The 52,753-nt window shown below is 62.2% G+C and carries 64 protein-coding genes and 2 tRNA genes (1 of these 66 cut by a window edge); 40 read left to right on the forward strand and 26 right to left on the reverse strand.

From position 1 onward, the window contains the following. Positions 1-211: 211 nt before the first annotated feature. The 3 genes from OKW20_RS11590 to OKW20_RS11600 all read left to right on the forward strand — a co-directional run bounded on the left by OKW20_RS11590 (position 212) and on the right by OKW20_RS11600 (position 3,231). Positions 212-1,318, forward strand: a complete 1,107-nt coding sequence (locus OKW20_RS11590; RefSeq protein ID WP_429172351.1) for an endonuclease/exonuclease/phosphatase family protein — start codon at positions 212-214, stop codon at positions 1,316-1,318. 2 nt (positions 1,319-1,320) lie between these two features. Further along, positions 1,321-2,061 (forward strand): NUDIX hydrolase, encoded by a 741-nt coding sequence (locus OKW20_RS11595; protein WP_429172352.1) that lies wholly within the window; start codon positions 1,321-1,323, stop codon positions 2,059-2,061. A 252-nt stretch (positions 2,062-2,313) separates the two neighbouring features. After that, positions 2,314-3,231 (forward strand): PhzF family phenazine biosynthesis protein, encoded by a 918-nt coding sequence (locus OKW20_RS11600; RefSeq protein WP_429172354.1) that lies wholly within the window; start codon positions 2,314-2,316, stop codon positions 3,229-3,231. 55 nt (positions 3,232-3,286) lie between these two features. On the opposite strand, the gene OKW20_RS11605 is transcribed toward OKW20_RS11600, so the two are convergent. Together OKW20_RS11605 and OKW20_RS11610 are read right to left on the reverse strand one after the other, a co-directional pair. Beyond that, positions 3,287-3,362: transfer RNA gene (locus tag OKW20_RS11605), tRNA-Lys, on the reverse strand. 133 nt (positions 3,363-3,495) lie between these two features. Then, a complete protein-coding gene (locus tag OKW20_RS11610) occupies positions 3,496-4,065 on the reverse strand; it encodes a hypothetical protein (RefSeq protein WP_429172356.1) in 570 nt (189 codons plus the stop codon). A gap of 297 nt (positions 4,066-4,362) precedes the next feature. Between OKW20_RS11610 and OKW20_RS11615 the strand changes: the two genes are divergently transcribed. After that, a tRNA-Lys gene (locus OKW20_RS11615) sits at positions 4,363-4,438 on the forward strand. A 315-nt stretch (positions 4,439-4,753) separates the two neighbouring features. On the opposite strand, the gene OKW20_RS11620 is transcribed toward OKW20_RS11615, so the two are convergent. Together OKW20_RS11620 and OKW20_RS11625 are read right to left on the reverse strand one after the other, a co-directional pair. Continuing rightward, positions 4,754-5,185 carry a GFA family protein gene (locus OKW20_RS11620; protein WP_429172358.1) on the reverse strand — a complete coding sequence of 144 codons (432 nt, stop codon included), beginning with the start codon at positions 5,183-5,185 and terminating at the stop codon, positions 4,754-4,756. A gap of 198 nt (positions 5,186-5,383) precedes the next feature. Beyond that, positions 5,384-5,929, reverse strand: coding sequence for a hypothetical protein (locus OKW20_RS11625; protein ID WP_429172360.1), 546 nt, complete (start codon positions 5,927-5,929; stop codon positions 5,384-5,386). A gap of 512 nt (positions 5,930-6,441) precedes the next feature. On the opposite strand from OKW20_RS11625, the gene OKW20_RS11630 reads away from it, so the two are divergent. Beyond that, positions 6,442-6,711 (forward strand): DUF1127 domain-containing protein, encoded by a 270-nt coding sequence (locus OKW20_RS11630; RefSeq protein WP_429172362.1) that lies wholly within the window; start codon positions 6,442-6,444, stop codon positions 6,709-6,711. A gap of 72 nt (positions 6,712-6,783) precedes the next feature. Here the strand turns inward: OKW20_RS11630 and OKW20_RS11635 are convergent, their stop codons facing one another. Further along, a complete protein-coding gene (locus OKW20_RS11635) occupies positions 6,784-6,984 on the reverse strand; it encodes a hypothetical protein (RefSeq protein WP_429172363.1) in 201 nt (66 codons plus the stop codon). A gap of 333 nt (positions 6,985-7,317) precedes the next feature. On the opposite strand from OKW20_RS11635, the gene OKW20_RS11640 reads away from it, so the two are divergent. Both OKW20_RS11640 and OKW20_RS11645 read left to right on the forward strand, forming a co-directional pair. Beyond that, entirely contained in the window at positions 7,318-8,889 is a 1,572-nt protein-coding gene (locus OKW20_RS11640) for a GMC oxidoreductase (RefSeq protein ID WP_429172365.1), read from the forward strand. After that, on the forward strand, positions 8,886-9,617 hold the full coding sequence (locus tag OKW20_RS11645) for a class I SAM-dependent methyltransferase (RefSeq protein ID WP_051659275.1): 732 nt from the start codon (positions 8,886-8,888) through the stop codon (positions 9,615-9,617). Before OKW20_RS11640 ends, OKW20_RS11645 begins: the two co-directional genes overlap by 4 nt. A gap of 125 nt (positions 9,618-9,742) precedes the next feature. Here OKW20_RS11645 and OKW20_RS11650 read toward each other — a convergent pair whose 3' ends face one another. Both OKW20_RS11650 and OKW20_RS11655 read right to left on the reverse strand, forming a co-directional pair. Further along, complete coding sequence (locus OKW20_RS11650) at positions 9,743-9,988, reverse strand: hypothetical protein (protein ID WP_043626248.1); 246 nt, start codon at positions 9,986-9,988, stop codon at positions 9,743-9,745. Positions 9,989-10,219: 231 nt separating this feature from the next. After that, positions 10,220-11,203, reverse strand: coding sequence for a glycosyltransferase family 2 protein (locus tag OKW20_RS11655; protein ID WP_429173418.1), 984 nt, complete (start codon positions 11,201-11,203; stop codon positions 10,220-10,222). Positions 11,204-11,586: 383 nt separating this feature from the next. Between OKW20_RS11655 and OKW20_RS11660 the strand changes: the two genes are divergently transcribed. From OKW20_RS11660 to OKW20_RS11670, 3 genes are all read left to right on the forward strand, one after another. Continuing rightward, entirely contained in the window at positions 11,587-11,937 is a 351-nt protein-coding gene (locus tag OKW20_RS11660; RefSeq protein ID WP_052202121.1) for a hypothetical protein, read from the forward strand. A gap of 138 nt (positions 11,938-12,075) precedes the next feature. Further along, positions 12,076-12,489 carry a YkgJ family cysteine cluster protein gene (locus tag OKW20_RS11665; protein WP_429172368.1) on the forward strand — a complete coding sequence of 138 codons (414 nt, stop codon included), beginning with the start codon at positions 12,076-12,078 and terminating at the stop codon, positions 12,487-12,489. A 336-nt stretch (positions 12,490-12,825) separates the two neighbouring features. After that, positions 12,826-12,978, forward strand: coding sequence for a hypothetical protein (locus OKW20_RS11670; protein ID WP_043626273.1), 153 nt, complete (start codon positions 12,826-12,828; stop codon positions 12,976-12,978). A gap of 39 nt (positions 12,979-13,017) precedes the next feature. On the opposite strand, the gene OKW20_RS11675 is transcribed toward OKW20_RS11670, so the two are convergent. The 3 genes from OKW20_RS11675 to OKW20_RS11685 form a co-directional block, all read right to left on the reverse strand. After that, positions 13,018-13,422, reverse strand: coding sequence for a hypothetical protein (locus OKW20_RS11675; RefSeq protein WP_429172369.1), 405 nt, complete (start codon positions 13,420-13,422; stop codon positions 13,018-13,020). A gap of 99 nt (positions 13,423-13,521) precedes the next feature. Beyond that, positions 13,522-13,713 carry a hypothetical protein gene (locus OKW20_RS11680; protein WP_429113742.1) on the reverse strand — a complete coding sequence of 64 codons (192 nt, stop codon included), beginning with the start codon at positions 13,711-13,713 and terminating at the stop codon, positions 13,522-13,524. Continuing rightward, complete coding sequence (locus OKW20_RS11685) at positions 13,710-14,141, reverse strand: hypothetical protein (protein ID WP_429172371.1); 432 nt, start codon at positions 14,139-14,141, stop codon at positions 13,710-13,712. The genes OKW20_RS11680 and OKW20_RS11685 overlap by 4 nt, the downstream gene beginning before the upstream one ends. 241 nt (positions 14,142-14,382) lie before the next feature. On the opposite strand from OKW20_RS11685, the gene OKW20_RS11690 reads away from it, so the two are divergent. Further along, a complete protein-coding gene (locus OKW20_RS11690; RefSeq protein WP_043626254.1) occupies positions 14,383-14,631 on the forward strand; it encodes a hypothetical protein in 249 nt (82 codons plus the stop codon). A gap of 438 nt (positions 14,632-15,069) precedes the next feature. Here OKW20_RS11690 and OKW20_RS11695 read toward each other — a convergent pair whose 3' ends face one another. Further along, positions 15,070-15,720, reverse strand: a complete 651-nt coding sequence (locus OKW20_RS11695) for a S24 family peptidase (protein WP_082006225.1) — start codon at positions 15,718-15,720, stop codon at positions 15,070-15,072. A gap of 804 nt (positions 15,721-16,524) precedes the next feature. On the opposite strand from OKW20_RS11695, the gene OKW20_RS11700 reads away from it, so the two are divergent. The 4 genes from OKW20_RS11700 (at position 16,525) to OKW20_RS11715 (ending at position 19,135) form a co-directional block, all read left to right on the forward strand. Continuing rightward, positions 16,525-17,259 carry a hypothetical protein gene (locus OKW20_RS11700; protein WP_429172374.1) on the forward strand — a complete coding sequence of 245 codons (735 nt, stop codon included), beginning with the start codon at positions 16,525-16,527 and terminating at the stop codon, positions 17,257-17,259. Continuing rightward, positions 17,180-17,869 carry a hypothetical protein gene (locus OKW20_RS11705; protein ID WP_429172376.1) on the forward strand — a complete coding sequence of 230 codons (690 nt, stop codon included), beginning with the start codon at positions 17,180-17,182 and terminating at the stop codon, positions 17,867-17,869. Before OKW20_RS11700 ends, OKW20_RS11705 begins: the two co-directional genes overlap by 80 nt. Continuing rightward, positions 17,859-18,443 (forward strand): helix-turn-helix domain-containing protein, encoded by a 585-nt coding sequence (locus OKW20_RS11710; protein ID WP_429172378.1) that lies wholly within the window; start codon positions 17,859-17,861, stop codon positions 18,441-18,443. The genes OKW20_RS11705 and OKW20_RS11710 overlap by 11 nt, the downstream gene beginning before the upstream one ends. A gap of 86 nt (positions 18,444-18,529) precedes the next feature. Further along, a complete protein-coding gene (locus OKW20_RS11715; RefSeq protein ID WP_429172380.1) occupies positions 18,530-19,135 on the forward strand; it encodes a hypothetical protein in 606 nt (201 codons plus the stop codon). Positions 19,136-19,376: 241 nt separating this feature from the next. Here OKW20_RS11715 and OKW20_RS11720 read toward each other — a convergent pair whose 3' ends face one another. Both OKW20_RS11720 and OKW20_RS11725 read right to left on the reverse strand, forming a co-directional pair. Beyond that, positions 19,377-20,171 carry a COG4705 family protein gene (locus tag OKW20_RS11720; protein WP_429172382.1) on the reverse strand — a complete coding sequence of 265 codons (795 nt, stop codon included), beginning with the start codon at positions 20,169-20,171 and terminating at the stop codon, positions 19,377-19,379. A gap of 20 nt (positions 20,172-20,191) precedes the next feature. Next, positions 20,192-20,443, reverse strand: a complete 252-nt coding sequence (locus OKW20_RS11725) for a hypothetical protein (RefSeq protein ID WP_429113757.1) — start codon at positions 20,441-20,443, stop codon at positions 20,192-20,194. A 219-nt stretch (positions 20,444-20,662) separates the two neighbouring features. On the opposite strand from OKW20_RS11725, the gene OKW20_RS11730 reads away from it, so the two are divergent. Both OKW20_RS11730 and OKW20_RS11735 read left to right on the forward strand, forming a co-directional pair. After that, the gene (locus OKW20_RS11730) at positions 20,663-21,340 is read left to right on the forward strand and encodes a winged helix-turn-helix domain-containing protein (RefSeq protein WP_043619189.1); all 678 of its coding nucleotides are present in this window, start codon (positions 20,663-20,665) and stop codon (positions 21,338-21,340) included. Continuing rightward, positions 21,327-22,697, forward strand: a complete 1,371-nt coding sequence (locus tag OKW20_RS11735; protein WP_429172384.1) for an ATP-binding protein — start codon at positions 21,327-21,329, stop codon at positions 22,695-22,697. Before OKW20_RS11730 ends, OKW20_RS11735 begins: the two co-directional genes overlap by 14 nt. A gap of 127 nt (positions 22,698-22,824) precedes the next feature. Here OKW20_RS11735 and OKW20_RS11740 read toward each other — a convergent pair whose 3' ends face one another. The 3 genes from OKW20_RS11740 to OKW20_RS11750 all read right to left on the reverse strand — a co-directional run bounded on the left by OKW20_RS11740 (position 22,825) and on the right by OKW20_RS11750 (position 25,028). Continuing rightward, positions 22,825-23,295, reverse strand: coding sequence for a nucleoside deaminase (locus OKW20_RS11740; protein WP_429172386.1), 471 nt, complete (start codon positions 23,293-23,295; stop codon positions 22,825-22,827). 209 nt (positions 23,296-23,504) lie between these two features. Further along, positions 23,505-23,891 (reverse strand): DUF4440 domain-containing protein, encoded by a 387-nt coding sequence (locus tag OKW20_RS11745; RefSeq protein ID WP_429172388.1) that lies wholly within the window; start codon positions 23,889-23,891, stop codon positions 23,505-23,507. Between the two features lie 186 nt (positions 23,892-24,077). Then, positions 24,078-25,028, reverse strand: coding sequence for a hypothetical protein (locus OKW20_RS11750; protein WP_429172390.1), 951 nt, complete (start codon positions 25,026-25,028; stop codon positions 24,078-24,080). Between the two features lie 266 nt (positions 25,029-25,294). Between OKW20_RS11750 and OKW20_RS11755 the strand changes: the two genes are divergently transcribed. Then, positions 25,295-26,245 carry a hypothetical protein gene (locus OKW20_RS11755; RefSeq protein WP_429172392.1) on the forward strand — a complete coding sequence of 317 codons (951 nt, stop codon included), beginning with the start codon at positions 25,295-25,297 and terminating at the stop codon, positions 26,243-26,245. A 9-nt stretch (positions 26,246-26,254) separates the two neighbouring features. Continuing rightward, the gene (locus OKW20_RS11760) at positions 26,255-26,668 is read left to right on the forward strand and encodes a hypothetical protein (protein ID WP_429113769.1); all 414 of its coding nucleotides are present in this window, start codon (positions 26,255-26,257) and stop codon (positions 26,666-26,668) included. A gap of 117 nt (positions 26,669-26,785) precedes the next feature. Here OKW20_RS11760 and OKW20_RS11765 read toward each other — a convergent pair whose 3' ends face one another. Next, positions 26,786-27,367: a dienelactone hydrolase family protein gene (locus OKW20_RS11765; RefSeq protein ID WP_429172394.1), complete on the reverse strand. Its 582-nt coding sequence runs from the start codon at positions 27,365-27,367 to the stop codon at positions 26,786-26,788. A gap of 186 nt (positions 27,368-27,553) precedes the next feature. Here OKW20_RS11765 and OKW20_RS11770 point away from each other — a divergent pair, with 186 nt between their 5' ends. Continuing rightward, positions 27,554-28,636, forward strand: a complete 1,083-nt coding sequence (locus tag OKW20_RS11770) for a D-alanine--D-alanine ligase family protein (protein WP_429172396.1) — start codon at positions 27,554-27,556, stop codon at positions 28,634-28,636. A 191-nt stretch (positions 28,637-28,827) separates the two neighbouring features. Beyond that, positions 28,828-29,337, forward strand: a complete 510-nt coding sequence (locus tag OKW20_RS11775; protein WP_043619224.1) for a BA14K family protein — start codon at positions 28,828-28,830, stop codon at positions 29,335-29,337. Positions 29,338-29,445: 108 nt separating this feature from the next. On the opposite strand, the gene OKW20_RS11780 is transcribed toward OKW20_RS11775, so the two are convergent. The 5 genes from OKW20_RS11780 to OKW20_RS11800 all read right to left on the reverse strand — a co-directional run bounded on the left by OKW20_RS11780 (position 29,446) and on the right by OKW20_RS11800 (position 32,526). Continuing rightward, positions 29,446-29,748 (reverse strand): hypothetical protein, encoded by a 303-nt coding sequence (locus OKW20_RS11780; protein ID WP_429172397.1) that lies wholly within the window; start codon positions 29,746-29,748, stop codon positions 29,446-29,448. Positions 29,749-30,217: 469 nt separating this feature from the next. After that, on the reverse strand, positions 30,218-30,349 hold the full coding sequence (locus OKW20_RS11785; protein ID WP_256364286.1) for a hypothetical protein: 132 nt from the start codon (positions 30,347-30,349) through the stop codon (positions 30,218-30,220). A gap of 233 nt (positions 30,350-30,582) precedes the next feature. Beyond that, positions 30,583-30,753 (reverse strand): hypothetical protein, encoded by a 171-nt coding sequence (locus OKW20_RS11790; RefSeq protein WP_429172399.1) that lies wholly within the window; start codon positions 30,751-30,753, stop codon positions 30,583-30,585. Positions 30,754-31,274: 521 nt separating this feature from the next. Next, positions 31,275-31,643 (reverse strand): tetratricopeptide repeat protein, encoded by a 369-nt coding sequence (locus tag OKW20_RS11795; protein ID WP_052201855.1) that lies wholly within the window; start codon positions 31,641-31,643, stop codon positions 31,275-31,277. 301 nt (positions 31,644-31,944) lie between these two features. Continuing rightward, positions 31,945-32,526: a tetratricopeptide repeat protein gene (locus OKW20_RS11800; RefSeq protein WP_429172401.1), complete on the reverse strand. Its 582-nt coding sequence runs from the start codon at positions 32,524-32,526 to the stop codon at positions 31,945-31,947. Between the two features lie 167 nt (positions 32,527-32,693). On the opposite strand from OKW20_RS11800, the gene OKW20_RS11805 reads away from it, so the two are divergent. The 12 genes from OKW20_RS11805 to OKW20_RS11860 all read left to right on the forward strand — a co-directional run bounded on the left by OKW20_RS11805 (position 32,694) and on the right by OKW20_RS11860 (position 44,053). Continuing rightward, entirely contained in the window at positions 32,694-33,083 is a 390-nt protein-coding gene (locus tag OKW20_RS11805) for a hypothetical protein (protein ID WP_429172403.1), read from the forward strand. After that, positions 32,968-34,407, forward strand: a complete 1,440-nt coding sequence (locus tag OKW20_RS11810) for a terminase large subunit domain-containing protein (protein WP_429172405.1) — start codon at positions 32,968-32,970, stop codon at positions 34,405-34,407. Before OKW20_RS11805 ends, OKW20_RS11810 begins: the two co-directional genes overlap by 116 nt. Positions 34,408-34,538: 131 nt before the next feature. Further along, positions 34,539-35,567, forward strand: coding sequence for an SDH family Clp fold serine proteinase (locus tag OKW20_RS11815; protein ID WP_429172406.1), 1,029 nt, complete (start codon positions 34,539-34,541; stop codon positions 35,565-35,567). Positions 35,568-35,890: 323 nt separating this feature from the next. Continuing rightward, positions 35,891-37,948 carry a portal protein gene (locus OKW20_RS11820; protein WP_429172408.1) on the forward strand — a complete coding sequence of 686 codons (2,058 nt, stop codon included), beginning with the start codon at positions 35,891-35,893 and terminating at the stop codon, positions 37,946-37,948. Further along, positions 37,945-38,604, forward strand: a complete 660-nt coding sequence (locus OKW20_RS11825) for a hypothetical protein (RefSeq protein ID WP_429172410.1) — start codon at positions 37,945-37,947, stop codon at positions 38,602-38,604. The genes OKW20_RS11820 and OKW20_RS11825 overlap by 4 nt, the downstream gene beginning before the upstream one ends. A gap of 55 nt (positions 38,605-38,659) precedes the next feature. Next, entirely contained in the window at positions 38,660-39,157 is a 498-nt protein-coding gene (locus OKW20_RS11830) for a hypothetical protein (protein WP_429172412.1), read from the forward strand. 43 nt (positions 39,158-39,200) lie between these two features. After that, the gene (locus OKW20_RS11835) at positions 39,201-39,470 is read left to right on the forward strand and encodes a hypothetical protein (RefSeq protein ID WP_429172414.1); all 270 of its coding nucleotides are present in this window, start codon (positions 39,201-39,203) and stop codon (positions 39,468-39,470) included. Then, on the forward strand, positions 39,467-39,568 hold the full coding sequence (locus OKW20_RS11840) for a DUF6258 family protein (RefSeq protein ID WP_429172416.1): 102 nt from the start codon (positions 39,467-39,469) through the stop codon (positions 39,566-39,568). Before OKW20_RS11835 ends, OKW20_RS11840 begins: the two co-directional genes overlap by 4 nt. Positions 39,569-39,978: 410 nt before the next feature. Continuing rightward, the gene (locus OKW20_RS11845; protein ID WP_429172417.1) at positions 39,979-41,133 is read left to right on the forward strand and encodes an amidohydrolase; all 1,155 of its coding nucleotides are present in this window, start codon (positions 39,979-39,981) and stop codon (positions 41,131-41,133) included. 116 nt (positions 41,134-41,249) lie between these two features. Further along, positions 41,250-41,531, forward strand: coding sequence for a hypothetical protein (locus tag OKW20_RS11850; protein WP_429172419.1), 282 nt, complete (start codon positions 41,250-41,252; stop codon positions 41,529-41,531). Between the two features lie 685 nt (positions 41,532-42,216). Then, a complete protein-coding gene (locus tag OKW20_RS11855) occupies positions 42,217-42,636 on the forward strand; it encodes a hypothetical protein (RefSeq protein WP_429172421.1) in 420 nt (139 codons plus the stop codon). A 529-nt stretch (positions 42,637-43,165) separates the two neighbouring features. Beyond that, positions 43,166-44,053: a hypothetical protein gene (locus OKW20_RS11860; protein WP_429172423.1), complete on the forward strand. Its 888-nt coding sequence runs from the start codon at positions 43,166-43,168 to the stop codon at positions 44,051-44,053. Positions 44,054-44,068: 15 nt separating this feature from the next. Here OKW20_RS11860 and OKW20_RS11865 read toward each other — a convergent pair whose 3' ends face one another. Both OKW20_RS11865 and OKW20_RS11870 read right to left on the reverse strand, forming a co-directional pair. Further along, positions 44,069-44,266 (reverse strand): hypothetical protein, encoded by a 198-nt coding sequence (locus OKW20_RS11865; protein WP_429172425.1) that lies wholly within the window; start codon positions 44,264-44,266, stop codon positions 44,069-44,071. 95 nt (positions 44,267-44,361) lie between these two features. Continuing rightward, positions 44,362-44,685 (reverse strand): hypothetical protein, encoded by a 324-nt coding sequence (locus tag OKW20_RS11870; RefSeq protein ID WP_429172427.1) that lies wholly within the window; start codon positions 44,683-44,685, stop codon positions 44,362-44,364. 223 nt (positions 44,686-44,908) lie between these two features. Here OKW20_RS11870 and OKW20_RS11875 point away from each other — a divergent pair, with 223 nt between their 5' ends. Beyond that, entirely contained in the window at positions 44,909-45,424 is a 516-nt protein-coding gene (locus OKW20_RS11875; RefSeq protein ID WP_429172429.1) for a hypothetical protein, read from the forward strand. A 13-nt stretch (positions 45,425-45,437) separates the two neighbouring features. Here OKW20_RS11875 and OKW20_RS11880 read toward each other — a convergent pair whose 3' ends face one another. Continuing rightward, a complete protein-coding gene (locus OKW20_RS11880) occupies positions 45,438-45,848 on the reverse strand; it encodes a hypothetical protein (RefSeq protein ID WP_043619296.1) in 411 nt (136 codons plus the stop codon). A gap of 268 nt (positions 45,849-46,116) precedes the next feature. Between OKW20_RS11880 and OKW20_RS11885 the strand changes: the two genes are divergently transcribed. The 5 genes from OKW20_RS11885 (at position 46,117) to OKW20_RS11905 (ending at position 51,497) form a co-directional block, all read left to right on the forward strand. After that, positions 46,117-46,353 carry a hypothetical protein gene (locus tag OKW20_RS11885; RefSeq protein WP_427348263.1) on the forward strand — a complete coding sequence of 79 codons (237 nt, stop codon included), beginning with the start codon at positions 46,117-46,119 and terminating at the stop codon, positions 46,351-46,353. Positions 46,354-46,432: 79 nt separating this feature from the next. Continuing rightward, a complete protein-coding gene (locus OKW20_RS11890) occupies positions 46,433-47,386 on the forward strand; it encodes a hypothetical protein (protein ID WP_043619301.1) in 954 nt (317 codons plus the stop codon). A 186-nt stretch (positions 47,387-47,572) separates the two neighbouring features. Next, positions 47,573-48,568, forward strand: coding sequence for a DUF5309 domain-containing protein (locus tag OKW20_RS11895; RefSeq protein ID WP_113540540.1), 996 nt, complete (start codon positions 47,573-47,575; stop codon positions 48,566-48,568). A gap of 139 nt (positions 48,569-48,707) precedes the next feature. Then, on the forward strand, positions 48,708-49,541 hold the full coding sequence (locus OKW20_RS11900; RefSeq protein ID WP_429172432.1) for a phage tail tip lysozyme: 834 nt from the start codon (positions 48,708-48,710) through the stop codon (positions 49,539-49,541). A 324-nt stretch (positions 49,542-49,865) separates the two neighbouring features. Further along, positions 49,866-51,497 carry a hypothetical protein gene (locus OKW20_RS11905; protein WP_156134248.1) on the forward strand — a complete coding sequence of 544 codons (1,632 nt, stop codon included), beginning with the start codon at positions 49,866-49,868 and terminating at the stop codon, positions 51,495-51,497. A 447-nt stretch (positions 51,498-51,944) separates the two neighbouring features. On the opposite strand, the gene OKW20_RS11910 is transcribed toward OKW20_RS11905, so the two are convergent. Further along, on the reverse strand, positions 51,945-52,145 hold the full coding sequence (locus tag OKW20_RS11910; protein ID WP_156134247.1) for a hypothetical protein: 201 nt from the start codon (positions 52,143-52,145) through the stop codon (positions 51,945-51,947). A gap of 54 nt (positions 52,146-52,199) precedes the next feature. Between OKW20_RS11910 and OKW20_RS11915 the strand changes: the two genes are divergently transcribed. Continuing rightward, positions 52,200-52,753, forward strand: the 5' portion of a protein-coding gene (locus OKW20_RS11915; protein WP_429172434.1) for a hypothetical protein. Its footprint extends 1,096 nt past the window's final position; only the first 554 of its 1,650 coding nucleotides appear in the window; its start codon is at positions 52,200-52,202; its stop codon lies beyond the right edge, outside the window.

The raw sequence follows: 52,753 nt of genomic DNA on the forward strand, positions 1-52,753 counted from the left end.
TTGCTTTTTGTATTGCCGCAATTCCGAACGGAAAACCGCTTCGCACTTTTCCTGGAATTGCTTTTTGTATTGCCGCAATTCCGAACGGAAAACCGCTTCGCACTTTTCCTGGAATTGCTTTTTGTATTGCCGCAATTCCGAACGGAAAACCGTTTCACACTTTTCCTGGAATTGCTTAAGCTCCCCACATTTCATGCCACGGAATTGATAAATGTCGCTTCGCCTTGCTACCTTCAATATCGAAAACCTTTTGAGCCGCTTCGATTTTTCCGGATTTCGCAACCAGCTGAAGCAGGATCGGGTGCTGCGGCTCTTCGACGTGAAGACGGAAGCCGAGTACCAGCGGCTGGAGGAGGCGCGCACGATTGCGCATACGGACGATACGCGGCAGATGTCGGCTCTGGCGATCGCCGATTGCGATGCGGACATCCTCTGCCTGCAGGAAGCCGACAACATGGCCTCGCTGCAGGCCTTCGAGTACAACTACCTCTTTCGCATGGTCGGCAACGGTTATCGCCAGAAGTATCTGATCGAGGGCAATGATTCGCGCGGGATCGATGTGGCCGTGCTGATGCGCGAGGAGACGCGCGACGGCCAGCCGATCGAGTGCCTCGAGGTGAAGAGCCATGCGGGGCTGACCTATGAAGACCTCGACCTCTTCAACGACAAAATAGCGCTCACCAACCGGCCGGCCGACCGGATCTTCAAGCGCGACTGCCTGGAGCTCGATCTTCGCATCGGCGGGCGGCCGCTGACGCTTTATGTGGTGCATTTCAAGTCGATGGGGCCGGCGCGCGAAGGGCTCGACGGCCGGCAGGCGACGATGCCGCTGCGCGTCGCCGAAGCCTCGGCCGTGCGCCACATCATCGAAAGCCGCTTTGGCCGCGGGCACACGGCCGACAAGATGTTTGCGATCTGCGGCGACATGAACGACTACCAGGAGAAGGTGAACATCCTCGGCGACCGGCGTACCGGCTACCAGTTCGTGCCGCATGAGGAGGAGACGAGTTCGCTCGACGTCTTCACTCATGACGGCTTTGCCGAAAACCCGATGCTGCGCCGGCCGGTGATGGACCGCTGGACGCTGTTCCACAGCCGCGGGCCACAGGAGCGGCATCTCTGCCAGCTCGACTATATCTGGCTGTCGCCGGCGCTTGCCAAGCGCAACGCACACCAGGTGCCCGAGGTCATTCGCGGCGGCCAGCCGTTCCGCACGATCTTTCCGCCGGAACTGGAGGTGGAGCGTTATCCGCGCACCGGCTGGGACCGGCCGAAGGCATCCGACCATTGCCCCGTGGCCATCACCCTGGATGTGTGAACATGAGCGCGCTTGAAAGCAACACGGCTGAGTGGCCAGCCGAAGGCGCCATCATCCCGATCGATGCGGTGGATGTCCGCGTTGCCGGCGCAGCCCATCCGTTTCACCTGGAGGAGGTGGAGCGCGCACAGGAAAACTGGCAACGGGAGATCGCCGCCAATCCGCATCTCTTCGATGGGCGGATGGTGCTGCTGAGGGCGCTTCGCATCGACGACAGCCGGTTGCGGGGCGAGGGGCATGTGGTGCCCTATTCGACCTTTCTCTGGTGGCGGAAGACGCGGGCGCAGAGTGCTTTCCATCTCTTCGCCATGCCGGCGATCCTTTCCTCCGACGGTGCGCTGGTTCTGGTGCGCATGGGCGGGCACACGGCCAATCCGGGGCGGGTCTACAGCCCCTCCGGTTCGCTGGAGCCCGAGGATATCGTCGATGGCGGCTGCGACATCGACGGCAATATCCGCCGCGAGGCGATGGAAGAAACCGGCATCGACCTTTCGCTCGCGACTGTCGAGCCCGGTTATCACCTGCTTCATATGGGCCGCGCCGTGACGCTCATCCGCGTCTATCGCTATCCGGAGAAGGCGGCAGCGCTGGTTGCGCGCGTTGCCGCGCATATCGCCGTCGATCCCGAACCGGAGATCGACGAAGCGATCGCGGTTTTTGGCCCGGACCCCGTGGCGCACAACTATCCGCCCTTCATCCCGCCGATCCTCGACTGGCTGTTCCGGCGTGAGAAGCCGCTCTGATTTTGAGTCAGCGGGGCACCGCATCTCCTTGTATTCGTGCGCTTTAGCGCAGGTAGTTGCACGGCCGCGCCGCAGTGGCCGCGCGCCGGCCGAGTCCGGGCAGACTTTTGGCCGCTTGGACGGCGAGGCATGCTGCGGGAGCCCGAGCTAAAGAAAACGTGATCCGCGCCGAGTTGTGTACCGGTTGCTTTTAAGCCTTGCCGCCCGCGTCCCGACGCTGCAAAGTTCGGGCATATTCGCAAGGGGACATGAATGGCGCTCAGCTACGCGATCTACGACGTCTTCACCGACAGGCAACTGGAGGGCAATCCGCTGGCCGTGGTCTTCGGTGCCGATTGGCTGGAGGACGGGGCAATGCAGGCAATCGCGCAGGAATTCAACCTGTCGGAGACGGTGTTCATTCGCAGGCCCGGCGGTGCCGCACATACGGCGAAGCTGCGGATCTTCACACCCAGCCAGGAATTGCCTTTTGCCGGCCATCCGACCGTCGGCGCGGCCGTGGCGATCGCCGAGGCGCAGCATGGCGCGATCGAGGAGGGCATCGACCTCGTCCAGGTGCTGGAGGAAAAGGTGGGGCCGGTGCGCTGTGCCGTGCGGCTCAAGGCCGGGCAGGCGAGCTTTGCCGAATTCGACCTGCCGCGCAAATCCGTCAGGCTGGACGCACGCTTCGACCGACAGGCGATCGCAGATGCGCTGAGCCTGAAGCTCTCGCAGATCGGTTTCGAGAATCACGTGCCCTCGTTCTGGAGCGCGGGCGCACCGTTCGTCATGGTGCCGGTGCATGATGTTGCGGCCGCTTCGTCGATCGAGTTCGATTCGCTGCGCTGGGAACAACTGACGCCGATGGCCGAGGGTCGGCTTGCCGCCGCTTACGTCTATTGTCGCGGCGGCGTGAACCACACGGCGCGCTTCCATGCCCGCAAGTTCGGGCCCGGTGCCGGCAACCTCGAGGATCCGGCGACCGGCTCGGCCGTCGCTGCCCTTTCCGGCGCAATCCATTACTTCGACCAGTTCGTCGACGGCCATCATCCGGTGCTCGTCGAGCAGGGCGTGGAAATGGGGCGGCCGTCCTTCATCCACCTGCATCTCGACATTGCGGGCGGCGAGATCAGCAATGCCCGTATCGGTGGCCATGCAGTGAAGATCGCAGCCGGCGAACTCTACGTCTGAGGCATAGATGTATGCTTTGGAAAATTCAGCTTAATCAGCGCTTTAAGAGAAGTTTTGGTGGGTGATCACGGGCTCGAACCGTGGACCCGCTGATTAAGAGTCAGCTGCTCTACCAACTGAGCTAATCACCCATCCATGGCGTCGCTTTAGCGCACGACCTCATCACACTCAAGAGGGTATTTGCATCTCGCGATGAGAAACTCACAGCCGTTTCCGCCGGAGCGGTCGAAACGGCCGAAGTCTCGCCTTCAATCGTTCCCGGGCTCAGCGCACGTCGATGAAGTTGCCCCTGAGGTCGAAGCGGCAATTGAAGAAGGTGGCGCCGCGGGAGCCATCGTAGTTGCCCTGCACCCAATAATAGCGGCCGCTTCGGAAGGCCATGTTGACGGTGATGCGATTGGGGCGCACGCCGAAGGCGGCGGAGGCTTCGCCCTGGCAGAAGCGCGGCATCATTCGGGCGTCGATACGATCGGGCTGTTGGGTGTCGTCATATTGCGGCGGGCGTTCCCGGCGTGGCCGTGTGTTGCCGCCGGCAGACACGACACGGCAGACACCGTTGCCGGCGCCCCGGCGCGTGTAGCTGATTGAGGGCGAACCATCGCGGTTGACGCTGATCGAGATCGTGGTTCGTCCCTGGCTCGCCTCGTAGTAGTCGTTGCTGAACCGCTTCAGGCGTGCCTGGCTGCCATTGATGAAGACGGGACCGCCCCGATCGGCGTGGACCTCGATGCGGCCGGGGCAGGTGGCGTTGAAGAACGGCACGTCTGCTTTCGCCTCCGTGGCGATGCCGGCAAGCATACCGACGAGGATTCCTGTGGCGATCGTGCTGCGCATGGGGATTACCTCTCCAATCATCGCTCGTTTCGTGTGCCCCGCTTCGTTGCAGTATGCCGAGCATGCGGCTCGCGTCAAACGGGTCTTTCGTCGCGTTTCCCCTTTGGCCTGTACCTGCAGGGGCGCGCGGAGGTGGTCGTAACGCGCTTGGCTGAGGGAGGGCAAGTTCTCCACAGGGGGTGCGCTAGCCCCATGAAATTTTTCAAAAGATTTTCACAAAGGCGCTGGACAACCAAACCGAACGCCTTTATACGCCCCCTCACGACAGCAGCGGGACACACTGCAGCGGTCGCGGATGGGTGATTAGCTCAGTTGGTAGAGCAGCTGACTCTTAATCAGCGGGTCCACGGTTCGAGCCCGTGATCACCCACCAACACTTCTCTTAAACGCTGATTAGATTAGAATTCCTACACTGTTGACGATCGCGTGCGCTCGGGTTCCGGGGCCAATGTCGCCGCGCGTTTTTCGTTCTTAAAACAAGCCGGTTCGATCTTGCGAGCCCAATGGAGGGCGCGTCCTGCTGGCCCGCGGGGCGGGCGGCGGATGGGATCGCGAGGACAGCACTACGCCAGCGTGATTGGTCTTCCGGCAAGCAAGCGACGATACTGCTGTTGCCGCGCTCAACGTCTCGCTCGACACGTGCGACGGTTGGGCCGCCGTCGCTGCCATGTCTTGCAAGGCGCGTGAATCACTTGGCCGGAAAGTAGCGCAGGGTTCCGGCGAGCCGGGGGCCGGTCGAGTCCTTGGTGTCCATCGGATGGTTGATGCCGTCGTTGACCGGCAATTCTTCAAAATCAAAGGGGCTTACACCCTCCAGGCAGGCTGCGTTGACGCCGTAGAAATCGGGGTTGGAGCGCGGCTTGTGAAAGGTGTAGATGCCGCATTTCGAGCAAAAGAAGTGCTCTGCTGCATGTGTGTTGAACTGATACTTGGTCAGCGCCTCGCCGCCCGCAAGCACAGTCACACCGTCTTTGGCCGCCGAGACGGCAACCGCGCCCTTCAGCTGGCAGTAGGAGCAGGTGCAGCGGCGGGCCGTATGAAGACCATTCTTTAGCCGAACATTGAAGCGAACCGTCTTGCAGTGGCAGGCGCCGTTGAGGTCCTGAGCGTCGAAATTCATGGAAAACATCCGTCTGGTCTGAGCCGAATTGATGCCTGTTCCATACGGGCTGGATCAAGGCTCCTCAAGAGCGGGCCGCAAGGCAGCGTATCGGAGGCATACCGGTCGGCGCGACAACCTTGAGGCCACTTGTGCGGCCGGACCGCCAGCGCCGTCAGGCTTGCGTTGCCGCCATGCTTTCGAGGTCAGCAGGCCCAGTCAATCGACGGTGCAGTTGGGATAGCGTCCGTTGATGACGGTCACGCCCGAACCGGGGGCGGTCGCAAGGCTCTTGAAGCCCGCCGCAGCGACCCGGCTGGCCGCAGCATTGCTGGTCGGCGACACCAGGACCGTCTTTGCTATTGCCCAGTGACCGGCCGGATTGTTGTCGAACGTCGCCGTCCACGGAAACGCAAGCGGTTGGTCAGCATGCGCCGCATTGACCTGGATATCGGCGTCACCGATCTGCGCTGTCGCGCCGGGTGACGGGTTTACCACGGCACCAATATCAACTTTCACGATACATTGGGCCGACGGCATGGCCAGGCGCGCCGCATCGTCGCTGGCGAAGTGGAAAAACGTCAGCATCGGCGGCGAGCCGCTGACGCCGAAGTTCGCGGCGACCCAGGACACGGCGCCGGCCGGAAGGGTGGTCGTCATGCCGCGATAAAGCGCGTAGGCCTCTGCTGACGCCGGTGCCGCCGTTGCGGTTGTGGCCGCTACTGTGAGCGCAAGGAGCGTGCCGTTCCACTTTCCCGTCGACATTTCTGTTCCCCCGTTGCTTCCGTTCAATCGTCCCGACGGACATCTTTCGCATGCAACCAGGGATAGTCAAGGCGCCGTTAGAAATGGTTCCTTGGCCGGGTTGGTAAAGGCTGGGCTTGCGGGCATGGTGCGGCCGGGCGGAGGCTTTGTCATCCGCAAGGCGCACCTGTTGCCGTCATGCAACAGGTGCGCCTTCAATCCTGCGCCTGCAGATTGTCCTCTTGCCGGGGAAGTAAACTCGTGTAATTTTCGCCAAATCGGAACTCAAACTAGAGGAGGCATACGATGAAGATCAATTTTGTGCAGATGCTTGCCTCTGGTGGAGTGGCATGCTCGTCACGACGACCACGCCGCAATGCTATGGGTTACTTTGGCGCATAAGCGCCGCCCACGTTCCGCTTTTTCGTATTTTCCATTTTGACTTGATGTGACCGGCTCCCGGAACGTATTTCCGTGTCCGCGCGCATCTATAATCTAGAAGGCCCGACCGCTTTGCGCGGCGGGAAACAATCATGCGCGAATTGCACTTGAACGCCGCCGGCACCTTGCCGGCGATCATGGACGACTTGTTTCGAACGTTCGGCTTCCGCCGCACGGTCGGTGCTTTCCTCCGTGCCGTCTGGAGGCGTCAGCGAACGCTCAACCAGATCAGCCACCTCTCCGATCGCATGCTGCGCGACATCGGCGCGGAACCGGAAGAAGGCATGAAGAAGCCGGAAATCGCCGACATCTCGCTCTGGCAGATGCCGGTCGGCTACCCGGTGATGATCAAACACAATTGAGGCCCGCTTCGGCGGGCCTCTTTTCCCGCAGCAACCGGTGGCCGATGAACGTTGGGTCCAAGGACAATCGGCTCACTGGGGGACTGGCGCGGCGAGCTTGGCCGCGCAGTCATGCCTGATCATTGCCGCAGCAAGGTTTTCCCGCCCCTTGCCGGTCGCCTTGGCCTTGGCCCCTGCCATGTCTCGGCACCACCCTGCATCGAGAACCTCTTCCGGAATGTGCGGGATGCAAGAGGAAAGAAGCAGCAGCGAACAGAGGAAGACGACGCGCATTCAGGGCTCCACGGGTGGTGCTGAATTCATAGCACCGGCAAGCCAGAAGGGAACAGGGTGGTGGGCTGGCCAACAGGTGGTGCCGGGGCCGGCCGGCCGCGCGGCAGCCGCTGACCAATCAGGCTTCGCGGGCTGGCTTCCTATGTTTCGGGAAGGGCAAATGACTTTCTGCGAGATCGGGCCGACGTGTGACCACGGCCCTCCGCCGGCCGCACGGGCGGGTTTTCCCTGATTATATCGACGAGCGCGCTTGCCCGCTTTGCTCAATTAGCTATGACGGTAACAAAGTCGGAACATCCGGCATCTGAAACCGCGGGTGGAAGTGCAGCAGCGATGACGGACACCAGGAATATTATTGACGCGCGCGCGTGCAGCGACGAGGCGCTGCAGGCGATCGGCTCCGATGTGCTGATCGTCGGATCGGGGGCTGCGGCCTGCGCCATGGCGACGCGGCTTCTGGCCGAGGGCTTGAAGGTCACGTTGCTTGAAACCGGCGACAACCTCGTCAACTCCGACAGCTCGCCCTTCTTCGAGATCGCCAACCAGGAACCGTTCGGGCTTTCATTCCAGATCGGCGGGGCGACCAACCTCTGGTCCGGGCGCGTCGCGCCGCTTGAAGACGTCGACCTGACGTCGGGCAACGACTGGCCGCTGGAGCGGGCGGAACTCGACGGGTACTACCAGCAGGCGATCGAGCTCTTACAACTGAAGCCGATCGACGATATCGACCGGGTGCCCGCCTATGACGGCGGCGCGGCGCCTTGGCGGGATTTCGTCGCCGACCCCGAGGTCTCGGTCAAGCGGTTCCAGTGGAGCCGCCCGGCCTTCAACGGCCAGGACTATCTGAAGGCGCTCGCGGGCAAGAACCCTGATCTCACCATCGTCTATAATTGCCGGGTGCTGCAGGTGATCCCGACCGCCGCGGGAGATCGCGTCGGCGCAGTGCGGGCGGCGATCGGCGAGGGGCGGATCGTGGAGCTTTCCGCCCCGGAATTCGTGCTTTGCGCCGGCGGGCTTGAAAACCCGCGCATCATGCTGAACAGCCGCCAGGGCGAGTTTCTGGCAAACGACAATATCGGCCGCTTCTTTTCGACCCATCCGAAAGCGAATGTCGGGCGTATTCATCTGTTTAAGACGGTGAAGACGGCGGGGCCGCTGTTCAGCGACCACAAGAGCGGTAGCAGCTCGCTGCGCTTCGGTGTCGGCGTGCGCAAGGATCGTAAGAGAGAGCAGCTGAACCACTATGTTCAGTTTTCGCCACGGTTTGAATCGATCGGGCTCAAGCTTCTCGAACATGCGCAGCACGTGGTGGCTGCCGGCGAGGGTGGCGATCGCCCGCAATCGACCTTGCGTCGTCGCCTGACCTCGGCGCTGGCGGTTGTCGGCCAGGTCGCCTTCAACGTCATCGGCAAGATGGGGTTGCTCGGGCCGGGCGGCTCGATCCTTGTCGTGCGCGGTTTCTTCGACCAGCATCCCAATGCCGAGCACAGGGTGGAGCTGAGCGAGGCGCGCGATCCCCATGGCTTGCCGAAGGGCGTGGTGCGCTGGTCGCTGACGGAAGAGGACCAGACGTCGATCCGCGAATTTCTCGACGAGCTCTCGGGGCTGCTGTTGCGCCACAATATCGGCAAGCTGATCCCGACGCTGCCGCCGGTGGGCAAGCCCTGGGACATCACCGGCATTCATTCCCATTTCATGGGCACGACGCGCATGGGCCGCTCGGCCGACATGTCCGTCATCGATCGCGATGGCCGGGTGCACGGCGTCGACAACCTCTATGCGGCGGGCGCGTCGGTCTTCACCTCCTACGGCTACGCCAATCCAGTACTGACAGTCATGGCGCTTGCAATGCTTACCGCCGATAAGATATGCCAGCGCCACAAAACAAAGGCGGGTAATCCATGACGGAAATGACTTCCCCGGAACTCAGCGGCAAGGAACAGCGGGCGAAACGCACACGCTGGCAAAAGCTCTCGCGAAAGAACTACTTCGGGGGAAAGCTTTCGACGAAGAACCTGGTGCGGCTATGCCAGGAAAATGCTTCGAACAAGCGCACGATCATCGTTCACACCGAAGACGTTGACTATACTGAGTTTTTCCCGAACTCGTTCCTGGTCTCGAAGTCCGATCGCAAGAAGGCCGATCTCGTCGTCGACACGCATTACCATCTCGATGCGATCGAGAGCGAAAGCTACGACATCGTGCTCTGTACCGGCCTGCTCGAGCATGTTCCCGATCCGCAGCGGCTGATCGACGACATGCGCCGGATCCTGAAGCCGAACGGCAAGCTGATCATCTCCGCCTCGGCGGTGTTCTCCTTCCACGAGGGGCCCGAGAACTATTTCCACTTCACGCCCTTCTCCTTCAAGATGCTGTTCAAGGACTGGAGCGAGATCGAAGACCTGCGCGGCTCGAGCATGCCGTTCGAGACGATCGGCATCCTGATGCAGCGCATTCTCCTGCAGTGCGACGTGTTTCCGCTGGCGCGGCCGTTCATCGAACTCATGGCGCGCTCGGCCCGGTTCTTCGACGTCTTCATTACCCAGCAGTACGATACGACGTGGAAATACACCGACGATCACAAGATCGATTCGATGATGCCTTCCAATATTCAAGCCGTGGTGAGGAAATAGCGCGGGCTTAGCTCGCGAACGGGGCGACATCCCGTCGCCACCTCGCTTTCGCAATCCGGATAAAGATCACCCACGGGCGCCGCCCGTGGGTGATTGCGTTTTCGGCGCCGGGCGCTATCGGGCGATTACGGGCTCGTCGCAGGCTGCGTCGTCGACGGCTGCGTGGTTGTCGCAGGCGGTGTCGCCGACTGGTCTGTCGTTGCGGGCTGCTGGGTCGTCGCTGGCTGCTCGGTGGTTGTTGCCGGCTGCGTCGTCGTCGTTGCCGGTGCTGTCTCGGTTGCCTGCTGGTTCGCCCCCGGTTTGAGGAACATCACCGCAAGTACAATGAGCACGACCACAACCACGATACCGATGACGGTGTTTCGATTCATCAAGGCTTCTCCTCAGGTTAAGTGCCTCGAAGCTGTAAATGGAGCGGTTGGTCGATTTATCAACAGGCCGGTTCGCGGGTCGGTTGAAAAAGACATGCCGAGCGTGGCGCGGGGAGGCTGGGACCGCCCCGGCACATGTATCCGCAACTCGTGTGTGAGGGGCGGCGAGGTGGTTTTACCCCAACGACAGCCGGCTCAATGAAACCGCAAGCGCGGGCCGACAATCTCGCTTTAACGGCCTTCGTCGGCCGCCTTCGGGACGGCGGTAATGAAGCCGAGCCGCAGCAATTGCTTCGATCCATCGAACTTCATCGAGGATTCGGAGAAAAGTTGCAGCGCGCCGGTGCTCGACAGCGCATCCGTCATCTTGGCGTAGGCCGCCGAGCCGTCGAAATATTGCCCATCGGCCACCGCGTCGTTGATGACCTTCTGGTAGTCGGCAAAGAACTTGAAGTGCAGCAACGTGCCGAGAATAGACGAGAAGTTGCGCTGGTAGGGGAGCGGCTGGTGGATGCTGGGGCCGAAGCGACAGTCCTCGTCCCAAAAGATCAGCGGATACTTGATCAGTTCGAGGTCCGATTCGAATTCGCGGTGGCGGGCGCCGCCCTTGATGGTGATCGCCCGCTTGGTCGTCGTCAGGGTGTAGCCGCGGCTGTCGAAGTGATCGGCGACCTCCCAAGGGGCGCTGGTCTTCAGCTGGTCGATGTCGGCGGCCCCGAGATCGACCGGGTACATGTCCAGCATCGGCGCCGGCAGGCGCGAGATCTTCAGGCTCTCGAGCGCGTGGATGACGGACCAGAGCGTGCGGTTTTCGCAATCGTCATAGATCAGGAACTCGTCGGAATCGACGTTCACATACCAGCGCTCGCCGCCATAAAGCGCAAATAGCGATTCTCTCCAGGCGCGTCCGCGCCGGGCATCCTTGTAGCGGACCGAGGATGCCCACAGGTCTACATCCGGCTGACAGAGCAGGAATTCGCGCGTGCCGTCGCTGGAGGCATCATCGACACAGATGAAGCGGGTGATACCGAGGGAGCGGTAATGGGCGAGAAAGCCCGGCATCAGCTTGGCATCGTTGCGGGTCAAAAAGATCAGCGGCAGGTCATCGGGATAGAGCGACGTCTGCCCCTGGGGGCTGACGCAGCGCAGATCGACCGCATGGTTCATTCTGCGCTCACGCCGCTCAACCTTGGTCGTCTCGTACCAGGTCGCGATGCGATCGAAGAAGCTTCGATCCGTGATCGACTCGGCATCGGAACGATTCTGGAAGGGATAAGCGATATCGGTCATGCTCATTCCGACATTTGTCATAAATAATATAATCCCGGACTAAATCAAAAGCACAGACGTGGCAATCCATACGATCGCACGGATATGGGGATCGGGGAGGTGCCTTTCCACCGGCCCGCACACGTTGAGCGAGCCGTGGCGCCACAGTCTCTGCGGGTGCAAAAAGCCTCTCGCCGGCGACGCCCGACGGCATCGAGCCCGGGCCTGCGGATGGCGTTTCGTTGTTTTTCCACGAAACTTTTCGCCCGCTGCCCTGTTTCTCCTTCATCCACGTTCGCGCTGAAGCGCCAGGAGTGGAGGAGGCAGACATGACAAACTTGATGAGCAAGCTATTGATGGCGGCCCTGGTGGCCGCGGGATCGGTCACCGCAATGCCGGCCGTTTCGCCGGCGCAATCGCTCGACCTCTATATCGGGCGCGACCGGGATTATTACGGCGACGACTTCCGCCGCGAGCGGCGCTATGACGACGAAGATTACGTTCGCCCACGCGGCTGCAGTTCCAGCCAGGCGTTGCGCCGGGCCTATCGCGCCGGGTTGCGTGATCCGGAAATTGCCGCGATGAGCCGCAACCGGATCGTCGTCGAAGGCGAAACCCGACGTGGCCAATATGCGCGGATCTATCTGGCCAACCGCAGCGGCTGTCCGCGGATCGGCTAACGGGTGGGCGGTCGCATCACGATCGCCTTCTTTCTCTCGCATAGGCTGACGCCGGCAATCGCTCGGCGTCGGCGGCCGCGGCAGGCTCGATGTTTTGCGGGTTTCCTTGCGGCCGGCCGCGGTGATAGACCACGCCGCATGACCGCATCTTCCGATTTCAGCGCCATCCCGCTTGCCGAGCGCGCCTGCGGCACCTGCACGCTCTGCTGCCGCCTGCCGGATATCGACGCGCTGGAGAAGCCGGCCAATGTCTGGTGTCGGCACTGCACGGGTACGGGGTGCCGGATCTACGAGGATCGGCCGCAGCTGTGCCGCGACTTTCTCTGTCTTTGGCGCACGGACGAGACGCTCGGCGAAGCGTGGGATCCGGCGCACGCGCATATGATGATCTATCGCCAGGGGCCGCAGGTGACGGTTCTCGTCGATCCGGATCATCCGGACGCCTGGAAGCGCACGCCCTATGCGGAGGTGCTGCAGGGCTGGGCGCGCGAGGGTGAGGGCGGGCAATATGTCATCGTCTTTGTCGGCGATGCGGTGTTCAAAGTGGAGTGAGATGAGGGCCGAGTGAGCGGGGATAACGACCCGGCGGCCCCGCGAAAAGAAAGAGCCCCGCACGAGGGCGGGGCAAGCAGGCACCCAAAATGGCTCGGGGTGCGGGGAAGCGCAGTCCAGAAAGAACGTACTGCGCGGTACGGAAGCTAACGTGCATCCGGCGGCGCGGGAAAGGCCGGATTCAGCGATTCTGGTACGGTTGCCAAAATAAAGTGGCCCGGCCGGATGGCGGGGAGGCCGGCCCTGCGGTCGCTCTACCGTACGGTTTTCAAGGCGATCGATTGACTTTGCCGGTCAGCGCTTCATTTCCGATTGGAGGAAATGACGGAGACGATCATGTCAAAAGCAATGTTGACGCTCCTGTGCCTGGCGGTGCTTACGCTCTCGGCTTGCGCCAACACGGCGCGCGGCTTTCGGCAGGACGGTGTCGAAACCGGCCACGCGCTGGATGATGCGACCCACCGCGTGCTGAAATCGACATCGAAGTGACGCGAGGCGAGGCGCCCCGGGCTGCGGCAGTTGGCCTGCCTACCGCGATGGAGCGGTGCTGGCGCGCGTGGCCGCTTCGGCGCTGCTGAAGATCACCACGGCGAACAGCAGCACGCCAAGGAAGGCGACGATCGACGCGACGGCGACGATGGGCTCGATCTCCGGCCTGCCTGTCGTCATCAGGTAGAGCGATGGCACGAGCACCGCGACGCCTGACGTGTAGACGTAATACTGGACGAGGGCCAGACGCCGCTCGGCCTTGGCCGGGTTGAGCGCGTAATAGATGCCGAAGATCGCCATCGTCACCCACCCGAGCAGGTTGGTATGGGCGTGGGCCGGTGTTGCCGCATGGTCCTGGCTGATCGCCATGTGCAGGCCCATGCAGAGGCCGATGATCAGGAAGATGATTGCGGTCTTGAAATAGAGTTGCGCAAGCCGTGGCATGGATTCTCCTCCGCGATGCCTTCCTTATTTATTAGCATGTTCGCAAATGAATGGAGATTGCCAATATTGGGCGCGTGGGGGCGTCGCGGCGGGCGGAGGTCACGTGGGCCGGGCGGTGGCTGCGGCGAGTGCGGCGCGCTTGCGCGTCGCCATGCCGTCGAAGGTGGCAAGCCCCTGGCGCTGCAGGTAGGCCGAAATCGCCGCCTCGATACCGCGATCGTTGCCGCCTTCGGTTTCCCAGAAGGCTTCGATGGCCGCAAAGAGGGCGGATCTGTCGAGCGTGACGGTCATCGCAGGCTGGTTCCGAACTGCTGGCGGTGGTTGAGGGTGCCGTGGGCGATTTGGTTGAACGGTGCGCGCCGCAAACCGAAATCGGCGCACCAGCGTTCCCAGGCCTGCGACGTTCGCACGAAGGCGGGCAGTCTGTGTTCCTGTTCGGGGCTCTGGTCAAAGCCGTTCAGCCAGGCATCGGCGACGGTCTCGGTGACGTCTTCGCCATGAAGTGCGTCGAGATCGAAGCGGATCAGCCGCTCCACATGCTCGCCGTCATGCACATGGAGCCAATCGGCTGCCGTTTTGTAGGTGGTGCCCGTCGTGTCCGTCTCGTCGAAGAAGGTGCCGGCACCGAGCGTCATCATGGCGAGAATGATCTCTCGGCGCTGGAGAAAGGGTGCTGCGCTCATCGCCGTTGCGGCGCCCACGGAGATCGCATCCGACATCGTTCACCTCGTCTGTTCGAGGTGCACGCTGGAACACCCTTCGCGGGTTTCCTGTCGGCCCCTCCGGCTGTGTTTCTGCGCTGAATATAGGAAAAATCCTATCAATAAGTCAATAGGAAAAACACTGCCGGCAGGAAGCGCCTCACGCAAGTTGTCGATGACGGGCCGTTTGTTCTTGTTTTGTTCGGAAGATTGCGCCACTGTGGGCTCGCCATTCCAGGTGGCGGAAAAGGAGCATGGGATGATCACCTACTTCGTCGTTCAGAGCTTCACGCTGGGGAGCCGCGGCGCATTTCTCGCTGACGACCCGGTGCAGGCGACCGGGCCCGAGCATGCGCAACGGCTCGCCGAAAGGCTGTCGGCGACCAAGGTTGGGGTGATCGCCTTTAGCCGCTCGGGCGACCTGGCGACGGGGGAATTCGAAGAGGCCAAGGTGCTCTTTACGATCGGCGAACTGCCCACGGAGATTGCGGAGGCGATGGCTGCCTGAGGCTGAAGGGGTGCGTCGAGGCGGGCGGGAGGCGTGGCTCCGGGTCAGGGGCGGCGTCCGGCTTGGTGGGCAGGAGGGCGGAGAGATGCCGCTTGCGCGCGATCGCGCGTCCTCCGCGTGATGGGTGACGATACCTGGCGGCTGGCCGCATTTGGTGCGAGCGACGCAAAGTGCCCTCCCTTTCTTGCGCAGGGTCAGGCAGGGACGTTGGGGATTTGTCGCGGGAGCGAAGGGGATGGAGCCGACGTGCGCAGCAACGCGGATTGACGCCTGCGCCCAGTTCGATGCCTTCTGTCAAAACATGCGTCGGCGACGCGGGTCGGGCGCCGGATTATGCTTTCCGTCCGAGCGTCGCGTCTTTGCAAAGTGGCAGTGTGCTGCTTTAGTCCTTGTTTTTAAAACGGTATTTTCTTCGCATGCTTCCGGCTCGGCGCAGGGCTAGCGTGCGCTGTATTTGCCGACGACCCGGTGGCAGAAGGACCATTCGACCCGGCTCTCGGTAAATTCGAGGAACGGGTTGTATTGCCTCAGCGTCCATTCGCGGTCGTTGAAGGAGACGAGGCGCTTGATGATCGCCTCGGCATCGTTGGCAGGCGGCACATGGTAGAGCACCACGTCCTTGTCGCGGGCCGGCGGCAGGTGCGGGTGGACGAGGGCCATGTCGCCCGGCTCATAGGCCGGGATCATCGAGCTGCCGGTCAGGTAAATGCCATAGGCGCCCTTGACGCCCTCGAGCACGGACGGGCGCTTCACGTATTCGACCGCATCGAAGGTGACGATCACATGTCCGTCGCCGCCTTGCGCGGCCGCAAAGATCGGCAGATCGCGATGGCCGACGAGCTGTTCGCCCGGCACGATTTGCGGCGCAAAGCCCGGCGCACGCCGGGGCGCGGCCTCGCCGCCGGTCGCAGCGCCCTGGATCAGCTCGACGATCGCGCGGGCGTCGCGCTCGCGCAGTTCTCGCGGCGTCTCCCGCTCCACGAACTGCTGGATATAGGCATGGTTCTTCCCGATCGCGATCGACAGATCCTTGTAGGTCGTCTTCTTCGCGTCGACTGCTTCCCGGATGAGGTGGCGCAATTCGTCCATGACACTGGCATCCCAGATTCCGTTTCTGTCGTCCAATAGGAATTTTCCTCTTGATGGCAATAAGAAATCCTACTATGAATAGGATGTCAACGGAAATGAGCAGCAGAAACCGCTGCAATATCCGTCATGGCGCCGCCGGGGCCGGCGAACAGCATGGGGCGGATCATCGATCCGCTTCCTGCCGATGCCGACCAGGGGCGCATGCAGTATCGATCGCCGCATTCTGTGCGGTGGTCCAGGCGAGAGGTCGTCGTTTCCTCCCCGGCGACCTCTCGCTTTTCCAATCGATGCCGGCGCGCCGGCGCAGGGTTTGCCACGCGGGCCGATGATGGTCCGCGGTCGGCGACGTGCGCCCTGTCGGCATCCGGCACCCGGCGCGCGGATCGCGCGCCGGGTGCTCCAAGGCCGCGTGCTCCGGCCGTTGACGTGCCCCTCCTTGGGCGGCGGCGTCTCGGCACCGGGAGGTGCCGGGACTGTAAGACGACCGGTTGCTGCCTGACGGTGGGCAGCCGGGCGGGGACGGGAAGAACAATCGGAAGCGGGCGCGCGGCAGGCGCGACGAATGGCCGTGCCAATGGGTACGGCCAAATGGGGAAGGCATGGGAAACGGCATGGCTGACGGTGACGTGACAGGGAAGGCGCCGGGAGGGCGCAGGGTTTTGCCGATGCGCGGAACTCCGGCGCGGCTGGCGAGCGCGGAGGCCGGTTCCAAGGCCGGGCTTCGTCGCCGTAGCGAGGTGGCGGGCCCTGTTTCCGGTCAGACGCGGCGCCTTCATTCCTGCCCGCCGGCGAGGGGTTGAGCAAATGCGCATTACCGCAATCGTCGAAGCCCTGGTTCAATCGGGCGCGTCGCCCGAGATGATCCTTTCTGCCGTGCGCGCTGCCGAGGCGGGGCACGTCTCCGAGATCGAGCGTCGCCGGGCATGTGACCGCGAAAGGCAGCAGCGTCGCCGGGCGCGCGTGACGTCACGCGATGTCACGGTGACGGCGAACGGTACCCTCTCTGATAAAGAAAGCTCCCCCGTACCCCCTAAAGAAACTAACTCTCCCAACCCGAATCCGGGTGGGGACGCCGACCGGCCGGTTCAGGCCGCAGCCGTGCCGGGCGCGGCAGGCTCGCGGCGCAAGGGGAACGGCTGGGCGACGCGGCTGCCCGAAGATTTCGAGCCCGACTGGGGCTTTGCCGCCGGGCTCGGTTTCGGCCGGGCCGAGGCAGGCGTCGAGTTCGACAAGTTCCGCGACTACTGGCGCGCCAAGTCCGGACGCGATGCGACCAAGCTCGATTGGGCCGCCACCTGGCGAAACTGGATGCGCAACGCCGGCGGCCGCGGTTTGCGCGGCGGCGGGCAGACCCGTCGCGGCCATCACCCCCAGGCGCCGCCACAGGAAACCGCCTTTGCCCGCCATCAGCGGGAATGCAGGCAGACAATCGAAAACCAACTGAACGGAAACGAGACCAATGACCTATTCAGAAATGATGATTTCGCCGGCGGAGGCCCGGCTTTCGACCTTGGGCCGGGAGATTACCGCGCTCACTGAGCGGCTGGCCTGCGTCAGCGAGGCGGCGGTGCTGCGCAGCCTCGACGCGATGCAGACGGCCGGCATGACCATGCCCCCGACGATCGAGCCGAGGAAGATCGTTGCGGTCTACCACTATGCGCTGTCGGGTGTGCCGGCCTCGGGGCTTTCGGCGGCGACGCAGAAGCTGATCCGCGGCGACTATGCCGCCAATCCGAACGTGCTTCTCGGCACCATCCCCAAGCCGCCGGTGCTGGCAGCGCTCGCCAAGGCGGAGGCGCTGGGCCTCCGGGCGGATCTTGCCCGCAAGCGCGAGATGGTTGCGGCGCTGACGCCACGCCCGGCAGACGATCAGCGATCGCCGGCAAGCCGCATCCGGGTGCGGGCGCTGGTCGAAGGCTTCCGTCAGGCGCATGCGGCGGCCAAGGCCGGGCGGGACGGCGTTTCCGCTGACGGGCGGGCGCAAGCTGCGAACATAGCGGCCGAAAGGGGCGCGGATGACAGGCGCACGGATCATGCCGTCGCGCACACCCCGGCCGCGGCAAACGCCTTTCGCGGTTTGGCCGCGGCAGGCGTCGAGCGCGCAAATCTCAATCCAGCCATTTCGAGGGAGGCTTTCCATGCGGTCTGAAGGCACTGAATCTACGACAGGACAGGTAGCGGAAGGGGTGGCGGACACGATGCCCTTCGGGGCGCACGACGCGGGGAGCGTAGCGGCAAAGCCGGCGACGCTCGACGATCTCGTCGGCATCGTCGCCGTTCAGGTGCGGGCGCAGGCAAGCCGGATCCAGGAACTGGAGCTGGCGCTTGCCGATGCCGAAGCGCGCATCCTCTCGCAGGCGCGGATGATCTGCGGCGCGACGGCGGCGGCAAACAGCGACCTGTTCAGCCGCCGGCCGGTGCGGGCGATTATCGAGGAGGTGCTTGTCGTCTATCCGGGGATCTCCTTTGAGGAGATCATCGGCGTCGGCCGCGAGCGGCGGCTGGTCGAGCCGCGGCACCGCTGCATGACCGCAGTTTACGATGAGCGGCCGGATCTTTCGCTGCCGGCGCTCGGGCGGATCTTTCGGCGCGACCACACCTCGGTGCTGCACGCCGTCAACAAGCGCGAGCCCGGCAAGGAGCGGCGGCGTGGACGGGCGCAGCGGCCGAGCCATTTGCCCGCGAATGCCGGTGCCGACGGGATCGGCGCGCAGGCACTTTGATTTCCAGACGAATTTCAATCCCGCCCGCAGTCGCAGGCAAATGCAGCGGGCGAGGGTACATGCAGATTGCAAAAGGAGAAGAGACGATGACATCCAAGGCAGAGCGCATTCGCATCAAGCGCGCCAGCCGGGCGGGCCGGCCGCGCAAGGCCAATGTGGCGCGCTATCCGGGCGGCCAGATCAAGCATGGCGAAAGCGAGCGCGAGGTCTGCTCCGTGGCGCTGGAGGCGCGCCGGCGCATGCATTTTTCCGGCAGGCGCGACGCCGATGTTGCCAGCCCCTTTGCCGGCTACACGCTTGGTCGCATGTTCCTCGACGGCAAGCTGACGGCGCATGAGCGCGAGGCGGGCGACGAATACAGCCGGCAGATGGCGCGCTATTACAGCCTCACGGGCATTCCTTTCCCGAGCGTGCGGGCGCAGTCGCTGTTCGACGTCAAGGGCTTTGCCGGCGAGACCAGCGCCGAGCGCGCCCGCGGCGCACGCCAGGCGGCAAACCGGATGATGGAACTCGAGGGTGTGCTGCTGAAGCTGAAAGACGGGCCGCAGGTGAAGACCACGGTCTTCAACGTCTGCATCATGGACTACGAGATGCTGCGCACCATGCCGGAACCCCAGCTCGCCTGGCTGAAGCGCGGGCTGACGGAGCTGCATTGGCAGCTGGGGCTCTCGCGGGAGAAGGAAGGGGCGTGAAAGGAAGCGGCACGAACCGGCCGCTGCCAGTGGCGCGGTTTCATGCACGGGGCGCGCCTAGCAGCGCGATCGCCGCGCGGCGGCGGGTTCGAATGCCTGCGCGTCGGCGCGGGCTGTGCATCGCGACGAGCGTCGCATGTTCGGGTGAACATGCGACGCTCGAGCCGGCCTGAGGGGCGGGCGGACAGCGACCGGAGCCGTGTGGATGGGGGCGGCGTCGGTCTCTCAGGCACGGTAACGATTATTGCCGGAAGGCTCTTCCTTCCGGCGTGGCGGCCACCTCCGGTTCGTAGGAAAACATCATGTAGGTGACCGTGACCAGGATGACCGCCAGAAACAGGACGCTGGTGACAACAGTGCCAAGGCCGAGGCCGCCATATTCGATCGGCTGCGCCAGGAGGTCGCCGACCGATGCGCCGGCAGGCCGGGTGAAGATGTAGGCGAGCCAGAAGGCGGCGACGGCGTTGAGCTTGAAGGCATAGTAGCCGAAGGCGATGACGGCGATGACCGCGGCAAAGAGCAGGGCAGTGGTGAAATAGCCGAACTCGAAGCGCTCGGCGACGAGGTCGCCTGCCGCCGTTCCCAGCGCGAAGGTGAACAGGATCGCCAGCCAGTAGAAGGCTTCCCTCCGGGTCGTGTAGATCGAGTGGATCGACAGCGTTCGCTCGCTCGCATACCAGAGCGCGAACGTGGTCACGAGCGCCATGGTGAAGACGACGGTGGAGGTTTCGAGCGGGACGCCCAGATTGTCGGTGAGATTGTCGGTAATCAGCGTTCCGACGATGCTGATCAGCACCACTGCCAGCCAGTAGGCCCAGGGAACGTAGCGCTTCTGGGCGAATTGCAGACCGAGCGTGAGGACGAGGACTACGCTCATGATCAGCGACGTGGCCGTGAGCCCGAGGCCCAGATTGACCGCGAGATAGTCGGCCGCGGTTTCGCCCATGGTGACGGCCATAAGCTTGATCAGCCAGAAATCGGCCGTGACGCGGGGAACGCGGTTGATATTGGACATGTCAAGGGACTGGGGACGCATGGCGATCGCTCCGGTTTCGCTTACTTGCCCATCGCGGTCATGGCCTGCTTGAAGAGCCCGTTGGCCCTGTCGTCATCATCGGCATTGCAGCGATCGATGCCCTTGTTGATGAGCTCATCGACCTTGACGGCATCCGTGGCGCTGAGCGTCGCAGCCGATCGGGCGCTGCGGACATCCTTCAGCGTGTCTTCGCAGGGGACCTTGGCAAGGCTTGCCGAATGCATGGCGAGGACGAACAGGCTGGCGAGCGCGAAGCGGACGTAAGAGTTCATGGAAGGCTCCATCGGCTGTTGACGTTGCAGGGTGCGGCGCTGAAACTGGCTGCCGGATGTTGCCTCCGCTTTGCCGGAACCATACCAATTCGTAAGGTGACAATGGCGCGCATCTGTGCGCCGAATGGTTGGTGCCGATCCGTTGCCGCGGCAACCGCAACGGGACGGATGCGAGGCGATACGGCCTCTGCAAGCGCATGGACATTCCGGGGCGACTTGATGCGAATCCTGCTGATCGAAGACGACCGAAAGACCGCCGAATTCGTGCAGCGCGGCATGGCGGAAGCGGGCCATGTCTGCGACCTTGTGGACGACGGCCGCGACGGGCTCTACCAGGCGACGCGCGAAACCTATGACGTGCTGGTGATCGACCGGATGCTGCCGGGGCTCGACGGCCTGTCGGTGGTAAAAGCGATCCGCGCCGCGCGGATCAAGGTGCCGGCCCTGTTTCTGACCTCGATCGGCGGCGTCGACGACCGCGTGGAGGGGCTCGAAGCCGGCGCCGACGACTATCTCGTCAAGCCCTTCGCCTTTTCCGAGCTGATGGCGCGGGTCAACGCGCTGGCGCGCCGGCCGCCGATGTCGGAGCGGCCGACGATGCTGACGGTGGCCGATCTTGAAATGGATCTCGTGCGGCGCTCGGTGACGCGGGCGGGCGAGCGCATCGACCTGCAGCCAAGGGAATTCACCCTGCTGGAGGTGCTGATGCGCGGCGAGGGCCGGGTGCTGACCCGGACCATGCTTCTGGAAAAGGTCTGGGACTTTCATTTCGACCCGAAGACGAGTGTCGTCGAGACCCATGTCAGCCGCCTGCGCGCCAAGGTCGACAAGCCCTTCGACGTGCCGCTGATCCATACCGTGCGCAATATCGGATACAGCCTGCATGCCGCGCGCTAGGCTGTGGCGCTCGACCCCGTTTCGCCTGGCGGTGACCTTCGGGCTCGTCTTCTTCCTCACCTTCGTTGCGGCCGGCTTCGTCACCTACCAGTTCATGCGGCGGGAACTGCAGCGCTCGCTCGACAGTTCGGTCGCGGATCTGCACGCGGTGATCGCATCCTCGGACGATCTGGAGGATCTGATCGCCATGGTCGACGCCTATTCACGGGTGAACCGGGCGCGCGAATGGGTGTTTTGCGTCTTCGGCGCCGATGGCCGGCAGATTGCCGGCGACGTCTCGACACCGCCCTTGCCGGACGGCTTTTCGACGGTGGGATCCGTGGCGCTGGGCCTGCGTGACGGCGCCGACTATCGCGCGTTCTCGGGCGTGATCGGCAGCAACCGGCTGATCGTCGGGCGGAGCTACGCGGCGACGAACCGGCTCGAACATATCGCCTTTCTGAGTTTCGTCTGGGCCACCCTTGTCGCCATGGCCGGCGCGATCATCGGCGGCGTACTTCTGGCGCGAAAGGTGCAGCGCAGGCTGGACGGCATTGCCGGGGCGATGACCGCGGTCTCGCACGGCATGTTCGACGCGCGCGTGCCTTTGCGCGGCAATGGCGACGACATCGATGTCGTCTCCGGCCAGGTCAACGAGGCGCTCGACCGGCTGTCGGCACTGATGGAAACGATGCGGCAGGTGAGCTCCGACATCGCCCATGAACTGAAGACGCCGCTCAACCGTCTGAGGATGCAGGTCGAGGCGGCAATCAGCGGCGACGAGCGCGGCGAGAACGTGACGGAGGCGCTTTTCGACGCGCGCGCCGAGGCCGGCCAGATCAACGCCACCTTCGAAGCGCTGCTCAGGATCTCGCAGATCGAGGCGGGTGCGCGCAGAACCCGTTTTCAAAGCATCGACTTGACCGACCTCGTGACCTCGGTTGGGGAAATCTATGCGGGCGTTGCCGAGGATAGCGGCCACATTCTTTCCACCTCGATCGAGGCGGGGGCGCTGGCGATCAGCGGCGACCGGGAACTGCTGACGCAGATGTTCGTCAACCTGGTCGAAAACGCCATAAGGCATTGCCCGCCCGGTGCTGCGATCTCGATCGCACTGGCGCGGGAGGGTGACAGCGCGGTGGTGGCGGTGAACGACGACGGTCCGGGCATTCCCGCCGGCGAGCGCGAGAAGGTGTTCCGGCGACTCTACCGGCTCGACAAGAGCAGGACGACCGACGGAAGCGGCCTCGGCCTCAGCCTCGTTCGCGCGATCGCCGATCTCCATGCGGGCGCCGTCAGCATCCGTGACAACCGGCCGGGGGTCTCCGCCGAGGTAATCCTGCCGCTGGAACAGCCGGCGCTCAAAGGCAAGCACTGACAAAGCCGTTGGAGTCGGGCCTCAGCCGGCGGGGGATGCCCGGCGCATCATCCGTTCAGCCCGTGCGGGAAAGGGGCTCAGAGCGCCGCGATCGCTGCCGCAAGCAGGGCCTGCGGACGGCTACTTTTCAGCGTCGCCAGAAGCTGCGGTGGGGGCTCAGCAATTCGTCTTCGATTTCGGGGAAAGGGCCAACGACCTCGACCGGCTTCTGGCCGGAGGCAAGCACGGTGCGCGAGGACAGATTCATGGTCGGGTTGTCGGGGTGGTCGCCGGTCTCTGCCAGCAGCTTTTCCTCCTCGAAGCCATAGACCAGGCGGCCGATATTGGCCCAGTAGAGCGTGCCCGTGCACATGGCGCAGGGCTCGCCGGTCGAAACCAGCGTGCAGCTCCAGAGAAATTTCGCCGGATAGGCAGTCGCCGCGCGCCGGGCAAGCTCGGTCTCGGCGTGGCGCACGGTGTTGATATTGCCCTGGCGCATCAGGATGCTGTCGTCGGGGCCGACGAGCACCGCGCCGAAAGGGTGGTGGCCGTGCACCGCTGCCTCGCGCGCGACCTGGTCGGCGGCGCGAAGGTGGGCGAGCATCTGATCACGGGTCATGTTTGGGCACTCCCGAAATGCCGTCGACGACAGCGGTTGGAACTGGCTCCATTCGGGCGATCATAGCGTGAAAACTCAGGGATCGATATCGGGGTGGGGCCGGGCATTGTCTGCAGGCAGCGGACTTGACTTGTTTGCCAAGACGCCGCGATGGGCAGGTTCAGAGGAGCCGTCGATTTCGTGAAGTTGGCTGACCGAAAGTGGCTGCCCTACGCCGGCGGTCGTGTCACCGTGCCCTGGTGGAACAGCATCTGCCATTTCGTGCCATCCCATTTCCAGATCGAACTTCGAAGCGCGTGCCGCTGCGATCCGTCGGCTTCGATGCGGTGCGTTCGATAGGTGAGCAGCACGGCATCGGGCGAAATGGCTGTCAGCCGGTAGTCGTCGGTGCGCAGTTCGCCGTCGTCCTCGTCGTCTTCCTCAAGCAGCAGGTCGATGATCTCGGCGCGATGGTAGACGGCGCCGGAGGCGCCGAATTCGACGAAGCCTTCGGCAAGCAGGTTCTCGAGGGCTGGGCGCGAGCGGCGCACCTCGGTACGGTGGAGCTCCTCTTCGAGCGCGCGGATGTCGTCAAGCTGGGGCAAGGGGGGCGTCATCGCTTGGTTCCTGATCTTCGCCACCTATGGGCTTTCATCCTGCGAGGCCATTAGGGCCGCAAGGATGGATATTGCGCAAGGTCACTTGCGAGGGGCTTGCCCCTTATCCGGCTGCGGCGACCTTCTCCCCGTCAGGCAGAGAGAAGGGGGCGCCCGCTCGCTCCCCGCAACGGATACGCGCTTGCTTCAGGACGTGCTTGCGACCTTCCGTTCGCGGAGGATGCGGGCGTCGAGTTCTTTCAGACGGTGCTTGATGGCGGGGTCGCCGGGCAGCAGGGAAAGGGCGGTTTCGAGCATTGCGCGGGCTGAAAGAATATCGCCGTCGCCGATGTGGCGGTTGGCGCGGTGATAGAGGAAGTTGACGTGCTCCATCGGGGCGAAGCGGTCGCCGAAGCGGGCGTTGAGCGCGTCCGACCAGGCGGGATGCCTGACCATGGCGGCGACGGCGATCTGGTAGGGGCGCATGGGCGCGTCGATACGGGCGGTGCGGGCAAGCGCCCGCAGGGCCGGGTGATCTTCGGTACGGCAGGCGGCAATCAGGGAAAGCGCGCGTTCGGTTCCGGTAAAGACACGGACGGTGCCGTGGCCGGTCATGTGCACCGGCACGAGATGCGTTTCGCGCTGCAGGAACGCGATGCGCTCGGCGTGGCGGCGGTCGATCGCGTGGAAGGGATCGTAGAAGATGTAGGCGCGGCCGGCGGCCTGGTCGGGCGAAATGCCCATGTTGCCATGCAGTTCGGGCGAAAAATGCCTGATGAAGCGGTTGTCGTAGGGAACGGACTTCGGATCGATCGAGACCTGCGGGCAAAACGCGATGGCCGTGGTGGCATTGAAGCGCCGGCGATAGCGAAGCGCGGCATAACCGCCCTGCGAATGGCCGTAGAGAATACGTTCGGGCGCGGCCTTCAGGATGGGGGCTGCGGCCTCTACCGCCTTGATCACGCTTGCCGCCGGAAACCAGTTGGGCCGCCGGCTGATGAAGCCGAGCGCCGAGATGTCCGCCTTCTCGCAGAAGCGCTGGCCCCAGTAACGGCTGCCGTTTGCCTGGATCTCCATCTCGTTAAAGGTGACGAGCAGGTAGGGCGATGTGCCTTCGCGGTGAATGACCTCGAGGTTTTCGTCCGAATAGATGAGCACGGCTTCTCCGGATTATTTCAAGATTTGTATTAGTATATTCTCAGAATCGGAAGTTATATTGTTCCAATACCTCGGCGCCTTGATAGTAATTCGAGATCGCATCGGATTTCCAGTGGCAATGCGCGGTGACGCGCCTTAAGCGGACGTCGCGGAGGCAGTGAATAGCTACAACTGATTAGTTGTGCTGTTCATCTTGTAATTGCATACAAGGGATCGCTCATATACTCTCCAGACGACCGGATCTGGCTGCAAATCTGGAGGGGCGTATGAAACCGGCCTGGTGCGTCTTGTTTATCCTTGCCGCGGCGATTGGCGATGCGACGCCCGGTATGGCGCAACAGCAATGTGCGCCGAACTATACGCGGGACGGCTTCTTCATCGAAGCATGCCGCGGCAACGTACACGACAATCACGGTCAGTCCGGATTTGTCTTTACGACGTCTTCCATCCGCAGAAACAATACCGCGGGCAACGTGGATGTATATGAAAGCTGCGTCAAGAATAGCTCGGGGCGTGCGCTGGCTCTGAGCTGGTATGCCGCCGGCATGGACGACGTGATGATCCCGGACGGGTGCGCCTTCAGGAAACAGCGGCCTGCGAATTACCCCAAGCCCGGCGCACAGAGGCCGGATTTCGTGAACACCTGCATTCGATACGGAAACAGGTGGCAGCACGAGGAAGACGCCAATTATCTGCCGACGCCGAAGCAGATGGCGGATGGCTTTCCCGACATCAGCTGCGCCGGCCAGGTCCGACAACAGGGCAACGGCAGCTCGCCCGAAAGCGGACCGGGCTATTCCGAATTCCTGCGGCGGGTAGGGGAATTCTTCTGGAGGAGCTTCACTGTTCTCGATGCGGATCCATCCGAGCAGTCGCAGAAGCTGGTCGCCTTCATCGTCGATACCCGCTTCGTGCTGGGGACCGAGGCGAAGACCTACAACTACACCATCGATTTCCGTCTCGAGGAGCTGGATCCGGGCGCATTCGCGCTTGTCGCCCCCGGATTTGAACTGCACCCGCCATTCGTGCTTTCCATGCAGTTCGAACAGCAGGGCTGGAACGCGGAACTGGCGCGTATCCGCCCGAACGAGCGCAAGTCCTTCGCGATGACGCTTCCCTACAATCCCGAGCTGGACCTTGGGGAGGATGCGCTAACGCTGCGGAGCCTGGGTGAGGATGGGACCAAGCGGGCGCTCTTCGTGCCCGTGCTGGAATAGGGGTAGAGGATGGCGGAGCGGCTGCACTTTCTGACAATTCTGCCGGGTCCGCTGGTTGTGTGGCTCTCGTCCAATACCGAAATTCTGAAGCCCCTGATGTTCGAGGGATGGCGCGACGACGCGATCGCGATGTCCTGCGCGATCGGCGCCGGGCTGGTGCTGATCTATTGCCTTTTCCTCGGCTCCCCGCCTGACAAAAGGAGATCCTGGGTCTCCGCCGCAATCCTCAGCGTGCTCTTTGTCTGCGCTCTCGTCGCGCTTTGCCGGACAAACACGCGGGTCGACGCGCAGGTCGGCGAGGACGCCATCCGCCTGTGGCGCGATACCTACCTCTATTGGGTCAGCATGGGCATGCTCTTGACATTCCAGCTGATGGTCGCGGCGATCCTGACGGCCCTGTTCGCCAAGAAAGCGGCGCCCTGAGGGGCGGCCGAGACGATTGGTTCCCGGGGTGGCGAAGCCGCCGCCTGGGCATGATCTCTGCTTCGTCAAAGGCCGCCCTGGTGAACGGTCGGCCCCGGGGCAACCGGACCCGCAACCTCAGACGCGATCGAGGAAAGCCAGCACCCTCTGCGTGAGCAGCGCCGTTGCCCCGGCATCATAGGAGGGCAGCGAGCTGTCGGCGAAATAGTGCTGGTCGCCGGGGTAGAGGAAAAGTTCTGCATCGTCGGCCTTCTCGACGATCTCGCGGGCGGCGTCGATGTCGCCTTCGCCGACGAAGATCGGGTCGTTGTCCATGCCATGGATCTGGACCGGTACGCCTTCCGGCCAGGGACCGAAGGCCCACTGGCCGCTGATCGGGATGCAGGAGTAAAACAGCAGGGCACCGCGGGCACCGGGGCGGGTCTGGGCGAGTTTCTGCGCCGGCAGGACGCCGAAGGAGAAGCCGGCATAGACGAGGCTTTCGGGGAGGGCATCGGCAAGGCGCACGCCGCGCTCGCGCATCTCGTCAAAGCCGACCGTCTCGATATGGGCAACGCCCTCCTCGATGCTCGCAAATGTGCGTCCCTCGAAGAGATCGGGCAGGTGGACGACATGGCCGGCCGCGCGCAGGTCGGCGGCAAAGGCGTGCATGCCGGGTGTCAGCCCCTGGGCGTGGTGGAATACGAGGACCTCGGCCATCGGCAGTTTCTCCTTCAAATCCGTGTTCGCGCATCACTTGTACTTCATCCGGATGAATTCAAGCGGCAAGGTTGCCGGAGAGGAAAATTTTCCTTCCGTAACGATGGCGCGTGTCCCGACCTCTTCTTGCCATGTTCGCTCGCTTGGTTGCGCAGGATGCACCACGATTCTGGAGGGAAAAGGATCATGACAGGTAAGTTGCGCATTGCCGTGCTGTTCGGTGGCCGGTCGGCGGAGCATGAGGTTTCGCTGATGTCGGCGCGCAACGCCGTCGCGGCGCTCGATCGCACGCGCTACGAGATCGTGCCGATCGGGATCGCTAGGGACGGCCGCTGGATGCTGGTCGATCTCGAAGACGGGGCGTTGCCGAAGGCGATCCCAGCATCGGGAACGCAGGTGGCGCTGATCCCCGGCGGGCGGGGGCGGGCGGTGACCATCGGTGCCGACGGCAGCCAAGGGCTGCTGCCGGCGATCGACCTGATCTTCCCGGTTCTGCATGGTCCCTTCGGCGAAGACGGGACCGTGCAGGGCTATGCGGAAACGGCCGATGTCGCCTATGTCGGCTGCGGCGTCGCGGCTTCGGCGGTCGCCATGGACAAGGCGCTCGCCAAGCGGCTGCTGGTCGCTGAAGGCATCGCCGTTGCGCGGGCGATCGGCCTGCATGCGGGTGACGCCTATTCGAGCGAGACCATCCTCGAAAGCCTGGGACTTCCGGTTTTCGTCAAGCCGGCACGGCAGGGATCTTCCGTCGGGGTCAGCCGCGTCGACAGCCTGGACGCGCTGCAGGCGGCGCTCGACGAGGCGTTCCGGCACGACGACAAGGTGCTGATCGAAGAGTTCGTCCAGGCCCGCGAGATCGAGTGCTCGGTGCTGGAGGATGCGAAGGGACAGCTCACCGTATCGCGGCCGGGGGAGATCATTCCGGCCGCCAGCCACGGCTTCTACAGCTACGACGCCAAATATGTCGATGCCGGCGGCGCGGTCGTCGAGGCGCCTGCCAACCTCTCCGACGACGTGATCGCCGAGGCCAAGGACATGGCGGCGCGGGCTTTCCGCGCGCTTGCCTGCGCCGGCATGGCGCGGGTGGACTTCTTCCTGCGCGCCGACGGCAGCCTCATGATCAATGAGATCAACACCATTCCCGGATTCACCAATATCAGCATGTACGCCAAGGCACTGGCCGCAGACGGCATCGCCTATGGCCAGGTGGTGGAGACGCTGATTGCCCATGCGCTGAAGCTGCGCGGCAAGGCGGATGCGCCGGCGTGAGCGGATGACAGGGGCGACCCCAGGGGATGGCAAGTCTCCCTGGGGCAGCTTTTCAGCCCCGGATGGTGCGGCTGTGGCAATGTAGAAATACAACCTATAAGTTGCGTCGCATATTAGGATTGTCGCATTCATTGTGGGTTCACGTCGCCGCGGCCAAAACTGGCACCTGTTACAAACGGACAGGTGATGAAATGAAGAAGATTGGCATCGTCGTGCTTGCGGCGATAACGGCTCTTTCGGGCATCACGCCGGCAAACGCCCTGCCGGCTGTTGCGATCGAGCGGGTGCAGAAGAGCGACGTCGAGCTGGTGCGCGACCGCGGCTGGCATGGCGACCGGGACTACCGGCGCTATCCGCGCGGCTGGCGCGACGACTATCGCCCGAGATACCGGCCCGGCTACCGGGAAGGCTGGCATGGCGGCGACCGCTATGGCTACTACCGGGGTTACCGCGGCTATCGCTCCGAACGTTACGGCTATCGCCGCCACAATGACGGCTGGTGGTATCCGCTTGCCGCCTTTGGCGCAGGGGTCGTGATCGGCGGCGCAATTGCCGCTCCGCCGGCGCGCCGCTACGAGACCGGCGTCAACCCGCGCCATGCCGACTGGTGCTATTCGCGCTATCGCTCCTACCGCGCCTGGGACAATTCGTTCCAGCCCTATGGCGGCCCGCGCCAGCAGTGCTACTCGCCCTATTTCTAAGGCGAGCGTGATTTAACGGAGGCCCGCCAGTTTCTAACCGGCGGGCCTCTTCTTGTTCTCAGGCGTTCAAATCGGCTGAGGAACGCGGCCCCGCGTGGGAGGCAGCCGCTATCGACTGCTGCGCGGCATCTCCTCGTCGAAGCGGGTCTTCTCGCGCCCCGGATCGTCCTCAAGGATCTTCTCTTCGCGGTCGTCAGGCAGGGCATCGTCCGGATCGACATTGGCTTCGTCGCGGCTCGGAAAGGGCGGCACGCGACCCTGGTCGGTTGGCGTCGGGTCGTCACCCGCGGGAATCTGGTCGACGGGGAGCGGCGGGATCTTGCCTATTGGCATGATCGTCGGTTCGGCCGATTGCGCGACGTCTTCCGATGTCTGCCTGAGATCACGCGTTTTGGGGGTCGCCTTGCTCATCCTCGCATCTCCTCGGTTGTTCCTGTCGAAGGAGTAAGGCGAGGGGGCGGGAAAGGTTCCGGTGGGGCGGGCAAAGAGCGAGCAAGGGGAGGAAGACAACCTCCATTGCACGGTCGAGCCGCAAAGGGGTTCGTGTGCGTCATGAGCCGCGCTGCTGTTTTCTGGATACCTCAACTTTGGACGATAGCGGCCTCACGAGAGGCTCCCTGACCTGTCTCGCCCACGTCTGGTTTGCGGGAGAGAGTTCGGCCGCAGCATGAAGCGGTGACGCGGGCGACGAGACCGGCGATCAACAGGCGGGCGAGGTTTTTCAAGGAGGGACCTTGCAAGAACGCGCGGGCAATGCGCGTGAATGGTTCTCGCAAGGATTGCAAAAGCGGCATCGTTGGCTCTGCGCTCGCGAGCGTCGAACAGCCAAGCGCCGCCGGTGTCTCTTCGGGGCGAAGTCGTCTTGGGGAAGCCTCGCGCCCTAGAACTTCAATCGCGCGTCGTCATGGTCGGGAGGGCGGTGCGCGTCCTTGCGACGAAAACCGTAGGCGAGCGCGAGCCCCAGGATTGCAGAGCCGACGACGATGGCGGCGAGTGCGAAGAAATTCTCCATGGCATTTTCCTCCCAAGGGGAAGCTTAACACAGAATGCGCGCAAACAAATGGCGCGGCAGCGAGAATGCGCGTCATGGTTACTCAACGCATGTCGGCCCAACTTGTTCAATCCAATCGGCGCTGTTGCGCGGTGCGTTCGGCCGAGGCTTTGCACGAGGGCGACACTGCGCGGGCAGGCGACTTGGACCCAGGTCGAGCCGGGCCAGCTTTGCGTTTGTCGGGCGTCAGCGCCTCAATAGCCGCCAGCGCCGCCGCCGCCCTGGCTCATGCCCTGGACGCCTTGCATGCCCTGGTAGCTGGGGCTCGGAGCAGGCGTGCTGGTGCGGCTCGCCTGGTCGGTGGTGCAGCCGGCAACCGCGAGAAGCGCCGCCCAGAGGGCGGCGATCAGGTATTGTCGTGACATGGGAACCTCCCGTGGTCGCGAGACCGGCATTCGCGCCGCCTCATCGAAACGGATCGGCATGCAGCCGCGAGGTCCGAGATCCTTTGGCGATGGACCGGCGGCGCAAGCGGCTTTGCATGGCGGTTGCGATTATATCACCAATCGAGCGCTAGGACCTTTAGAGGAAGCGGGCAGACGTTCTCGGGCAACTGAAAAATCGAACAAAACGGAAACAAATTTTGGCAAAGGGGCTTGCCAAGCGACCGGAAGCGGGCTAAGGATATTACAGGCTGGCCGTTTCGTCATTGAAGCGGCCTTTTTGATTCCGGCGAGTCGGGCGCGGTGTTGTGCCTGTCGCTGATGCCGATGTTCAAAAATTCAAATCCGCGACGGCTGCGACATGTGACCGTTGAGATGCGGCCGTGGCGGCGGCTACGGCGCCGGGACGCGTCGCAATTTCTAGGGTTCGCACTTAGGTTTTTCGTCTTTGGCGCCCGCATGCTGGTGTCGCAAAACCGCTGCACACTTTTACGCGAAGAGACTTAGGCCTCCTGCTTGGCGATCTTGCCGGAGACGGCGGCGCCGGACTCATGTCGGGGGCGGGGCTGGCCGATGCTGCGAAGCCAGCGCGAGGCTTCCTTCGGATCGCGCTCGACGCCTAGGCCTCTCTGATAGATGGTCACGAGGCGGGCCTGGGCAGCCGGATGACCCTGGCGGGCGGCCTGGCGGTTCCAATGAAGCGAAGCGGCATAGTGTTCCGCGCCGCCATCATTGAAATAGATTTCGGCGAGTTTCGCCTGGGCGTCGACATTTCCTGACGTCGCCAGTTCAAGCAACCTGGGCGAGATATTCGTTGCGGACGGCCGCGGGGTGAAAATGGTCTTCAACTTGCTGAACGTGTTGCGGATCATCTGGCACCTGTTGCATTCATTGCATGGTTCCCGCGGCTGGACTGCTAGGCCGAACAATTACTCAAAATCTTGAACTAATTTGGCTTTTCCCTGGCCACTGCCGACGAGGCAGGGGCGCTTGCGATGCATTGCGCCAGAAGCACCCGATGTGGAGCAACCCGGTGAGCGGTATTGATGACCGAATGCAACCTGAAGTCAAGGTTGCAAGCGTGACATCCGGCGTGACACACGCATTTTCCTGTGATCGGCTGTCACGCCTGCCGCGCGCGAGGCGGGGGCGCTGCGATCGAAGTGCCGCCCGTCAATCCCGCTTCATCTGACGCTCGAGCCGCTCTATGAGCGCCAGTTTTTGTTCGTCGGTCAACTTGTTCAGGACCGACCGGTAATAGGGATCGACGAGTTCCAATTGTTGCGGATCGCCTCGGGCATTGAGAGAGGAGAGCGACGCCCAATAGGCCGCTTCCGGCAGATCAGCCTTCACGACGGTACCGACTTCATAGGCTGCGGCGACCATCAATTGTGCGCCGCGGTGATTTTGACGGGCAGCACTATACCACCAGCGAAACGCTTTCTCGGGGTCGCGCTCCACGCCGAGCCCCTCGTGATAGATCGTTGCCAGCCGGCCCTGAGCGCCTATGTGCCCCGCCTGGGCCGCGAGCCCGTTCCATTGGAAACTGGCGGCATAATGTTCCTCGCGGTCGTCAAAGTAATGTTCGCCGAGCGCGGCCTGGGCATCGACATCACCCGCTTGGGCAAGCTCGAACAGCCGCGGCGACACGATGGTGTTACCTGCAGACATCGGCGTTCCCGACTTGGCCGCCGAGACCTTCGCAGGTGTCGGCTCGCCGACTTCGGCCAGGGGCGGAGCCGACCTTTCGAACATGCCATGCAGTTTCGTCCACAAACGCCGGATCACCTGTGATCGTCTCCCAATCCCGCCACTGCCGGAACGTTGGCTGGCATTGATGGCAGAATGCAACTTTTGGTCAAGTGGCGGCCGATCCAACATGCGCAGGAGGAGCAATCGCCTCGTGCCCTGGAGCAAATCCCATGACAGTGAAAACCGCCAAGGACCCGAAGACCGGGCGCTTTCTGCCGCGCTCCGGAGGCGGTGGGGCAGTCCCCCGGGCGCGCACGCGCAAGGCGGTGCGCACCAAGCTCGGCGAACTCTTTCTCGAAGACATGCTTTCGGCCTGGGAAGCCAGAGGAGCGGCGGCGATCCATGCGCTGATCGAGAAGAACCCGAATGATTTCCTGAAGACGATCGCGGCGTTGATGCCGAAAGACGTGACCATCAATGCCAACCAGATCGGCGAGATGACGGATGAGCAACTTCTCGAGCGGATCCGCAAGCTCGACCAGACCATCAAGCCTTTCCTCGCTTCTCAGGGAGCGGATGGAGCTGGCGATGGAGATCGGGCGGCGGCAGAACACGAATAGGCTCTCCTACTATCAGCCTTATGCGAAGCAGACGGAATTTCACGCGGCGGGTGCAACCTTTCGCGAGCGGCTGTTCATGGCCGGAAACCAGCTCGGCAAGACGCTGGCGGGCGCTGCCGAGGCAGCGATGCACCTGACCGGAGACTATCCTCATTGGTGGGCGGGCCGACGGTTCGACCGGCCGATCACGATGATCGGCGGCTCGGAATCGCACGAGCTGACACGCGATGGCGTGCAGCGGCTGCTCGTCGGCCCGCCAATGAGCGAGGAGGACTGGGGCACCGGCTACCTGCCGAAAGCGGCCCTTGCCGGCTGGACCCGACGCTCCAGCGCTTCCGGAGCGCTCGATAGCGTGACGGTGCGACATGCGAGCGGCGGCACCTCGACGCTGCTTCTGAAAGCCTATGAGCAGGGGCGGGCGAAGTGGCAGGCCAATACGGTGGACTATGTCTGGTTCGACGAGGAGCCACCGGAAGACGTCTACTTCGAGGGCATCACCCGCACCAATGCGACCGGCGGATCGGTCGCCGTGACGTTCACGCCGCTGAAAGGCATGAGCTCGGTCGTCAGCCGCTATCTGCTCGAACCGTCGGAGGACCGGACCGTGGTGACGATGACGATCGACGATGCCGAGCACTATACGCCCGAGGAGCGCGCGAAGATCGTCGCGAGCTATCCGGCGCATGAGAAGGAAGCGCGCACCAAGGGCGTGCCGACGCTGGGGTCCGGCCGGATCTTCCCGGTGACGGAAGAGCAGATCCGGGTCGAGCCATTCGAGATCCCGAGGCACTGGGTACAGATCGGCGGGCTCGATTTCGGCTGGGACCATCCCTTTGCCGCAGCGCTTTGCGCCTGGGACCGGGATGCGGACGTCTTCTACGTAACCCGCTGCTACCGCGAGCGCGAGGCGACGCCGATCATCCATGCCGCGAGCCTGAAACCCTGGGGGCCGTGGTTGCCCTGGGCCTGGCCGCATGACGGGCTGCAGCACGACAAGGGCTCGGGCGAGCAGCTGGCCGCGCAATATCGCGGGCAGGGGCTCGTCATGCTGCCGGAAAGAGCGACCTTCGACGACGGCAGCAACGGTGTCGAGGCGGGGATCTCCGACATGCTGCAGCGCATGCAGACCGGCCGCTTCAAGGTGTTTGCGACCGCTGGCGACTGGTTCGAGGAATTCAGGCTCTACCACCGCAAGGACGGCCGGATCGTCAAGGAACGCGACGACGTGATTTCGGCCTCTCGCTACGCGCTGATGATGAAACGCTTTGCGCGGGTGAAGGCCGATAGAGTCGCCTGGGCCTTTACCGATCGGAAGGTTCTTTAGATGGCAGCGATGATGCAACGAGTTGAAACCTATGGAGGAAAATGCTCTGTTTCAACCGACAGTTCACGTGCTTGTATTTGTGGTAGAATCTTCTACGCTATTTTCAGGGGTAGGTTGTGAGGGGGCTTGGCTTGTCGCCTGAAGAGTTCAGAGCCGCCGTAAAGGCGGTAGAAGAAAAGTATGATGCAAACGTTTTTCTCTACAGCGCAGGAATTGATAGCTCGGGTTTCGGCAAACTTGTTTCCGAGGTAGCCCAGCGAAAGAACGAAGCGCCCCGCAGACGCGGGTTGCTTATCTTGACCACAAACGGTGGACTGGCAAACAGCGCGTATCAAATTGCGCGGCTGATGCTACAGACCTATGAGGAGTTTATCCTCTTTACCCCGAGTTATTGCAAAAGTGCCGGTACGTTGATTGCTCTTGGCGCGCATCGGCTCATTATGGACATCTTCTCGGAGTTGGGTCCACTCGACGTTCAACTACTAGACAAAGATGAGATTGGTGCCAGAAAAAGCGGGCTGCTAACGAGATCAGCTTTTGAAGCATTGTCAAACGAGGCATTCGAGCTTTTTTCAAAGACTATGCTTGGGATCAAAGCCTCGTCGCAAAATTTGATTTCGTTTAAACTTGCTGCCGACATATCGTGGCGTTTGACAGGGGAGTTGATGTCCCCGATCTTCAGTCAGATGAACCCTGATGTAATTGGTAGCGATTATCGAGATTTGCAGATCGCCACTGAGTATGGAATTCGGTTGGCGCGTGCTTCAAAAAATCCGAAGTCCGATACGGTTCGGCGACTTGTTTCGGACTACCCGTCACACGATTTTATTATCGACCGCGAAGAGGCGGGGACCTTGTTTGATAAGGTTGATCCGCCGACCGAGGAACTATATGACCTCGTCAAACTTATTTCTGGAGTAACCTACAGGCAAGCATCGCCAGGTATCATCATGGCATGCTCCTCTGAAGAGGACTCGGGAGATGACGACCAACAAAGGGCGCAAACAGATGTTGCAAGCGACGCAGAATCCTCCATCGCTCCGGTGGCTGAAAGCAGGGATAGCGATCGGAGACGCAATAAAAGAAAGAGACGTGGAGCCGACAAGGTCGCCCCTCGACCCGAAGCCGATGAGCCCCACGCCCGGCCAGACGGCGACTGATCGGACGGCGCCGTTGCCTGACGCTCGTCGGCTACTCATCAAGAACTAATACTGAAACCCCGCTTCGGCGGGGTTTTTTGTTTCCCGCGTTATCTCTCTTCTCCCACCTATTGGCTACTGCCATGGGCAGCGACTAGCGCCTATTGCCCGGCTCCCCGTTCTGGCTGCCGCCGGCTCATCAGAAACACACGATGCTCTCGCGACGCCTGGCAGGTGCCTTGCGGCCCACAGCGCTGCGGCATCAGGTGATTGCGCCCTCTGCACAATAACCGACGCAATATTGGCATCTCCACCAAATGCTTGTCCCCTGAAAGGTTCTCTAGATGGCAGCGATGACGAAAACGGAACTGACGGAGATGGTGAGCCAGCTTGTCAGGGATTGCGAGGACTATCGCGACCAGCTCTCGGCCACGCGCGTGCGGGCGATGGAATATTACGACGGGGTGATGGCCGATGTGCCTGTCGAAGCGAACCGCTCCAAGGTGGTTTCGCGCGATGTGCGGGCGGCGGTGAAGAAGGTGCTGCCGTCGCTGATCCGCACCGTGCTCGGCAATGACAAGGTGGTGGAATACCAGCCGGTCAACCAGGGCGACGAGGCCGGCGCCGAGCAGGCGACCGACTACATCAACTACATCGTCTTTCCCGAAAGCGACGGTTATGACGCGGTGCAGGATGCAGCCCATGACGCGCTGAAGCTCGGCAACGGCGTGATCCGCTGGTGGTACGAGAAGAGAAAGAGCGTCGACGTCTCGACCCATAGCGGGCTCGACGAACAGGCGCTGGTGCAGCTCATTGCCGACGACACGGTGGAGGTGCTGGAACAGGCGCAGTCGGTCGAACGGATCGAGCTTCCGACAGGACCTGTCGAGCAGCCGGTCTTCAGCGTGAAGATCCGCCGCACGGCGGAACGCGGGGCAACCAGGCTTGCCGCCGTGCCGCTCGAGGAATTCCTCGTTCACCCGGATGCGATCTCGATCGACGATAGCCCGATTGCCGGGATCAAGCGGCGGATGCGCCGCTCCGACCTCATCGCCATGGGTTATGACCGCGACCTCGTCGAAGGCTTTGCCATTGCCGGCAATGCGGATGGCGAGGACGAGGAATTTGCCCGCAGGCGCGGCATCTTCGGCGACGGCGAGGAGACGGCGACGGCGCTGCAGGAGGTCGACTATTACGAGCTCTATGTGAAGGTGGATGCGGATGATGACGGCATTGCCGAGCTGCGCCGCCTGGTCTTTGCCGGCGGCACCGGGGCCGACAATCTGCTTGAGGATGCGGAATGGGACGAGGTGCCCTTTGCCGATCTCATCACAGAGCGGCGGCCGCACCAGCGCGAGGGCAATGCGATCACCGACGACATGGCGGAGATCCAACGGGTAAAGACCGTGCTCCTGCGCCAGACGCTCGACAATCTCTACTGGCAGAACAACCAGCAGCCGATCGTGCAGGAAGGGGTGATCCAGAACCCGGAATCGGTGTTGAATCCGAAGTTCGGCCAGCCGATCCGCGTCGGCCAGGGCGTCGATGTGCGCGGCGCCGTCGGCTATACGGCGGTGCCGTTCGTGGCGCGCGAATCCTTCTCCATGCTCGGCTATCTCGACCAGGAGGCGACCGACCGCACCGGCATCTCCGACGCGTCGAGCGGCATGGCGCCGGATGCGCTGCAGAACATGACGGCCAAGGCGACGGCACTCGTCGAACAGGCGGGCATCGGCCAGACGGAACTGATGGTGCGCACCTTTGCGCAGGGGCTGAGGCGGGTGTTCAAGGGCCTGCTTGGCCTCACCATCAAGCACCAGGACCGGCCGCGGGCGGTCAGGCTGCGCGGCAAGTGGGTGACCTTCGACCCGCGCCACTGGAACGCCGGCATGGATGCGACCGTCAACACCGGGCTCGGTGCGGGTACGCGCGAGCGCGACATGCTGATGATCCAGATGATCCAGCAATTGCAGGAAAAGCTGCTGACGACGCTCGGGCCGGACAATCCTTACGTCTCGCCCGACAACCTCTACAACGGCATCGCGAAGACCGTGGAGGCGGCGGGGCTGAAATCGCCCGACCTCTACTTCACCAAGCCGACGCCCGAGGACATCCAGAAGCGGATGCAGGCGGCGCAGCCGCAGCAACAGCCTGACCTCGGCATGCAGCAACTGCAGATGCAGATGCAGCTTGCGAACGAGAAGGCGCGCATGGACGGCGAAAACGCCAAGCGCAGGCTGGAGATGGAGCGCGAGCTGAAGCTTGCGGAGATCCAGCAGAACGGCGCGCTGAAACGCTACCAGATCGACGCCGAACTCAACCTGAAACGCGAGCAGAACCTGGCCGAGATGGCCGGCGGCACGGCGCTGTCCACAGCGCATATCGGAGGGATGCCGGGATGATCAGAATGAACAAGCGGGCCACGCCGCTATCTAGGGGTGAGCCAGACGAAGACCTGTACGATACCGGCGCGCGGTCGACGACGGCGCTCGAACTGCGCGATTTCGGCGAGGAGGCCAACAGTCGGTTGCTGAACCGGGGCAAGGAACATGGGCGCGACAAGGGTGTGGAGGTGGCTGCGACCTACGTCATGTCCAACACTAATCCAAGCGCCCTCGGCAACAATATGCACACTGGCGTTTTCATCGATGGCGACGACCCCGTTCTCTGGGATCCTGCCGGCGATTACACCAACAGAGAGATGGGCAGCGGGCGTGCTCTCTATGGACCTGAATTCTCGCCCGAAGATTACCTGCGGTATCAGTTGACCGACGGACCGGATGTGACAGTTCGCAAATTCAACACGACGCCCGAGCAGGAAGCGGAGATCAGGAAGAGGATCGACGATATTGGTGGAGGGGGATTTCTCACGTGTACGAAAAATGTGACCGAGGCGATAAGTGGTATCGGACCATTCGTTGAGGTCGACGAGACTTGGTGGCCAGCCAAGCTCGACAGTCAGTTGCGCAGTTTGAACAAGCACGTAGGCGAAGCTGAGGATGTTCAGAGCCTTCGGCATTTGCTGTCCAAGAGAAACCGCCTGGGCGCCAACAAGTAAAATGGCGATACAACATTACGCAATAAGGCGATACCACCTCGCGTAGTGGACGTAGATGTGCCACAATCTGCTTCAAGACAAAGGCGATAAGCCCGCTAGAGTTTACGCCGACAAGATCGACACGTCACACTTCAGGTATGCCATGCGCTACACGGCTGCAAATGCGACACGCGTTTTGTTGAACTATGGGGCCATGCTGACAACTGTTGCCTGGTTCTTCGGTCGCCATTTGGACTTGATCACAGCCATGCTGTTTTCGTCGCTGTACCTATTCGCCTTCGTACCGCTTCCGGCCCTGCATTTGTGGCAACGGCTTCTGTATATCGTCTTGGCAGCCGTCGTTTTGATGATCGTGCCGCTTGGATATTTCGTCGTTGTCGACGGCATGCACAGTGCCAATCTTCTTCGTGAAACAATTGAAATTGTCGTTATCTTTGGTCTTCTTGGACCCCAAACCTTCGTGTTTCTGCTGACCTACATCGTGCTCGATCTTCCCGTCAGAAAATTTTCCAAGGCACAGACAGCAGTGCCTGCGCGCGAGAGCACGATCTAGCAGTCGCCAACGCCGTAGCGCGCTCACCTGCATTGCCAAGACCGTGGAGGCGGCGGGGCTGAAATCGCCCGACCTCTATTTCACCAAGCCGACGCCCGAGGACATCCAGCGGCGGATGCAGGCGGCCCGACCGCAGCAACAGCCTGACATGGGCATGCAGCAACTGCAGATGCAGATGCAGCTGGCGAACGAGAAAGCGCGCTTGGACGGCGAAAACACCAAGAAAGGGACAGGGGCCCTCCATCGGCACCGACGGAAACATCGTACCCTGGAACAGTCCAGACGCACATTGTCCGGTAAGGAAGTGAAATGAAGCCCGACAAATTCCTGGAGACACTTTACTTGGGCGACCGCGGTTGCAAGGCCGTGCTGCTCGATGGCTGGAACGACGAGGTCACGGGCGCAAAGTGAGCGGCTTTGGGAGGAAGGCGGGGATGAAAAGAACGCCGATTGGGAAAACAAACTCGGGCTGCCATAGCGGGCGAAGTGCCGGGGACAAGTAACATTGGCTCCTCCCGGCGGTGGAGCGGGATCAGTGTCGATCCTGCAAAGCATGGCCGGCCAAGGCGGCATGTGAGGAAAGGCCGTCAGTGGTCCGGTCCGAAGGCGTATGTGCTGGCCCCTCTGGTGATACGCGTGTGGCGTACCTGTCGGTCGTCAGATGTCAGGGGTCGTCAGGTGTCATGCGCATCTCTTCGCAAGGCGGGGATGATCGAAAGTCTCGCGTGCGGCCGGTAGGCGCTAAAACGCGGGCCGGCGCGATTGGCGACACGGTCAAGGACCTGCTATGAGCAGTGAAAACGCGCAGCGGAGGGGCATGCATGTTTCTGATCGACCGTGAACTCGAGGCGCTCACCGCCTTTCGGCGCGACTTGCACCGGCGGCCGGAGGTCTCGGGCGAGGAGCGGGAGACGGCGGCAACGATCGTCACGGCCCTGGCCGAGACCAAGCCGGATGCGGTGATATCAGGCCTTGGCGGGCATGGGGTGGCGGTGGTCTATCAGGGACGAGAGCCAGGGCCGACCGTCATGGTGCGGGCCGAGCTCGACGGGTTGCCGATCGAGGAGATTTCCGAGATTGCGCACCGCTCTGAGATTGGGGGCAAAGGGCATCTTTGCGGCCATGACGGGCACATGACGATCCTGATGGCGCTTGCCAAGGGGTTGGAACAAAAGCGGCCGGCCAAGGGCCGGGCGATCCTGATGTTCCAGCCGGCAGAGGAAAATGGCGCGGGGGCGGCCGCCGTGCTTGCCGACCCGAAATTTGCTGACATCAAGCCGGACCTGGTCCTGTCGCTGCATAATTTTCCGGGCATCGGCCTCGGCCATGCCGCACTTCGCACCGGCCCGGTCAATTGCGCCTCGCGCGGCATGCGGATTTCGCTTTCGGGCAAGACTGCGCATGCCTCTACGCCGGAGGACGGCATTGCGCCGACCTTTGCCGTCGCGTCGCTGCTTTCCGGTCTGACGGCGCTCGGCAACAACGGGCCGCTTGATGAGACCTACACTCTGGTGACCGTGACGCATGCGTGGCTTGGTGAGGCGGCCTTCGGAATCAGCCCTGGCCATGCCGAGATCTGGGCGACGCTCAGGACGCTGACTGACGCGCGCATGACCGATCTCGTGGCCCGCGCCGAAGCGCTGGTTGCGAGCGAGGCGGAGTCGGCAGGGCTGAAGGTCACGATCGGCTACGAGGATGTGTTCCACCAGTGCAGCAATGCGGAAATCGCCGTCGCCGCGCTCGCGCGCGCCATGGACGAGGAGGGCGTCAGCCATGACCGCGGCGAGGGCGTGCTGCCGATGAAGGGTTCGGAGGATTTCGGGCTCTTCGGCCGGGTGGCGCCATCGGCAATGTTCTTCCTCGGCGCCGGCGAAAACCACGCGCGGCTGCACAATCCGGACTATGATTTTCCCGATGGCCTGATCGGCATCGGCGCCAAGGTTTTCATGCGGGCGATCCGCAACGAACTGGGGTGAGGGGCGGGCGGCGGTAGGCCGCTTGCACGATCGTCGCTGTGGCGGCACTCTCTGGCAATGAGCAACGGACTGGCGTTTCGTGCAGCGTCCGGATTTGCCTTCTGGGGGAGCAGGAGATGAGGCATTTCAGCTTTCGCGTCGCGCTTTGCCTGGTAATTGCCATGGCGGGGCTGGCGACCGCTCACGCGGCGGATAAGCCGGCTGTGGATGCCGTTCCTGAACCGCAGCAGACCGAGAATGCAAGCCTTGAGGCTTTCATCAAGGCCAATCCGGATTGCCTTGAATTCACCGATCAGTGCTCGCACTGCGCGGTCGTCAATGGCGTCGCCCAATGCTCGACGGCGGAGATCGCCTGCATAAAGCGGGAGAACCAGTGCACGAAGTGGACGGGCAAATAGAGCGCGGCGATCAGGCTTTTGTACCGGTGCGCAGGGGATCGGGTTAGGGTGGCGGAAGTCGCTTATCTGTCGGTACAGCAACGGAGCGCCGAAGATATGCTCGCGAAGCCGTGACGGCGCCACCAACGTTTGGCCCCTACTCTGGTTTCCTTGCCTATTCCTCTACGAAACGAGGCGCGATTGGCGAATGTCGCACGGAGTCCGCTCTTCCAGCGGCCGGACCTGTTATCGACGTCTCCAGGTTCTGTACGCAAACGTTAGGCACGCATCAAGCGCAGGGCCGAGGGGCACGATCACAGCAAGGCCGGCAGCGACCTTTACCCAGAACGACGAGTCCGGAAGAGCTTGGTCGATCCCTTTTGAAACCAACAGGGCAAGCGCAATGCCGACTGCGGCGCGGAAGACTTCGAACGTCTTGGACTTTTCGGACATCGGATGACCTCGGCGACACGCGTACGTGTGACAATTGCACGCTGCGGGTGAACTGTCTATCTGTTCACGGTTAGTTCCGGAGAATTCTGGACATTTCAGATGTGGCGAAGCGAGACTGCGCCCTGGGTTTGTCGGCGCAAGCGCGTTGGAGCACTAAAGCTCCGGCAACCGCGCAGGAAACGACCGAAACAACAACCCAATCTGGCCAAAAGGCCGGAGGCAAGCCGCAAATGGCGGCACTTGGAGATATCGAATGATCAGTTCAAATCGAAGACCCTATGGCACCTATGCACAGGATACGAAGACGCAAACGCTGCAGGCGCTGCGCGATTTCGGTGAGGTCGAGGGCCGTCGCTTGCCGAACTTTGGCAGGGAACGCATCGATGGGCGTGGCGACCCAATGGCGATAGAGATTGCCGCAGGCGGTCCAGGAGAAGCGATGGGTGGCATTGCTGGCGGCCTGCTAGGTGCTTACCTCGGCGGCAAGCTTCCTTTCGGCGAAATTAGCAGAGCTGCGGGACTGTACCTGGGCACCAAGGCCGGCGAGGCGCTAGGGTCTCAGTTAGACGGACCGGTTCCCGAATCTGTGGCGCGTGGCGTCATGACGCCAGCGGAGCGGGACTATCCCGGATACTGGGGCTATTCGGGAGATGATAGGCGGGCGGGTAAATAGGGCGGTGCGAGCAGGCTCGCATCCGAGCGATCCGCAGCGGGCCCGAAGGGATAGATGTTAGAGGCCGCTTGCCGACCTGCGTCGTGACTTAGACATGCTTTCGCGAAGGTATGTGGCGAAACCGCTAACGATTGGCCGAGCTCTGATTTTCTCAGGGCTTTCGTGCGTGCGAAGCAAAGCGTGAACGGTGAATATGAACCCGAATGCCGGTCTTCAGGCGAACGGAGCCGTCACCGGCGTCTCCAGGTTCTTTAGCCAAAGGTAAGGGCCGCAGCCCAAGGCCAAGGGGTACTATCACGGCAAGACCGGCGGCAACCTGGACCCAGATCGACGCCTCGGGAAGTTTATGGTTGGTTCCAAAAATAGGGACATGGCCAAGTTGGTAAACCGAGACTGAGCTGCGGCGAGCGAATGGTCCTGAGAGGCTCCTAACGCATTTTGCACATAGCCATTCGAAGGGTACGGATCGCAATGGCGGCGCCGCGGAATGTTTGTCCGATCCAGCGTCAAGATGCCTGGACGCAATCAGATGCACGCGCAACTGAGACTGGGGAGCCGAAACGGCCAGGCGCAAACCTGCAGCCGTGGCTTGCGCCATGTCCACTTTGATGCGGACCAAGAGCGTAGAAAACGTGTCGTTGCGAACATCTTTGCAACGGCTGATCTCAAGCAAACAGTAGGAAATTTTACGATGGACCGTAGAAACCAATGGTTCCCGGAGCACGACGAATACGTATCGTCGGCCCGCCGTGCCGCACAGCCATTTGACGTGCGCGAATTGGCCAGGCCGCCTCGTGAGGTCATAGATTGGGAGGACCGCAGCAATCTCGGAGCGTCCCGACCGCCGAGCGCGCTGCGCAGTCTCAATCTGACGACCCGCCAGCGGATCGCCCAAACATTGCGGGGCGACGCAAAGGCGACATCTCCGTGGGGACAGTTTGTCGAGGATCTGGTCGGTTCATCCGGCCTGGGAGAAAGCAAGTGGGCTCCCATCGACTTGGTCCCGGCAGCTGGCCAGTGGCTAGGGGCAGAAGAAGCCCTCGATGATGCCATACACGGCGACTACCAGGGCGCAGTTGAAGGTGTCATCGGAATGGTTCCCATGGCGAAAGCCTTCAAGGGGGTCTCCAAACTTCCCGTTGGTCGAACGGGCAGGGCCAAGGCGCCCGCGCCCAAGGGTTTGGGAAATTCAAGTTCGGCTCGCAACATGAACTCGCTGCAGGACTATCCCGGGCGCATGACGCTCCGCGAAGCGACTGATGATCCAAAGGTACTGCCGTCGCATCAACAGCTTCTGTCAAAGGAAGATGACGTCAAGCAGGTGTATGGAATTAGCCGGCAGGAGTATGAGCGCAATAATGCCCCGGGGCGAATTGATCGCGAACGCCGCAATCGGCCTCCGTTTTACGGCATGTGAGGGACACGCTCTTCGCTAAAGGCCGCGGGTGACGGCGAAGTAGGCGATCAGGCAGAGGCCCCAGAAGAGAGCAGCAAGGAGTGTGCCCATACCCGAGCTGAGCAGATAGCTGCCGTTTTCCTGGCGCTTCAGGCCCAACCAGTTGAAGCCGGTGCCGGAGGCATAGATATTCTCGACCTGCACCCGCCCGAAACTGAACAGTGGAACGATCAACCGTGCCACACGATGCAGGAGAAAGCCGACGACGATGATATCGAGAATGTCGAGGACGATCCCAGCGATGGCGTCCAGGGCAACTCCGACTTTCTTTATGCTCCAAATCCCCTAACGGTAAAGCCAATGGCGGCGAGGCACAGGGCCCAGAAGCAGACGGCCACGATCTTTGCGGCGTCTGCACTCATCAACAGACGTCCATCCGTCGCACGCTTCAGGCCGAACCAACTAAATCCGGACTGATTGTCGTAGAAATCTTCGACCACAAGCCGGCCGAAACTGAAAAGGCGAACAATGAGGCGGGTGGTTCCATAAAGGAAAAACTCGGCAACCAGCCAACCGATGTTGTCCACCGTCAGCCAGAAGGCGCCATCGAGCGCGAGCATTTCGAACCATCGCTTCTTGCTTTGCTTTTCCATCGCCAGACCCTTCCGGAGAGATCTTTGAAGCCGCGTTACGCTGCCCGGTAAAGTGGCATTTAACTCGTATGCTCGCACGTTCGTAACTCGGAACAAAAGCAGAATCAATCCCATTCACATTCGGCACGCTCCGCGAGGAGTTAGCCAATGCAGACTGGCCGCGTCGCACGCGGGAGCGCACGCAATTCCTGGGCTGTAACGAACATTTCGAAAGGACAATGCCATGGAAGATTTCATTTTTCCGCGCTGTGCGAAACCCGGCTCCGGAGCTGTTGACAAGCGCAATCTGCCAAGCCGCGGCGCGGGATATCTAAGCCCCGAGGATGCGAGGGCCTATGCCGACGACCTTTTGCGCAGCGCTCTTGAGGGCCCGTCGGCATACACGGCAGAAGGGCTGCGGAAATCTCTGGGTAAGCTGTCTGAGCGTGGTGACGGTACCTACAGCGCCAGGCCACGGAAGGGCCTCAGTGGCATGCAGGGAAATCTTGAGGGCGTAAAGACCGAACTTAACACCCTGCAGTCCGAGGTCTCGAATGACGACGGGATGGCGACTCTGAAGGATATCGTTTCGTCGATCCAATCGATGCAGGAGCTGCTGGCCGAGCAGGAACACCAGGGCTTCTACGAGGATCCCTACAGGAACGAGCCGCAGCTTCGAAACGAGGACGACGCCCCCTGGAACAACCCGAAGCGGCAGCCCATTTCACTGAGGAAAGCGCTCGACACATGGAGGGAGTGAGCGGTCGTTCTGGCTACTTGAGGCTTTCGAGTGCGATGTAGAGTGTGCCGAGTTTCAGGCGGCCGGCGTCTGTCTTGTAGTAGAGCACTTCGGCGTGAGGGCGGATGCTTGCGACGGAGGTCTCGTAAGATCCGTCCGCGAAGAAGCAGCAGGGATTGTCGCCATCCCAGGACGACGCAACACGCAGGCGGTAGCTGCCGTAGCCCATGAAGAAGCGTAAGCCGATCTCATAATCGCCGACCGTGAGGGTGCAGACGCTTTCATCGCCGCACCAGTTCGTCGCGTGATCGAAGGTCTTGTCGTCCTTGAGCAGAAAGGCCTTGACGAGGTAGTGCGGCTCGCCCGATTGGCCGCTCGCCGAGGTGGGGGAGGTCACGGCAGCCAGAAGCAGGGCTGACAATCCCAGGCTCGATAATCTTCTCATGGGTTCCTCATTCGATAGACGCGCGTGTCTGTGACTGGTGCCTGCCATCCGCTCCGCTCAAGCCTTGCGCCGGGACCGGCATCCGGACCGAGGCGTTTGATGCTGAAACGGCTGGGAAGGCATGTTCGTTTGGTCATTGCGAATGTGACCTAGGGTGGCAGATTGCTCCGGTTCGCACAGCGGTAGCGCGGAACAAAAGCAGAATCAAGGCAGCGTTCGACGCAAAATCTTGGTCGGAACGACCTGCTCAGCAACCGAGGTCAAAAGCATGAAACCAGAGGAGCGGGCAGCGGCTGCGCGCGCCATTCTCGACGTGCCCTATTTCGACGACATCATGAACGAGCTGGAATGGGCGGCGATCAATGGCTGCATCCATGCCGGCCTTACCGACGATGCCGGCCGGGCGGCCTATGCCGCCGAGGCCCGCGCCATCCGAAACTTCCGGGCCAAGCTCAAGTTCCTGACGGAACAAGCCAAGGCCGACGGCAAGGGCGCACCCGCCTGACGGGCAAGCGCTTTTACTCGGCATTCCCAGGCGGAAGCAACCGCGTGCGAATGTCCTTTTTACTCAAGAAGGTCACGCCATGACGAACGATAGTGCCAACCTGCCTTTTGGCGGGAGCAAAACCGTTGATCCCGCAACCGGGCTTGACGATGCCGACCTCGATTTCTGGGAGCCCGAAGACGACGAGGCCAACCTGGAGCAGGGAGAGCTGAACGAGTACGGAGCGGACGACATTCGCGGCGAAGGTCACGACGACCCGCAATATTCCGACGACGAGCCGAGCGAGCCTGACGAGGACGCGGCGGCCAACGACGACGCGGATTTTCTGGTCGTGCTCAAGGGCGGCGAGGAGGTGCCGTTTTCCGAGCTGAAGCTCGGTTACATGCGGGACCGCGACTATCGCCACAAGACGCAGGACATCGCCAATCGCGGGCGGGCGCTCGAAGGCATGGCAAGCCGGGTGGCGCAATCGGCCAATGCCTTTGCCAATCTCATTGCCAGCCAGATCCCGCCCGAGCCGCCGGAACATATGGCCGCCCTCGACCCGGACGGCTATCGCCGGCAATGGGCGCTGCACCAGGCGGGGCTCGACAGGATCGACGAGATCCTCTCGATTGCCGAGGCGCCGGCGACGGTGGTGGAGGCGCTGGCGGATGCGGCGAGCGACGAACAGCTCGAGGCGGAAAACGCCAAGCTGATCGAAGCCTTTCCCGAGATCGCCGATGGCGAGGGGCGGCTTTCCTTCTTCGCCGGCGCCTTCGACGTGGCCGAAGCGCTCGGCTTTTCGCAAGCTGAGGTGCGCGAGGTCACCGACCATCGCCTGTTCAAGCTCGCCCACTATGCCCGGCTCGGCCTTGCGGCCGAACAGGCCAAGAAACGGGCGATGAGCAAGCTGCAGAGGGCGGCAGCGCCAGTGGCGCGGCCAAGGCCGGCGGGCAAGGCCGGGCAGGCACCGGGGCGGAGCCGGGAAGCGATGAAGCGGCTCACAAAAAGCGGCTCGATCCGCGACGCGATGGGCGTCGACTTCGACTGATCCCCGTGAGGTCCTGCTGGAAATCCGTCACAAACAGAGTCCGGAAACCGTTCCATCTCTTTGTTTTTGCTGATTTCTGGCGATCGCCTTCTACCAGAAATCTCCTGTCAAAATCGATCTGGCAGTGCGCGCGTCCTTTCCGGCGCGGGCGGTGCCGACCTATCTCAATCAATCAAGGACACTAGCATGGCTGTCGTAGCAAACACCTTCACGACCTCGCAGGCCGTGGGCAACCGCGAGGAGCTCTCGGACGTCGTTTCCCGCATCACGCCCGAGGATACGCCGATCTATTCGCTGATCGAAAAGGGCAAGTGCAACACGCACCACCCGGAATGGGAGACGGACGAACTGGCCGCTCCCGGCGAAAACATCCGCCAGGAAGGCGACGAATACACCTTCGGTGCCATCATCGCACCGACCAGGCTCGGCAACTATACCCAGATCCTGCGCAAGGACTGGATCATCTCCGCCACCCAGGAAGTGGTGGCCGAAGCCGGCAACGTGCAGAAGCGCAAGTACCAGAAGCTGAAGAAGGGCGTGGAAATCCGCAAGGACCTCGAATATGCGATCGCCGACACCAATGCCTCGGTCTCAGGTGCCACGCGCGAATTCGGCTCGCTGCCGACGTGGCTGACGACCAACGTTTCGCGCGGGGCCGGCGGCGCCAATGGCGGCTACAATCCGACGACCGGGCTGACGGTGGCCCCGACCGACGGCACCCAGCGCCCCTTCACCAAGGCGATCCTCGACCAGGTGATGCAGACGGGCTACCAGAACGGCGCCAATTTCCGCCATGTCTCGGTCTCTCCCTACGTGAAATCGGTCTTCGTCACCTTCATGTCCGACGCCAACGTGGCGCCGTTCCGCTATGCCGTCTCGCAAGGCGGCGAGCGCAACACGATCGTGGCGACCGCCGACTACTATGAGGGCCCGTTCGGCACTGTGATGATCCACCCGAACCGGGTGCAGGCGGGCAGCGCGAAGCTCGCGCGCAACGCCTACTTCCTCGACACCGACATGCTCTCCTTCCTCTGGCTGCGCGGCATCCAGGAGGACAAGGCGGTGGCCAAGACCGGCGACGCCGACAAGGGCGTGATCATCGGCGAGGGCACGCTGAAGGTGCACAACGAAAAGGGCCTCGGCGTTGCGGCCGATTTGTTTGGGCTGAGTGCGGCGAGCTGAGCCGGTCTGCAGCCTGACCGCAGTGCGGCCTGAGCGGCTTTAACGAGCCGCTCTCGTTCGCCGGCGCCTCGTGACTGATCACATGGGCACGGGGTCCGGCGAAGCACGCAGGACAAATCCCAAATACGTTAGGTGTGAAATGGACCTGGAAGACAAGTTTCTGAACTCGATGGGACTGCCCGCCCGAATTCAATCGGTTCGGGAGGCGATCAAGTACTTTGATGAGAACCCGGTGTTGGCCAGCAGAAAGCCCATTGCCGAAGTGGAGGCGCCGCGCGGCGAGAGCGCGCGCTTCCGGCACCCGCCGGCGGGCGAACTCATGGGCGGTGACCTTCGCAAGGCGCCGATGCACTATCGTGGTACGCTGACGGATACGACGAGGTTCAGCAAGCAACCTCAGCTGCTGCCATCCGAGCGCCTCAAACCGACCACGGCGCATGACAAGCTCTCGGACAACATCGCGTTGCGGATGAAGCGTGATCTGCAGCGGCGCATGCTGAGGGATGAGCACGAGGCTGCAGGTATTGTCGGCAATGCTGACCATGAAAGCGGTGGGTTCGGGGCGCTGCGCGGCAACCTATGGCAACAGGGCCGCGATACCGGTCGCGACGAAGGCAATGCTTTCGGCTTTCTGCAATGGGACAAAGCGCGACGGGAGGCCTTCAAGGATTGGGCCAAGCAGAACGGCTACAACACGGAATCGTACGAAGCGAACTACGGCTTTCTGGAGCACGAGCTTTTGAATACGCCAGAAAAGAAAGTTCTGAACGAACTGAGCCAGGCAGACACTGCCGATGACGCCGCGCGCATCGTCGAGCGAGTATACTTGAGGTCAGGCAAACCGAAGCTCGCAGAGCGTCAAAAGCTGGCGCGCCGTGCCATGAACCTGCCGAACTATGAGCCGCCCGTGCCGACGCCACGTCCAGTTGACGCGCCGCCGTGGTCTCAGCCCTGGAGTAAGGCAAACCGCTAGGCGCGTACTCCGTTGCGGGACCGACAGGCGCGCAGCGGAGACTCCGAAAATGCCTAGGCCCGGCGCGGTGTCACATGAGCCGTCATGACACACCTCCGACTGACAGCGCGGCCAAATTTCCGTTGCCTTCGTTCCCGTAATGTTCTACAAACATAACGGGTTCGCAGTGGGTGCGTGACCGCACTGGTTGCGCCTGCGTCAAGGGCGTGGTCGGCGATGCTCCATTTTTGTTTGGCAAGATTCGACGCATTCGTCCTCAGAGACAACATTCAAGTTAAAAGGTGAGTTCAGCAGGTGGAGTCTAGCGTTCTTAAGCGGTTTTGCGTGTTCGTGTGTCTGCTTGCGTTTGCGACGCCTGCTGCGGCCGCGCGCATCGACGCGGGAAGGGTGTTTGGAGCGTTCCTGGCTTGCAAATCCGACATCTTTTCCCTGCTGACCAGCGATAAGGCGGATTTTCGCGCAATAGCGATCAAGCCTTACGACCACTTCGCCTCGGATGGGATAACCGGGCACATCCTCGAGTTTGCTGCGCCTGCCGATGCCGATGGGATGCCGCTTGGCAGATACGTCCAGTTCGAGGCGGTCGGCATTGCCGTTCCGCACTTTGCCTGGGGCTTCGAGGTGGAGCGGAGCGTGTCTGAGGTCGTCAAAACGCTTGAGTCGCTGCTGCCCGGCGCCAAGTTCGTTGCCAAAGATGCTGACGCACTTGAACTGAAGCTCAATGCCGACCTTGAGGCGCAAAAGGGCAACGCATCCGTCGCCTCGCAGGACAGCTATAGAAAAATCGTCGTTCGCCCGGCGGACAGCTCCTCACGAGCGCTCGTGATTTGCGACGTTTCCAAGGATCTGATGTCGGGTCTCACAACCGACGAGGAGACGGGAAGGAAGCGGTTGCCTTCACCGGAGGACCTGTTTCCATCGGCGAAAGGGCCGGGGGGCGAAGCCGACAAGATTCTTGACGCTTTCGTTGCCTGCAGGCCCTCGTTCTTCAATGTCCTGTGGGACGAAAGAAAGTCCTTTCCGCGGTTCCGGGTCGAAGCCTTTGAAAGCCCGGCCAACAGGCCTCATGTCCCAGGGGCCGAGAATGCCTACAACGAAGTGGTCACGTTCGAGCATCCCATGACGGTCGGTGATTTTTCCGTCGTGCGCTTCTTTCAGCGAAAGTCGATTGAAGAGGGTAAGCCGACGCGCTTTGCCTGGGCATTTCAGGTGAAGGCAACGCCTGATGAAGTCGCGCGCGCTCTTGCCGAGCGATATCGAGTGAGATTTTGGGGAGATTTTTCTTCTCTGAGCTCAAAGGATGCCGCCACCGGCCCAGTTTCGAAAGACCTGAAGTTCGATTCCTATTTTGACCCTGACGAGCAGACAACCGTAACCTGCGAACCCGACGAAGTCGAAACGAGAGACTTGCGCTTGCCGTGGGCGGAGGAGACTTTCGGATTGGCCCAGCTCGGGCCGCCGCCGATGATCGGCGGCAACAGGCTGATGAACGCGCTCCTGCAATGCCGACAGGATTTCTATGCGTCACTTGAAGAAGAGAAGGACGTCTTCGGCAAGGTGACATTCAAGATGAGCATGGGGCCCTATCGACAGCCGGAAGACGCTGCACATGCGACACTGCGAGTAGCTTTCGAGAAGCCTGTCTATGTTTCAAGCTTCCTTTTGAACGGGTACATCCAGCAACGTGTCGATGTGGCCGGCGATCCGAAACTGATATGGGGACTACAAACGCCGGGAAACAGGGACGACCTTATATATGTCGCGGAGAACCGCACCGGCAGCACGTATGTCGAGAGCCATGGGTGGGCGCTAGACCTGGAGGCCTCAGCGACCGCCTATACGCCCTCTGAAGCACTGGGTTTTGCTGACGGCTTCATCGGCTGCACGACACCCCTTGCTCCTGGCGAAATACCGGAGCCGCCCAACCTCTTTCGGAACGCAGACGCGGGGCGGTAAAAGCTGCCGGCATCCCTTGGTCGCCCCCCGCGCCATCTCTCGCGGCCTGCGGCACCAATGGCGGATACGCAGATTTTTACCGAAACACCGGGCAGGCGGCCGAACTGAACGTATCCTACCCCGAGTATGATCCCGCTGAGGCAAATTATGGCTTCAGCACGAACCCCTCAATGGTGAGCGCGGTGTACGGGAGCCGTTGTCGACTGCCGAGGATATCGACGACGCTACATACGTCGTCGCCGACAAGTACGAGCGTCCCAACTCCGCCAAGATGAAGCTTTGTGAACGTCAAGCGTTAGCGCGGCGAGCGCTGCAGCTTCCGGATTACTCTGTCGAGACACCCGTTCCCCCTGCCAATCCGATGGGCAATCCTGTCTCAGATCCACCCTGGCGGCGCTAGGCGGCATCAAATGCGAGGCGGTGGCCGAAGGATGGCCGTGTCGTAGTTCAGCCGGTTCCGTTGCCATCGCCGAGTTCGTCACGGCACGAACGGCGATAGCTGTGGTTGATTGCGCCGGGCGAGAGATGCGATTTCTTCTCGACGATCTCTTGTGCTTGTTCTCTTAATGTTCTACAAGTTTTGCGAGTGAACGAAGGGGTCGGCGTACCGGTCGAATTCGTCGGTGCGCTGAGGATCGACCACAGCATGCACTCTCAATTTTCCATTCATTAGAGACGTCCGGCGTTGGCCTTGGAGGGATCGTGTTCAGGTGGTGCGTGTCGGCCCTGGCGGCCTTGTTTGTCTTGAGTTCGGCGATCCCGGCGGCGTCCTCGCAAGCGTCATCCGGCAGTGCAAGACAGGTGTTTGGCGCGTTCCTCGCCTGCAAGGCGGACATCTTTTCGCTTCTCGGCAGTGACAGGGCGGATTTTGGCGCAGCAGTGATCGGGCCCCATGACTGGAGCATGTCGGATGGTGTCACAGGGCAAACGATCGCGTTCGCGGCGCCTGTCGACGTCGGTGGCCTGTCGCTCACCGGCTATGTCCAGTTTGAGGCCGTCGGCATTGCCGTTCCGCACATCACGTGGGGTTTTGAGGTCGAGCGGCGCGTATCTGACATCGCCAAGGCGATCGAGGGAATGCTTCCCGGTGCCCGGTTCGTGGCAAAGGATGGCGGTGCGCTCGAGTTGAAGCTCGATGCCCAATCGGTTCCACAGGGCGACGCATCGGTCGCGCCGGAAGACAGTTACAGAAAAATCGTCGTTCGCCAGGCAAACGACCCTTCACGATCCCTCGTCATGTGTGACGCGTCCAAGGA

Origin of the sequence: Ensifer sp. LBL (assembly GCF_050435225.1) — a bacterium.
Classification (GTDB): domain Bacteria; phylum Pseudomonadota; class Alphaproteobacteria; order Rhizobiales; family Rhizobiaceae; genus Ensifer.

What these genes read in the sequence shown, in the direction of transcription:
- OKW20_RS11590 (WP_429172351.1), top strand. Translation starts at nt 212, where the DNA reads ATGTCGCTTCGCCTTGCTACCTTCAATATCGAAAACCTTTTGAGCCGC.
- OKW20_RS11595 (WP_429172352.1), top strand. Translation starts at nt 1,321, where the DNA reads ATGAGCGCGCTTGAAAGCAACACGGCTGAGTGGCCAGCCGAAGGCGCC.
- OKW20_RS11600 (WP_429172354.1), top strand. Translation starts at nt 2,314, where the DNA reads ATGGCGCTCAGCTACGCGATCTACGACGTCTTCACCGACAGGCAACTG.
- OKW20_RS11610 (WP_429172356.1), bottom strand. Translation starts at nt 4,065, where the DNA reads ATGCGCAGCACGATCGCCACAGGAATCCTCGTCGGTATGCTTGCCGGC.
- OKW20_RS11620 (WP_429172358.1), bottom strand. Translation starts at nt 5,185, where the DNA reads ATGAATTTCGACGCTCAGGACCTCAACGGCGCCTGCCACTGCAAGACG.
- OKW20_RS11625 (WP_429172360.1), bottom strand. Translation starts at nt 5,929, where the DNA reads ATGTCGACGGGAAAGTGGAACGGCACGCTCCTTGCGCTCACAGTAGCG.
- OKW20_RS11630 (WP_429172362.1), top strand. Translation starts at nt 6,442, where the DNA reads ATGCGCGAATTGCACTTGAACGCCGCCGGCACCTTGCCGGCGATCATG.
- OKW20_RS11635 (WP_429172363.1), bottom strand. Translation starts at nt 6,984, where the DNA reads ATGCGCGTCGTCTTCCTCTGTTCGCTGCTGCTTCTTTCCTCTTGCATC.
- OKW20_RS11640 (WP_429172365.1), top strand. Translation starts at nt 7,318, where the DNA reads ATGACGGACACCAGGAATATTATTGACGCGCGCGCGTGCAGCGACGAG.
- OKW20_RS11645 (WP_051659275.1), top strand. Translation starts at nt 8,886, where the DNA reads ATGACGGAAATGACTTCCCCGGAACTCAGCGGCAAGGAACAGCGGGCG.
- OKW20_RS11650 (WP_043626248.1), bottom strand. Translation starts at nt 9,988, where the DNA reads ATGAATCGAAACACCGTCATCGGTATCGTGGTTGTGGTCGTGCTCATT.
- OKW20_RS11660 (WP_052202121.1), top strand. Translation starts at nt 11,587, where the DNA reads ATGACAAACTTGATGAGCAAGCTATTGATGGCGGCCCTGGTGGCCGCG.
- OKW20_RS11665 (WP_429172368.1), top strand. Translation starts at nt 12,076, where the DNA reads ATGACCGCATCTTCCGATTTCAGCGCCATCCCGCTTGCCGAGCGCGCC.
- OKW20_RS11670 (WP_043626273.1), top strand. Translation starts at nt 12,826, where the DNA reads ATGTCAAAAGCAATGTTGACGCTCCTGTGCCTGGCGGTGCTTACGCTC.
- OKW20_RS11675 (WP_429172369.1), bottom strand. Translation starts at nt 13,422, where the DNA reads ATGCCACGGCTTGCGCAACTCTATTTCAAGACCGCAATCATCTTCCTG.
- OKW20_RS11680 (WP_429113742.1), bottom strand. Translation starts at nt 13,713, where the DNA reads ATGACCGTCACGCTCGACAGATCCGCCCTCTTTGCGGCCATCGAAGCC.
- OKW20_RS11685 (WP_429172371.1), bottom strand. Translation starts at nt 14,141, where the DNA reads ATGTCGGATGCGATCTCCGTGGGCGCCGCAACGGCGATGAGCGCAGCA.
- OKW20_RS11690 (WP_043626254.1), top strand. Translation starts at nt 14,383, where the DNA reads ATGATCACCTACTTCGTCGTTCAGAGCTTCACGCTGGGGAGCCGCGGC.
- OKW20_RS11695 (WP_082006225.1), bottom strand. Translation starts at nt 15,720, where the DNA reads ATGGACGAATTGCGCCACCTCATCCGGGAAGCAGTCGACGCGAAGAAG.
- OKW20_RS11700 (WP_429172374.1), top strand. Translation starts at nt 16,525, where the DNA reads ATGCGCATTACCGCAATCGTCGAAGCCCTGGTTCAATCGGGCGCGTCG.
- OKW20_RS11705 (WP_429172376.1), top strand. Translation starts at nt 17,180, where the DNA reads ATGACCTATTCAGAAATGATGATTTCGCCGGCGGAGGCCCGGCTTTCG.
- OKW20_RS11710 (WP_429172378.1), top strand. Translation starts at nt 17,859, where the DNA reads ATGCGGTCTGAAGGCACTGAATCTACGACAGGACAGGTAGCGGAAGGG.
- OKW20_RS11715 (WP_429172380.1), top strand. Translation starts at nt 18,530, where the DNA reads ATGACATCCAAGGCAGAGCGCATTCGCATCAAGCGCGCCAGCCGGGCG.
- OKW20_RS11720 (WP_429172382.1), bottom strand. Translation starts at nt 20,171, where the DNA reads ATGCGTCCCCAGTCCCTTGACATGTCCAATATCAACCGCGTTCCCCGC.
- OKW20_RS11725 (WP_429113757.1), bottom strand. Translation starts at nt 20,443, where the DNA reads ATGAACTCTTACGTCCGCTTCGCGCTCGCCAGCCTGTTCGTCCTCGCC.
- OKW20_RS11730 (WP_043619189.1), top strand. Translation starts at nt 20,663, where the DNA reads ATGCGAATCCTGCTGATCGAAGACGACCGAAAGACCGCCGAATTCGTG.
- OKW20_RS11735 (WP_429172384.1), top strand. Translation starts at nt 21,327, where the DNA reads ATGCCGCGCGCTAGGCTGTGGCGCTCGACCCCGTTTCGCCTGGCGGTG.
- OKW20_RS11740 (WP_429172386.1), bottom strand. Translation starts at nt 23,295, where the DNA reads ATGACCCGTGATCAGATGCTCGCCCACCTTCGCGCCGCCGACCAGGTC.
- OKW20_RS11745 (WP_429172388.1), bottom strand. Translation starts at nt 23,891, where the DNA reads ATGACGCCCCCCTTGCCCCAGCTTGACGACATCCGCGCGCTCGAAGAG.
- OKW20_RS11755 (WP_429172392.1), top strand. Translation starts at nt 25,295, where the DNA reads ATGAAACCGGCCTGGTGCGTCTTGTTTATCCTTGCCGCGGCGATTGGC.
- OKW20_RS11760 (WP_429113769.1), top strand. Translation starts at nt 26,255, where the DNA reads ATGGCGGAGCGGCTGCACTTTCTGACAATTCTGCCGGGTCCGCTGGTT.
- OKW20_RS11765 (WP_429172394.1), bottom strand. Translation starts at nt 27,367, where the DNA reads ATGGCCGAGGTCCTCGTATTCCACCACGCCCAGGGGCTGACACCCGGC.
- OKW20_RS11770 (WP_429172396.1), top strand. Translation starts at nt 27,554, where the DNA reads ATGACAGGTAAGTTGCGCATTGCCGTGCTGTTCGGTGGCCGGTCGGCG.
- OKW20_RS11775 (WP_043619224.1), top strand. Translation starts at nt 28,828, where the DNA reads ATGAAGAAGATTGGCATCGTCGTGCTTGCGGCGATAACGGCTCTTTCG.
- OKW20_RS11780 (WP_429172397.1), bottom strand. Translation starts at nt 29,748, where the DNA reads ATGAGCAAGGCGACCCCCAAAACGCGTGATCTCAGGCAGACATCGGAA.
- OKW20_RS11785 (WP_256364286.1), bottom strand. Translation starts at nt 30,349, where the DNA reads ATGGAGAATTTCTTCGCACTCGCCGCCATCGTCGTCGGCTCTGCAATC.
- OKW20_RS11790 (WP_429172399.1), bottom strand. Translation starts at nt 30,753, where the DNA reads ATGTCACGACAATACCTGATCGCCGCCCTCTGGGCGGCGCTTCTCGCG.
- OKW20_RS11795 (WP_052201855.1), bottom strand. Translation starts at nt 31,643, where the DNA reads ATGATCCGCAACACGTTCAGCAAGTTGAAGACCATTTTCACCCCGCGG.
- OKW20_RS11800 (WP_429172401.1), bottom strand. Translation starts at nt 32,526, where the DNA reads ATGTTCGAAAGGTCGGCTCCGCCCCTGGCCGAAGTCGGCGAGCCGACA.
- OKW20_RS11805 (WP_429172403.1), top strand. Translation starts at nt 32,694, where the DNA reads ATGACAGTGAAAACCGCCAAGGACCCGAAGACCGGGCGCTTTCTGCCG.
- OKW20_RS11810 (WP_429172405.1), top strand. Translation starts at nt 32,968, where the DNA reads ATGAGCAACTTCTCGAGCGGATCCGCAAGCTCGACCAGACCATCAAGC.
- OKW20_RS11820 (WP_429172408.1), top strand. Translation starts at nt 35,891, where the DNA reads ATGGCAGCGATGACGAAAACGGAACTGACGGAGATGGTGAGCCAGCTT.
- OKW20_RS11825 (WP_429172410.1), top strand. Translation starts at nt 37,945, where the DNA reads ATGATCAGAATGAACAAGCGGGCCACGCCGCTATCTAGGGGTGAGCCA.
- OKW20_RS11830 (WP_429172412.1), top strand. Translation starts at nt 38,660, where the DNA reads ATGTGCCACAATCTGCTTCAAGACAAAGGCGATAAGCCCGCTAGAGTT.
- OKW20_RS11840 (WP_429172416.1), top strand. Translation starts at nt 39,467, where the DNA reads ATGAAGCCCGACAAATTCCTGGAGACACTTTACTTGGGCGACCGCGGT.
- OKW20_RS11845 (WP_429172417.1), top strand. Translation starts at nt 39,979, where the DNA reads ATGTTTCTGATCGACCGTGAACTCGAGGCGCTCACCGCCTTTCGGCGC.
- OKW20_RS11850 (WP_429172419.1), top strand. Translation starts at nt 41,250, where the DNA reads ATGAGGCATTTCAGCTTTCGCGTCGCGCTTTGCCTGGTAATTGCCATG.
- OKW20_RS11855 (WP_429172421.1), top strand. Translation starts at nt 42,217, where the DNA reads ATGATCAGTTCAAATCGAAGACCCTATGGCACCTATGCACAGGATACG.
- OKW20_RS11860 (WP_429172423.1), top strand. Translation starts at nt 43,166, where the DNA reads ATGCACGCGCAACTGAGACTGGGGAGCCGAAACGGCCAGGCGCAAACC.
- OKW20_RS11870 (WP_429172427.1), bottom strand. Translation starts at nt 44,685, where the DNA reads ATGGAAAAGCAAAGCAAGAAGCGATGGTTCGAAATGCTCGCGCTCGAT.
- OKW20_RS11875 (WP_429172429.1), top strand. Translation starts at nt 44,909, where the DNA reads ATGGAAGATTTCATTTTTCCGCGCTGTGCGAAACCCGGCTCCGGAGCT.
- OKW20_RS11880 (WP_043619296.1), bottom strand. Translation starts at nt 45,848, where the DNA reads ATGAGAAGATTATCGAGCCTGGGATTGTCAGCCCTGCTTCTGGCTGCC.
- OKW20_RS11885 (WP_427348263.1), top strand. Translation starts at nt 46,117, where the DNA reads ATGAAACCAGAGGAGCGGGCAGCGGCTGCGCGCGCCATTCTCGACGTG.
- OKW20_RS11890 (WP_043619301.1), top strand. Translation starts at nt 46,433, where the DNA reads ATGACGAACGATAGTGCCAACCTGCCTTTTGGCGGGAGCAAAACCGTT.
- OKW20_RS11895 (WP_113540540.1), top strand. Translation starts at nt 47,573, where the DNA reads ATGGCTGTCGTAGCAAACACCTTCACGACCTCGCAGGCCGTGGGCAAC.
- OKW20_RS11900 (WP_429172432.1), top strand. Translation starts at nt 48,708, where the DNA reads ATGGACCTGGAAGACAAGTTTCTGAACTCGATGGGACTGCCCGCCCGA.
- OKW20_RS11910 (WP_156134247.1), bottom strand. Translation starts at nt 52,145, where the DNA reads ATGCTGTGGTCGATCCTCAGCGCACCGACGAATTCGACCGGTACGCCG.